The organism is Providencia sp. PROV119, assembly GCF_028482435.1.
GTDB classification, from domain to species: Bacteria; Pseudomonadota; Gammaproteobacteria; order Enterobacterales; family Enterobacteriaceae; genus Providencia; species Providencia stuartii.
Map to the genome: position 1 here is coordinate 1 of NZ_JAMPQL010000013.1, position 57,671 is coordinate 57,671.

A 57,671-nucleotide genomic window follows, 5' to 3' on the forward strand; every position below is an offset into this window, starting at 1 on the left:
TTTAGGGGCGTAGTTCAATTGGTAGAGCACCGGTCTCCAAAACCGGGTGTTGGGAGTTCGAGCCTCTCCGCCCCTGCCAGTTACCAATTAAGTAAAAACAAAAGAAGTATCTTATTGATAACCCGATTACTTTAATCGGGTTTTTCTTTATGCAAAAATCGATAATTCCTACCTAAATTTGCGACCTATTCCTGTTATTTCTAAGTTAACTTGAGATCGGTTTAAGCCATTATTTGAAGCCCTGTTTTCTCGACATTTGAAATATTCAGGATGACTTTTTCGGTTTCAAACAATAGGCAAAACCGCCCAGTGAATTCAACATGAATCCATGCAAACTACGATGGTGAGAATGTTCAATCTGCGTAATATTTTTTCAGCTGATCATTAGTTGTTTCAATAATGAATCGCTTAGCGAGCATCGCTCTATCTCAGGCCACTAATAATTTTGGCTTCATATTTTTGCGTTGTCCTGTAACCAATGTTATTCCTTCCATCTTTAAATCTTCAGTTAATGCTTTGCTGATGTAAGTTCTGCGGCAACAATCTCATCAAGATGGTTAACGATGATGTGCTGCTTGAAACCGTAGAACCATCCCATCGTCTCTTTTCCTCTGGCCGCCGAGTTTTTAAAAACCCGATGTTTTGGGATCCGTAGGTTGTGGCACACTTTAATACTGGTAATAAACTCGATACCTGTTGGTTGACCTTTTAGATGGGTAAAGAAGGAACGTAATGGCACTCAAACCTTCGATATGACGTCAAAAAAACGCGTGTAGCTCAATAAGGTTGGAAAGTCTTTTTTGTGGTATACCACAATGAACCCAATATAAAAATGCTTCAAATCACGATGATGAGACACAGGGAATGCAATGATGATGGTCATAATTCCACTGCTTGTCATTCTTGTTTGGTGTAGCCGCTGACCTTTACCACTTTCAATCAAGTATTTTTGCCATTGTGGGATGAAAAATTTGCAAAATCATCGATATGACAAAATAAGTCAACTAAATTATGCATAGTGGATTCCTTGGTGAACAGTGGTTTTTTGGTCGAAAGATCTGATCACCGAACCTACTTTTCGCTTCCTTCTTTTTTATTTTTCTTATCTCGAGTTCAGGTTAAGTTATTGGCTTGAATTGAAATAGCCCTGTCGTTCGTATGAGAGATTATTATGCGTAAGAGGCTAAATTAAAGAGGCTGATAAGAAAAAACGCCCGACAGTATTATCGAGCGTAGTTAAAACTGATAAGTAGTTAGTCAGTTATGACGTAGGGGCTAATTGTGCGTTTTTAATGGGGGTTTTTATTAATTGATTAATCAATGCTTGTTGATCGTTCTTTTGTAACCAGACGGCGTAGAGTGGTTTTGTAATTACGGTCTCTGAGAGCGTTTTGAGTCCAGGGTACTGAATACTCCAGTGAGACGGTAAAAACGCGGCAGAAAGTGATACAGGCAGTAATTGACGAGCAATGTGTGCAGATGTCGTGATCATAACTGGCGAATCATCGGGCGTAAGGCTTGCGTCATTTTGAGGTTGAAAATCGGCACTCCACTCTAATTTGATATAATTATAATTTGTTAAAGCGATATTTTTTTGTGAGGCCATTAATTGAAGCTCAATAGTGCCTATGATGGTGCTTTCGAACTCATCCATTTTTGGCGGTTCAGTAGCAATTAATAAATCTAGCTCTCTCGAATGCAGTTGTTTCACCAGTGACTGCCGAGTCGAAACTCTCGCCTCTAAACGTAATTCATCATGCTGTTCATACAGTGATTGCATCCAATCGGTAAGGTAGCCTTCCCATAATGATGCGGTAGCACCTATCGACAATTCAGTATGCTGTGAAGCATGGGAGATCTCTTTTTTGGCTTGTAGCCATGTATTCATTAAGGATTCAGCGTAAGGAACTAAGCGCTCCCCAGCAGCCGTTAGCCTAATATTATTGCGGTGTCGCGTGAATAGGTTTGTACCGAGCTGTGTTTCGAGTTGCCGGATGCGAAAACTGACAGCTGATTGCGTTAAATAGAGTGATTCCGCGGCTCGGCCGAAGTGTCTGGTTCTACTGACTTCCAAAAATGTTTTTAATAACTCAGTATCCACATACATCTCCAATAATTTTTGTCGTGATGATTTAAATGTTTTGTTTTACAGATTGTCAATGCTGTCTAATACTCCGCGCCATAAAGAGTTGACAGTAATAAGTTAGGAGTGTGTCAGATGGCAGAAAGCTTCATCACGACTAATCGTTTTTTTGACAATAAACATTACCCACGTGGCTTTTCTCGTCATGGTGATTTTACCATCAAGGAAGCTCAGTTACTCGAGCGCCATGGCCAAGCTTTTTCTGAGCTTGATTCCGGCAAACGTGCAGCACAAACCGACGAAGAAAAACTTTTCGTTGCGGTTTGCCGCGGCGAAAGGGAACCTGTAACTCCTGAAGAAAAAGTGTGGGCGAAATATTCTAGCCGCATAAATCGTCCGAAACGCTTCCATACTCTCTCTGGCGGTAAGCCTCAGATAGACCCTTCGGATGACTATACAGATACAGACGATTAATATCATCAATATATTTAGAGGGGCTTACAGGCCCCTTAACTTATATGCGTTATAGTCACGTAAAGTAACGAAGCTGACTTTCTAAATCTCTCTATGAGGCCAGTGTAATAAGCGCTGCTACATCACCGTAAATTCATTTAGAGTGTACGCTTATGCCACTCTCATTCACCACCTCTCCAGCTACTCAGCTTACTTGTTTTTGCAAATGAAGCAATAACTTATCCATCGCTCTATAACCGAGAGCTTCGAGAAGATGGGGTTTTTCGATATTATTGGTATTTTGTAAGTCGGCAATAGTTCGAGCGACTCTTAAAATGCGATGCCAAGCACGTATCGATAACCCAAGTTTGTTTAAGGCATGCTCCAAAAAAAGTGAATCTTTGGATGTGAGTTGGCATAGGTTTGTCGTTTCTCTGGCGGTTAATTGGCTATTGAGTTTCCCCATTCTTTTCATTTGTATCTCTCTTGCAAGTATGACTCTAGCGCGGATTTGCTCACTATTTTCGCTTTGATACTGTTGATGACTGAGTGTACCCAACGGAAGCAGCGGTATTTCAATAGACAGATCAAATCGATCAAGAAAAGGACCTGAAACGCGTGATAAGTAGCGTAAGATTTTCGTGGAGGAGCTTCGGCAGTAATCACCTTGATATTGGCCTGTAGGGCTTGGGTTCAGTGCGGCGATGAGTTGAAAGTTGGCTGGGAAACACACTTTTGCTTTAGCGCGGGAAATAATAACTTGCCTTGATTCAAGTGGCTCACGTAATGCGTCAAGTACAGAGCGGCTAAACTCAGGCAATTCATCCAGAAATAAAATGCCATTATGGGCTAATGATATTTCACCGGGTTTAGGAAGGCTCCCTCCACCAATGAGTGCTGCCATTGACGCGCTATGGTGAGGAGCTCTAAAGGGCCTAGGAGGCCAAGGAGAAGTTAAATCGCTTGAATGGCATAGGCTATGTATAGAGGCGACTTCTAGGGCTTCCTGTGGCGTTAGGGACGGTAGTAATGTTTTTAGGCGACTTGCTAGCATCGTTTTTCCTGTGCCAGGAGGGCCTAATAACAATAAGTTGTGCCCACCACTTGCACAGATCTCTAACGCTCTTTTTCCCTGCTCTTGTCCAATAATATCGCTAATATTCCCGTCGCAAATGGGGGGCTCAGGGATTTCGGTCGGATGGAAATTACCTGATAATGTCATTTTCTCGTATAAAAAATGACAAAGTTCTAATAATGTTCCTGCAAACTTAACACTATTATCAGGTAATAAATTCAGCTCATATTGATTTTCAGATGAAAGAACGAGTTGCCTTTTTTGTGTTAATGCCGCGAGTGCGGCAGGGATAGCACCATTTACATGGCGAATATGACCAGACAAAGCGAGTTCACCGAGAAATTCATACTGATGAAGTATTTTTGTAGGCACTTGGCCTGATGACGCTAAGATAGCGATTGCTATCGCAAGATCGTAACGTCCCCCTTCTTTCGGGAGATCGGCAGGGGCTAAGTTAATCGTCATTTTTTTTGCAGGGAATTCAAAACCGCTGTTTAATAATGCGCTCCGTACTCTATCTCTCGATTCTTTTACAGCCGTTTCAGGTAAACCTACAAGTGTCAATCCAGGTAGCCCATTACTAATATGTGCTTCAACAGTAACCAGTGGCGCATTCATTCCTATCGATGCTCTTGTATACACAATTGCTAATGCCATATCTCCTCCCTTGAATAAACAGAGTAATATTCTGTTGAATAAAGAGCCGTTTCAATGGCTCTTTTTAAGGATGAGAGTGGGAAGGGAAACTTAAATGTAAAATATTTGCCACGGATTAAATTTTTGCGAAGGTGGTCGTAAAACTATTATTAATTAATATGTTATATGATATTAATTTATAGATAATAGAAATTAATTGAGAAGGAATTTTTTTAAAGATGAGGTGTAAATTAAAATTAATATCATCAATACTACGCTTGCTTGTTGGAATATCAGGCTGCGTATAATGGCTTCGCTATATGTATTTGCTGTAAATTCTATAAAACACTAGTTATTTATTCTGTTTGTTTTTTATCTATCTGATTTATATTGAAATATATTTTTTGATAATAAAAATTTAAAATAAAAGTTGTCAAAGTAATTTTAAAATGATACCTCTTTAATATAGATAACGAATAATACAGCGAAAGACAGAACCGATGAACGCATTTTTCCGAGTGATTAGCCTAATTATTATCAGCGTGGTGGTGATTATTATCCCACCGTGCGGGGCTGCACTTGGACGACGAAGGCTAAATTAGTAGCCAGATCTCACGAGAACCCCGCACCGAAAGGCGCGGGGTTTTTTTTGACGTAAAGTTTAGCAACATCATCCAACCTAAAAAAACAAAATAAATACAAATAGATAAATTAATTGGAAGACAGGAGAAAAGCATGAATGGGGCACAGTGGTTAGTTCAAGCATTGCGGACGCAGGGAGTGGAGACTGTTTTTGGCTATCCGGGAGGCGCTATCATGCCAGTGTATGACGCGCTGTATGATGGCGGGGTTGAGCATCTGTTGTGTCGCCATGAGCAAGGGGCCGTTATTGCCGCGATTGGTTATGCTCGCTCGACGTCAAAAACAGGGGTTTGTATTGCGACATCAGGGCCGGGAGCGACGAATTTAATCACTGGGTTAGCGGATGCTTTGTTAGATTCTGTGCCTGTTGTGGCTATCACGGGGCAAGTGAGTTCGGAATTTATTGGCACTGACGCTTTCCAAGAAATCGATGTTTTGGGTTTATCTCTGGCCTGTACTAAGCACAGTTTTTTAGTGGAATCCCTTGAAGACCTGCCTCGCATTGTTGCTGAAGCTTTCGCAATCGCAAATAGTGGTCGCCCAGGACCTGTACTGATTGATATTCCGAAAGATATTCAACTGCAGCATGCAGATCTCGCGCCGTTTTTAATGCCTGTTGAACAGGATTTACCTATCCAGTCACATGAGGTTGCTGAGGCAAGAGAGTTACTCAAACAGTCGCAAAAACCAATGTTATATATCGGTGGTGGCGTTGGGATGTCAGGTGCGGTTGCCGAGCTAAGACGTTTTATTGATTACACGGGCATTCCTTCTGTGACAACTTTAAAAGGGCTAGGCGCAGTTGCACCTTCGGAGCCATATTATCTCGGAATGCTGGGGATGCATGGTACTAAGGCGGCAAACTTCGCGGTGCAGCGTTGTGATTTATTGATAGCCGTGGGCGCTCGTTTTGATGATCGTGTGACAGGTAAGTTAAATACATTCGCGCCAAATGCCAAAGTCATTCATATCGATATCGACCATGTTGAATTAGATAAATTGCGTCAAACTCACGTCGCTTTATTAGGTGATGCTAAAGCGTTATTACCTGAGTTGATGATGGAAAAAACGATTTCATCTTGGCAGGAAGAGGTACGCCAGCTAAAGCATGAGTTTAGCTGGCGTTACGATCATCCCGGTGATGCTATCTACGCCCCTTTGCTGTTAAAGCAACTGTCTGATCGTATGAAGGCAAATACGGTTATCACGACAGATGTTGGGCAGCATCAAATGTGGTCGGCCCAACATATCGCGGTTGATGCACCTGAAGATTTTATTACTTCTAGTGGTTTGGGAACCATGGGCTTTGGTATTCCAGCCGCGATTGGCGCACAAGTGGCTCGTCCGGAAGACACTGTGGTTTGTGTCTCTGGAGATGGTTCTTTCATGATGAATGTACAAGAGCTTGGCACCATTAAACGTAAACAACTACCCGTTAAAATTTTATTGTTAGATAACCAGCGGTTAGGCATGGTTCGTCAGTGGCAAGAGCTGTTTTTTGAACAGCGTTATAGCGAAACGATTTTAACCGATAACCCTGATTTTGTGGCTTTGGCTCGGGCTTTTGATATCCCAGGGCGACGCATTACCTCAAAATCTGAAGTTGACGCAGCGCTTGATGAGTTACTCAACAGTGAAGGCGCTTATCTGTTACAGGTCTCAATAAATGAATTAGAAAACGTCTGGCCGTTGGTTCCACCAGGGGCGAGCAATGAAAAAATGATGGAGAAACCGTTATGATGCAACATCAACTCGCAATACTGGCCCGTTTCCGTCCTGAGGTTTTAGAGCGTATATTACGGGTGACTCGCCATCGTGGATTCCAAATCAGTTCGATGACTATGGATCATATGCCGGATGGTGATAATGTAAATATCGAAATGACCGTGAACAGCCAGCGTCCATTAGCTCAGTTATATGCTCAGTTAACTAAGCTGTCTGATGTTTCGGAAGTTGAAATAAGAGAACAAGAATCACGACTATTACGCACACAAAGTGCAATGTAAGGAATAAATAAAATGACTAAGAAAGCTGACTATATTTGGTTTAACGGTGAAATGACGCCATGGGCCGATGCAAAAGTACACGTTATGTCTCATGCTTTGCATTATGGTACATCGGTATTTGAAGGCGTCCGTTGCTATGATTCTCACAAGGGGCCTGTTGTTTTCCGCCATCGTGAGCACATGCAGCGTTTGCGTGATTCTGCAAAAATCTACCGTATGCCTGTCAGCTATAGCGTTGATGAGCTGATGGAAGCATGCCGTGAAACGTTACGTAAAAATAACTTAGTCAGTGCCTATATTCGTCCATTAGTCTTTATTGGTGATGTTGGTATGGGGGTTAATCCTCCAGATGGTTATAAAACAGATGTCATCATGGCGGCTTTCCCATGGGGGGCCTATTTAGGCGAAGAAGCTTTAGATCAAGGAATTGATGCTATGGTTTCCTCATGGAACCGCGTTGCAGCAAATACCATTCCTACTGGAGCAAAAGCGGGTGGTAACTATTTATCGTCGCTACTTGTTGGCAGTGAAGCACGTCGTCATGGCTATCAAGAGGGAATTGCATTAGATGTTAATGGTTATTTATCTGAAGGGGCGGGTGAAAATATTTTTGAAGTGAAAGATGGCATTTTATTTACACCACCATTCACATCTTCTGCACTGCCGGGGATCACTCGTGATGCGATTTTAACGTTAGCGAAGGATATGGGCATTGAAGTTCGTGAACAAACCTTATCACGTGAGTCTTTATACCTTGCTGATGAAGTGTTTATGACCGGAACCGCAGCTGAAATCACGCCAGTACGTAGTGTGGATGGCATTCAAGTGGGTATTGGTCGCTGTGGCCCTATGACCAAAAAGATCCAGCAAGCCTTCTTTGGTTTGTTTGATGGTACAACAGAAGATAAATGGGGTTGGTTAGATCCAGTTAACCCTTAATAACAAATACAGACAGATTTACAGGCGGTCGTTCCCCGCCTGTTTTAAAACACGGGAGTAAAGATATGCCGAAGTACCGTTCAGCAACCACCACCCATGGCCGTAATATGGCAGGCGCACGTGCATTATGGCGTGCCACCGGTATGACCGATGCTGATTTTGGAAAACCGATTATCGCAGTTGTTAACTCATTTACACAATTTGTACCGGGCCATGTGCATTTGCGTGACCTTGGCAAACTTGTCGCTGAGCAGATCGAAGCGGCAGGGGGTGTCGCTAAAGAGTTTAATACAATCGCTGTCGATGATGGCATTGCAATGGGGCATGGCGGGATGCTTTATTCCTTACCTTCCCGTGAGTTAATTGCAGATTCAGTCGAATATATGGTGAATGCACACTGTGCAGATGCCATGGTATGTATCTCTAACTGTGACAAAATCACACCGGGTATGTTAATGGCATCATTACGCCTAAATATCCCTGTTATTTTTGTTTCAGGTGGTCCTATGGAAGCTGGGAAAACCAAGCTTTCAGATCAAATTATCAAGTTAGACTTAGTGGATGCGATGATCCAAGGCGCGAACCCTAATGTAAGCGATGCGGACAGCGAACAAATTGAACGCTCTGCTTGCCCAACATGCGGCTCTTGCTCAGGTATGTTTACCGCTAACTCAATGAACTGTTTAACCGAAGCATTAGGGTTATCGCAACCAGGAAATGGGTCATTACTTGCGACCCATGCTGACCGTAAAGCGTTATTCATCAATGCTGGTAAGCGTATTGTTGAATTAACTAAGCGCTATTATGAGCAAGATGATGAAAGTGCATTGCCGCGTAATATCGCTAATAAATCCGCTTTTGAAAATGCGATGACATTGGATATTGCGATGGGTGGCTCAACCAATACGGTTTTACACCTGTTAGCAGCGGCTCAAGAAGCCGATGTTGATTTCACAATGGCAGATATTGACCGTTTGTCACGCAAAGTCCCGCATTTATGTAAAGTTGCGCCGAGCACCCAAAAATATCATATGGAAGATGTTCATCGTGCTGGTGGTGTTATTGGTATTTTAGGTGAGTTAAGCCGAGCAGGCCTGCTACAGCATAATGTTAAAAATATTTTAGGCCTGACACTTAAGCAGACACTTGAGCAATATGATGTGATGTTGACGCAAGATGAAGCCGTTAAGTCGATGTTTTCGGCGGGGCCTGCGGGTATTCGAACAACACAAGCCTTTTCGCAAAACTGTCGCTGGCCTTCTCTCGACACTGACCGTGAAAATGGCTGTATCCGTAATATAGAGCACGCCTACAGTTTAGATGGGGGCTTAGCGGTACTTGCGGGGAACATCGCGGAAGATGGCTGTATTGTGAAAACCGCAGGTGTTGATGAAGGTAGTTTAACTTTCCGTGGGCCAGCGAAGGTTTATGAAAGCCAAGATGATGCTGTAGAAGCCATTTTAGGCGGTAAGGTTGTTGAAGGGGATGTGGTTGTTATTCGCTATGAAGGCCCGAAAGGTGGCCCAGGCATGCAAGAAATGTTGTACCCAACCTCATACCTTAAATCAATGGGATTAGGGAAAACCTGTGCGCTCATTACAGATGGCCGCTTCTCAGGAGGAAGCTCCGGGTTATCCATTGGTCATATTTCACCTGAAGCCGCTAGTGGTGGATTGTTGGCATTGGTACAAGATGGCGACATTATTGATATCGATATTCCAAAGAGAACGATAGCACTTGATGTTGATGATAATGAGCTGAATAAACGCCGAGAAGCGGAATTGGCGCGTGGTGATAAAGCGTATACGCCACGTAATCGTCAGCGTGAGGTCTCTTTTGCATTGCGTGCCTACGCATCTCTTGCAACGAGTGCAGATAAGGGCGCTGTACGCGATAAATCTAAGCTGGGAGGCTAATGACGGTGGCTGCTGCAAAACCATTACCCTCTGCACCTACGGGTGCTGATTATTTAAAAGCGGCGCTCAGTGCGCCGGTTTATGAAGTGGCTCAGGTCACCCCATTGCAAGAGATGAGAAAAGTGTCTGCTCGCATGGGAAATACGATTTTAGTTAAACGTGAAGATAGGCAGCCTGTTCATAGCTTTAAGTTGCGTGGTGCTTACGCCATGATTGCTGGATTGACCGATGAGCAAAAAGCGAAAGGTGTGGTTACCGCTTCTGCGGGGAACCATGCACAAGGCGTTGCATTATCGGCCAGTCGTGTTGGCGTGAAAGCAAAGATTGTCATGCCTGTGGCAACCGCAGATATTAAGGTCGACGCGGTACGTAATTTCGGTGGTGAAGCCATTTTGCATGGGGCAAATTTTGATGAAGCGAAAGCCAAAGCCATCGAAATGGCGACAAATGAGGGGTACACCTTTGTTCCCCCTTTTGATCACCCTTCTGTGATTGCAGGGCAAGCCACAATAGCATTGGAGTTGTTACAGCAAGATGCGCATCTTGATCGCATTTTTGTCCCCGTCGGTGGTGGTGGCCTGATTGCTGGCGTAGCGGTTCTGATCAAGCAATTGATGCCTGAGATTAAAATTATCGGCGTTGAAGCCGAAGACGCGGCATGTTTGAAAGCCGCATTGGCAGCGGGGCATCCGGTTGACTTGCCTCGAGTTGGCTTATTTGCTGAAGGCGTTGCGGTGAAGCGTATTGGCGATGAAACATTCCGTCTTTGCCAAAAATATGTGGATGATGTGATCACCGTAGACAGTGACGCGATTTGTGCGGCGTTGAAAGATATTTTTGAGGATGTGCGTGCGATTGCTGAGCCATCTGGAGCATTAGCACTAGCAGGCTTAAAAAAATATGTGCAACTGCACAACATTAAAGGCGAGCGTCTTGCACATGTTTTATCCGGTGCAAATATGAATTTCCATGGCCTGCGTTATGTTTCAGAGCGATGCGAAATTGGTGAGCAACGGGAGGCACTTCTTGCGGTCACGATCCCTGAACAAAAAGGCAGCTTTTTGCGTTTCTGCCAGTTATTAGGCCATCGTGCAGTCACGGAGTTTAATTATCGTTATACCGATGCAGATCCTGACCGTGCTTGTATCTTTGTGGGGGTGAGGTTAAGCGGTGGCGAAAACGAACGAAGTGAAATTATTCAAGAGTTGCAACAACATGGCTATGAAGTTGCCGACCTATCCGATGATGAAATGGCGAAATTACATGTACGTTATATGATTGGTGGTCGACCATCGAAGCCATTGGAGGAGCGCCTTTATAGTTTTGAGTTCCCAGAATCACCGGGGGCATTGTTAAAATTCTTAGAGACTCTGGGGACGTATTGGAATATTACACTGTTCCATTATCGTAGCCATGGCACTGATTATGGTCGTGTGTTAGCGGCGTTTGAGTTATCAGGTCCTGAGGTGCGTTTCGATAGGCACCTTGATGCGCTAGGTTATGAATATCATGATGAAACAGGGAACCCGTCATTTAGGTTCTTTTTAGCCCCCCAAAGCTCACCGCAAACATTAGATTGAGTGGTCGGGCAACAATTGCCAAAATGATTTGATGAGTGGTTCACTTAGGCGTTTGCTAAGCGAGCAAACGCCTAGCTCAAAGGGTTCAACCAGCGAAATATTGTCGAGTTGTAATATACGGCTGCGAACTGGCTCAGGGCTGTTATCAACAACGACGCTTGGTATCAAGGCAATACCACAGCCGAGTGCGACCATTGACACGATAGCTTCATGGCCTGAGACAGTTGCATAGATCACGGGATTATTGATGTGATGACGGCGAAACCAGAGTTCGATACGTTTTCGTGATGGTCCGTGTTCAGGCAGAATAAACGGGATCGCATTCCAGTCGGGCTGCTCTTCGGTAGCCATGGTTCGAACAGCACAAGGTAGTGCGGGGGCGATCAGTACCAATGGGATTTCACCAATTTTAGTAAACCTTACATTATCAGGAAGGCGTTCTGGTTTACCTGCGATCCCAAGGTCAGCTTCCTTGGTTTCTACTTTGTCGACAGCATCGGCCGCATCACCAGTGGTGAGTTTTATTTCTACCAGTGGATGCAGTGCGCGGAATTTATCCAGAATTTGTGGCAAGTGGCTATACGCGGCAGTGACAGAGCAAAAAAGGCGCAGTTCACCCGTAAGAGAAGGGCTTTGCTGGTTAAGGACATGCTGGAGTTGTTGATATTGTAATAAGGTTTGTTGAGCAAATTGTTTAAGGTGCTCACCCGCTTGGGTCAGTTTTACCGACCGATTATCACGAATAAAAAGTGGATGCCCTAGCTGCTCTTCTAAGCGTTGAATTTGCCGCGATAAAGTGGATGGACTGACATACATCGCCTTAGAGGTTCGACCAAAATGGCAACTTTCTGCTAAATGAAGAAATAGCTTTAAATCACGGATATCCATTTTTGTTTCAGCCTTAAGTTAAGTCAAAAGAGCGTTGCATAATATGCAACATTGTATTGTTAATATATCAATTTAAGCAATGCGAATCATCGCATATAGTAAAACCATAAACGCTAAATAGAAAAGCGACAGGCAGATGCCTGAAATAACGAACACAACAGAACAACGGAGTAAGACAATGGCGAATTATTTTAATACTTTGAATCTGCGTCAGCAGTTAGAGCAGTTAGGCAAATGTCGTTTCATGAAGCGCGAAGAGTTCGCGGATGAAGCAGGATACCTGAAAGGTAAAAAAATCGTCATCGTCGGTTGTGGTGCTCAAGGTTTAAACCAAGGCCTAAATATGCGTGATTCAGGTCTGGATATTGCTTACGCATTACGTGCTGAAGCGATCGCTGAAAAACGTGCATCATGGCGTAAAGCGACAGAAAACGGTTTTAAAGTCGGTACTTATGAAGAATTGATCCCTGAAGCGGATTTGGTCATTAACTTAACGCCAGACAAGCAGCACTCAGCGGTCGTTCGCGCTGTTCAGCCAATGATGAAGCAAGGCGCTGCATTAGGTTACTCGCACGGCTTTAACATTGTTGAAGTAGGTGAAGAGATCCGTAAAGATATTACTGTTGTGATGGTTGCTCCAAAGTGCCCAGGTACTGAGGTTCGCGAAGAGTATAAACGTGGTTTCGGTGTGCCAACGCTGATTGCTGTTCACCCTGAAAATGACCCTAAAGGTGAAGGTCTGGCTATTGCGAAAGCATGGGCTGCGGCAACTGGCGGACATCGTGCTGGTGTACTGGAGTCATCATTCGTTGCAGAAGTTAAATCTGACTTGATGGGTGAACAAACCATCCTGTGTGGTATGTTGCAAGCGGGCGCTCTGCTTTGTTATGACAAGATGGTTGCTGATGGTGTTGAGCCAGGCTATGCCGGTAAATTAATCCAATTCGGTTGGGAAACAATTACCGAAGCATTGAAGCAAGGTGGTATCACGCTGATGATGGATCGTCTATCAAACCCTGCGAAATTGCGCGCATTTGCACTGTCTGAGCAACTGAAAACAATCATGGCTCCTTTGTTCCAAAAACATATGGATGACATTATTTCTGGTAAATTCTCAGAAACCATGATGGCTGACTGGGCAAATGATGATAAGAATTTGCTGGCTTGGCGTGAAGAAACCGGTAAAACACCATTTGAAAACTACCCTGAATATGAAGGAAAAATCGCTGAGCAAGAGTATTTTGACCACGGTGTTTTGTTAGTTGCAATGGTTAAAGCTGGGGTTGAGTTGGCGTTTGATACTATGCTGGAAGCTGGGATCCTTGAGGAATCCGCTTATTACGAGTCACTGCACGAGCTGCCACTGATAGCCAATACTATCGCTCGTAAACGCCTGTATGAAATGAACGTGGTTATTTCAGATACGGCGGAATATGGTAACTACCTGTTCTCGTTCGCGGTTGTGCCAATGTTGAAAGACTTTATGAGCAAACTGCAAGCGGGAGATTTGGCGAAACCTGTTGCTGATAATGGCACCGATAATGCACAACTGCGTGATGTTAATGAAGCTATCCGTAACCACCCAATTGAGAAAATCGGTAAGACGCTGCGTGGATATATGACAGATATGAAACGCATTTCAGTGGGTGGCTAATTTTTCGTCACACTAGCACTATTCGCCGTTTTCCTTTAACGCGAATAGTTTAGAAAAATATATTAGATATAAAATAATATCGTATTGAAAACCGTGTTGTTCTGAATGACACGGTTTTTTTGTTTTTCAGACTCGACCGTCACAGATAGAAATATACAGTTAAATGGATACATGATGGTTTAGCCGTTTTTATGCGCCGAGTGCTTTCTGCTACAATCGACAACAATCTGTCTTTTTGAAAATAACCTGATCTAGAGAAACCATGCGATTAAATCCAAGCCAGCAGCAGGCTGTTGAATTTGTGGATGGCCCATGCCTTGTATTGGCTGGTGCCGGCTCGGGAAAAACCCGAGTGATAACGAATAAAATAGCACACCTGATCCGCCAATGTGGCTATCAACCACGTCAAATTGCAGCGGTCACCTTTACCAATAAAGCCGCTCGTGAAATGAAAGAGCGTGTCGCACAAACATTGGGGCGGAAAGAAGCTCGAGGGTTAATTATCTCTACATTTCATACCTTGGGCTTGGAGATCATTAAACGTGAATATAAGGCGTTAGGTATTAAGGCTAATTTTTCTCTGTTTGATGATCAGGACCAAATGGCATTGCTCAAAGAGCTCACTTTTGATCTGCTAGAGGAAGATAAAGATCTTTTGCAGCAACTGATCTCATCGATCTCGAATTGGAAAAATGATCTGTTAGCACCAGAGCAGGTGTTGGCGAAAGTGAGAAGTGAGAAAGAGCATCGTTTTGCAGAGTGTTATCGTCGTTACGAATTGCATTTAAAAAGCTGTAACGTATTGGATTTCGATGATTTGATCAGTAAGCCGACCTTACTTTTATCCCATAACGAAGAGGTGCGGGAGCGTTGGCAACAAAAAATTCGCTATTTGCTGGTGGATGAGTATCAGGATACCAATACAAGCCAATATCAATTGGTTAAATTGCTGGTGGGTCAGCGTGCGCGGTTTACGGTAGTTGGCGATGATGACCAATCTATCTACTCTTGGCGTGGTGCTCGCCCACAAAACTTAGTGCTATTGAGTCAGGATTTTCCAAAGTTAAATGTGATTAAGTTGGAGCAAAACTATCGTTCATCGGAGCGCATACTAAAAGCAGCCAATATTTTGATTGCAAATAACCCCCACGTATTTGAGAAGAAATTATTTTCGACACTAGGTTATGGGGCACCACTTAAGGTTATTACGGCCAATAATGAAGATCATGAAGCTGAAAGAGTTATCGGTGAATTGATTGCGCATCACTTTATTAATAAAACACAATATAAAGATTATGCCATTTTGTATCGCGGTAACCATCAATCGCGTATCTTTGAAAAAATGTTGATGCAAAACCGTATTCCTTACCGTATTTCGGGGGGAACATCATTCTTTTCTCGCCCAGAAATCAAAGATTTATTAGCGTATTTGCGAGTCATCACTAACCCTGAAGATGACAGTGCTTTTTTGCGCATTGTGAATACGCCACGCCGTGAAATTGGGCCAAAAACGATCCAAAAATTAGGTGAATGGGCTAATCAACGCGGTAAAAGTTTATATCAAGCTAGTTTTGATTTAGGACTGGAGCAAACATTAACAGGCAAAGGATTAACCGCGCTACAGCAGTTCACACGTTGGATGGAGAAAATTGTTCAACAGTCTGAGCGTGAGCCATTATTGGCCGTGCGTGATTTACTGCGTGAAATGGACTATGAAAGTTGGCTCTATGAAACTTCGGCAAGTACGAAAGCTGCTGAGATGCGAATGAAAAACGTCAATCAGTTGTTTACATGGATGAGTGAAATGATTGAAGGTGACGACTTGAATGATCCTATGTCATTAGATCAGGTTGTAATGCGTTTTACGCTGCGCGATATGATGGAGCGCGGTGAAGATGATGAAGAATCAGATCAAGTGCAATTAATGACATTACACGCATCTAAAGGGCTGGAGTTCCCTTATGTGTTTTTAGTAGGGATGGAAGAGGGGTTGTTACCGCATCAAAGTAGTATTGATGAGGATAACATCGATGAAGAGCGGCGGTTAGCTTATGTTGGAATAACACGGGCACAAAAAGAGCTATTTTTTAGCCATTGCCGTGAACGTCGACAATACGGTGAATTAATCCGCCCTGAGCTAAGTCGCTTTTTATTAGAATTGCCGCAAGATGATTTAGAGTGGGAACAGCAACGAAAAGTGGTGACCGCGGAAGAGCGGATGCAAAAAGGACAATCTGCACTCGCTGATATTAAGGCTCGTTTAGGATTAAATAAGAAAAGCTAGCAGAAATGACCCCTCACATTCACTGTAACGAATGTGAGGGGGAAAATTAATTGTTGGAGCTATTACGCTCTTCAAGTTTCAAAGGCCAGTTAACATAACCTTGCCACTGAACTTCTTGTTGCAAGTTTTCTGCTCGTAATGGATGCTCTGCGAGCCAGCGGTAAGGCAATACAATCGTCAGAGAATGGGTCTCTGCATGAAGTCGTAATGCTGGCAATGTATCATCTCGCCGACGGCTTGCAAAAAGAATAGCTAATCGCAACAGGCGGCATAAATGATAAGCTTGTTGCATGGGTAAAGCATTTTGTTGACTGAGTGTGGCTAGATCAACAGGCCCGTGTTGATTGCGGAGTAATGCAGCCAGTAAGCGCTTTTGTGCAGGAGTAAAGCCAGGAAGGTCAAGGTTAGTGATAAGGTAACTGGCATGCTCCGGCCCTTTGCGGAAGTCAACGCTTAAACCGATTTCATGCAAAGCACAGGCACTTGATAACAAATCACGGCAGCGTAGGTCTAGCTGCCAATTTTTAGAGACCTGTAAAAAGAAATGCTCTGCTAATTGGCTAACGCGGGCAGCTTGCTCGATATCGACTTGAAAGCGACGCTGAATATTACGCAAGGTACGAGCGCGAATATCTTGCTCAATGGGTAATTCAAGCATGCCGTAAACTAACCCTTCACGCAATGCACCACCCGCTAAAGTCATATTATCAATCGATAAAGCTTTAAAAATAGCGATGAGGATAGACAGACCGCTTGGGAATACCAGCGCTCGCTCAAAGGTGAGCCCTTCAATTTCTAACTCTTCAAGCTTGTGGCATTGAATGGCTTTATATTTAAGCTGTTGTAGCTTATCTAAGGTGATCAGCTCATCCATGCCTTGCGCGATCATGATTTCTTGGATGGCTTGAACGGTGCCTGATGCACCAACACAAATTTTCCAACCATGATTTTTTAAGGTATCCGCAATAGGGGCAATCACCGCGTGGGCGGCTAACTCCGCTTGAGTAAAATTCTCCTCGGTGAGTGTGCGATCACTAAAATATTTTTCTAGCCAAGTGACGCAACCCATTTCAAGGCTAAATAGCTGAGTGGCTTTGGCACCGATACCTGTAACCAGCTCGGTACTACCTCCCCCAATATCAACGACTAAACGCTGATCGGGGCCTCCGGTTGTGTGAGCAACGCCTTGGTAAATTAAGCGCGCCTCTTCTTCTCCTTGAATAACTTTGACGGTATTACCTAGAATTTCACTGGCTTTTTGCACAAAAACATCGGCATTTTTAGCCAGCCGCAATGTTGCAGTCGCGACGACACGGATTTGAGCGCTAGGGATATCTTGTAAGTGCTCTGAAAAGAGCCTCAAACATTGCCAACCGCGCTCCATAGCTTGTTCTGACAGCATATTATTGCCATCTAAACCAGCGGCTAGGCGCACTTTGCGTTTTACTCTCGAAATAATTTGAATACTGCCTGCAACTTCACGAACGATCAGCATATGAAAACTGTTCGAACCTAAATCAATTGCTGCATAGAGAGAAGAAGATTTCAGCATATCGTTATTACTCAGCCTGAACGTTTATGGTTGTTACGTGGGCCATTATGGCGACGTGGCGAATTTGAATTGCGACGAGGCCCTCCTGGACGCGGACGATGGCGGCGTTTCGGAGCAGGAAGGTCAGTTAATAACGCTTCGCTGTTGTACTTACTCACTGGAATCGAATGTTGAATGTACTCTTCGATGGCGGGTAGATTCAAAGCGTACTCTTCACAAGCAAGGCTGATTGAATGACCACTTTCACCTGCACGACCAGTACGACCAATGCGGTGTACATAGTCTTCACAATCATCAGGTAAGTCATAGTTAAAGACATGGGTAACAGAAGGAATATGTAACCCGCGAGCAGCGACATCGGTCGCAACTAAAATATCGAGATTACCTTGAGTAAACTCTTCTAAAATACGCAGTCGTTTCTTCTGAGCAACATCTCCGGTGAGTAGCCCTACACGATGACCGTCAGCCGCAAGGTGTGCCCAAATCTCATCGCAACGATGTTTGGTATTGGCAAAAATAATACAACGCTCTGGCCACTCTTCTTCAAGCAACGTTTGCAATAAGCGCATTTTCTCTTCATTTGAAGGATAAAACAGCTCTTCTTTAATACGGTGACCCGTTTTTTGTAACGGCTCGACTTCAATATATTCAGGGCTATTCATCTGTTCAAAAGCAAGTTCTCTGACACGGTAAGAGAGCGTAGCTGAAAAGAGTAGGTTTAACCTTTCGGTTACCGCAGGCATGCGACGGAATAACCAACGAATATCTTTAATAAAGCCCAGATCGTACATGCGATCAGCTTCATCTAGAACAACCACTTGTACGGCATTTAAGTCAATATGACCTTGTTTTGCATAGTCAATTAAACGTCCCGTTGTGCCGATAAGAATATCAACACCATTTTGTAGCACCTTTAATTGCTCATCATAGCCATCACCGCCATAGGCTAGCCCCATTTTTAGACCCGTATACTCAGCAAGCTCTTTTGCATCTGAGTAGATTTGCACTGCCAGTTCACGGGTGGGTGCCATAATCAGCGCTCGGGGCTGATTGACTTTTTTACCCTCAATCGAAGGGTGAGTTAGTAAATAATGAAATGTAGACGTTAAAAATGCTAACGTTTTACCCGTTCCTGTTTGCGCTTGCCCCGCAACATCTTTGCCTTCGACAGTGAAAGGCAGGGTAGACGCCTGTATAGGCGTGCAAAAATTGAAGCCTTTTTTATTTAGGGCCTCAATGACTTTGGGGTGTAAGGCGAAGTCGGAAAACTTCTTTTCTGTCAAGTGTGCTTTACTCATAGTGTGGTAGAATATCAGTTAACGGTTGGTTTACGAAAGTGTATCTTTTGAAATAAAGCATACTGCTGCCAATTAATGTTATACTAAGACTGCAAAAATGATCCATTGGAGTACAATATGAGCGACAAAATTATTCACATAACTGATGCAAGCTTTGAGAGCGAAGTCTTAAACGCCTCGTCACCTGTTCTCGTCGATTTCTGGGCTGCATGGTGTAGTCCTTGTCATATGATTGCGCCTATTCTTGATGAAATTGCTGAAGAATATACAGGCAAATTGACCATCGCAAAACTGAATATTGTTGATAACCCGGCCACAGCACCAAAATATGGTATTCGTAATATCCCTACGCTCCTATTATTCAAAAATGGCAATGTCGTAGCAACAAAAGTGGGCATATTCTCTAAAATTCAGTTAAAAGAATTTTTGGACGAAAATCTGTAAGTTATAGTTGTTGTTTAAGGTAAAACGTTTAGCGGTACATCTATTTTATAGGGCGCACCGCTAGACGTCCTCAATGAAGCATGGTAAGTTATCGGCAATCCCCATATTGCACCCGAAAGAATTACTTTATAATCCGTTGCTCTTATCATAAATATCTGGTTTGTCAGTTCAGTTGTGGTTCATATATTGTGATCTAGGGCTGATAATGTGTTGATTTCTGGAATTATCAATTTGAAAATTGAGTTGTCGCGCTAGCCGCATTCAATCATTTCATTCGTGGTAAATTGACAATATCAATTCAAGATAGATATGGATTAGCCGTATGAAGGCGTTCTAGTTAGGGATGGGTTTCAGGGCATGAGTTTTGCGTTTTAGTGCTTTGAAAGCTGTAAATTTGCGATATTGGGATAGATGTTGCCTTAAATGCACAAAAAACTATTGCTAATATTGTTTGTGTTTCTAATAATAAGCCGCACATCATTCCGATGAATCGCCGCGATATGTTAGCGCAGTCTTAGCAATAACAAGCGCAAGAATTTTTACGCGTTGTTGAGCCGTTGATGTTTGTAACTATCAACAGGGCGTTATAAAGTTAAACTGGCACTTATATAGCTTATATATAGTTGTCTTCAATTTACGTTCATAGTTCGAGAATTACCCCGAGTTAAAGAACCCACCATTATGAATCTTACCGAATTAAAAAATACGCCAGTATCAGAATTGATTACATTAGGCGAAAACATGGGGCTAGAAAACTTAGCCCGTATGAGAAAGCAGGATATTATCTTCTCGATTTTGAAGCAGCATGCTAAAAGCGGGGAGGATATCTTCGGCGATGGCGTTCTGGAAATATTGCAGGATGGATTTGGTTTCCTCCGTTCAGCAGACAGTTCCTACCTCGCAGGCCCCGATGATATCTACGTTTCTCCCAGCCAAATTCGCCGCTTCAACCTTCGCACAGGCGATACAATTTCAGGAAAAATCCGTCCTCCTAAAGAAGGTGAACGCTATTTTGCCCTATTGAAAGTTAATGAAGTTAACTTTGATAAACCTGAAAATGCCCGCAGCAAAATTCTCTTTGAAAACTTAACCCCATTACATGCTAACAATCGTCTTCGTATGGAACGTGGAAACGGTTCTACAGAAGATTTAACCGCGCGTGTTTTGGATTTAGCTGCGCCTATCGGCCGTGGGCAACGTGGTTTGATCGTTGCTCCACCAAAAGCAGGTAAAACCATGTTGCTGCAAAATATCGCGGCTAACATTGCACATAACTACCCTGATTGTGTTTTGATGGTTCTGCTTATTGATGAGCGTCCAGAAGAAGTTACCGAAATGCAACGCCTAGTTAAAGGTGAAGTAATCGCTTCAACGTTTGATGAGCCAGCAGCACGTCACGTTCAAGTCGCCGAAATGGTGATTGAAAAAGCTAAACGCTTAGTTGAACATAAAAAAGACGTTATCATTTTACTTGATTCTATTACTCGTCTTGCGCGAGCGTATAACACTGTTGTTCCTTCATCAGGTAAAGTCTTAACAGGTGGTGTGGATGCGAATGCGTTACACCGTCCGAAGCGTTTCTTTGGTGCAGCACGTAACGTTGAAGAAGGTGGTAGTTTAACCATTATTGCAACAGCGCTCGTCGACACAGGCTCCAAAATGGACGAAGTGATTTACGAAGAGTTTAAAGGTACAGGTAACATGGAACTACACCTGTCTCGTAAGATCGCTGAAAAACGTGTTTTCCCTGCGATTGACTATAACCGTTCAGGTACACGTAAAGAAGAGCTGTTAACTTCACAAGATGAATTACAAAAAATGTGGATTTTACGTAAGATCATTCATCCTATGGGTGAGATCGATGCAATGGAATTCCTCATTAGTAAATTAGCAATGACGAAAACGAACGAAGAATTTTTCGACTTTATGAAAAGAGCATAATTGCTAACTTCCTAATTGTTAAATTTAAAAAGCGCTGTCAATTTTTGACAGCGCTTTTTTATTTTTTTTACTGATTTTTCTGATGAATATCGAAATTATTTCTTATTATATAGCTCTGTTATTTATTTGTTATGTAAATTAAATTTAAGTTATGTTTTTATATAAATTCAACTTACTCACCATTGGATGATAACAATTTATAATATTGAGATGCCATTCACAGTAATAGAATAGTAATTATATAAAAAATAGTACTTTTTATATTGGATTTTTGTCGCCACAAAATGGAAAATCAATTTGTTGGATGAAATAGATTTATTGTTTTATTCAAAGTTTGACTGTTTTAAGTTAATACATGTATTTCATGTATTTATTTAATGACGATATCATTTACGTAATGGCATTTTCTGATTGGTTGGGAAAGGTTCATTTATTAAACGAAAAACAGCCTAAAATTATAATCATAGAGAAACATTGTTCTTTATGGCATGCATCTTGCTTTCATTAAGTATAAAATCCATTAATAAGACATGATTGAACAAAAGCTACACTAATAACAACTAGGTAAGCCTTTATAGGGTTATTGTGATAGTTATTGAAGACTCGTCTTATGGAACTTATCTCTTTTGAGATGATAATACCTTAGCTGCCTGTTATTGAGGCAATATAAGCTAAGGCATTGTGGTTTTAGGTTGGTTAGATAAAAAAATAAGAGAGTTGACTCGTGGACACCGCACAATTTATTGCTAGTCTTTTTTACGTTTTTTTGTTCACGTTAGTGTTTATTTTTATCGCTCGAGTTGTGGCAACGAAGATCGGGCTGGTTGATAAACCTAACTTCAGAAAAAAACACGTAGGTCTGGTCCCTTTAGTTGGGGGGATAACGGTCTTTTTTGGTATCTGCTTCGCGTTTGTTATTACAGAAGAATATATACCCCATAAATGGTTATATTTAATCTGTGCAGGCTTATTGGTATTGATTGGTGCGTTAGATGACCGGTTTGATATCAGCGTTAAGTTAAGAGCAGGTGTACAAGCCGTAGTCGCTGTCGTCATGATGACCGTGGCTGACTTAAAACTAGAGTCATTAGGTCATGCGTTTGGGCCATGGGAGTTAGTGCTTGGGCCATTTGGTTATATCGTGACACTGTTTGCTGTTTGGGCAGCTATTAATGCGTTCAACATGGTTGATGGTATTGATGGGTTACTCGGTGGGCTATCTTGTGTCTCTTTCGGTGCATTAGGCTTTTTGTTATATCAAAATGGCAATTATGGATTAGCATTTTGGTGTTTTGCCTTTATTGCAGCTATCCTTCCTTATATCTTCCTAAATTTAGGTGTACTAGGTCGTCGTTTTAAAGTCTTTATGGGTGATGCGGGAAGCACACTGATTGGTTTTACAATTATTTGGATCCTAGTCGAATCAACTCAGGAAGCAGGGCGTCCAATCAACCCTGTGACAGCATTATGGATTATTGCGATCCCATTGATGGATATGGTGGCGATTATGTACCGTCGTATCCGTAAAGGTATGAGTCCATTTTCACCTGACCGTCAGCACATTCATCACTTGATTATGCGTTCAGGTTTTAGCCCAAGAGGGGCTTTTGTTCTGATTACACTGGCAGCAGCCATTTTGGCATGTATAGGAATTATTGGTGAACGCTTAACATTTGTACCTGAATGGGTCATGTTGGCATTGTTTTTGCTTGTATTCTTTATGTATGGTTACTGCATCAAACGGGCATGGAAAGTAGCTCGTTTTATTAAGCGCGTCAGACGTCGTATGCGTAGAGGTGGTGCAGTACGGTAACGACAAACGGAAATAATAGAGGTTCTGTGCAGTGAAAAACTCAGAAACGCAACCTAATCAGTATCAGCCGCCGATAGAACCGGAATTGGATATCCGTGGTTTATGCCGCTCTTTGTGGCAAGGTAAAATTTGGATCGTGGCATTTGCGGTGATTTTCGCCGCTATTGCGTTGGGTGCATCCTATTTTATGCAGCAAAAATGGAGTTCAACCGCGATCACAGACCTGCCAACCGTGAACAATTTGGGTAGTTATTATTCGCAACAACAGTTTTTACGAAACCTGGATTCCCGTATTAACTCGACGGGTCAAGAAGGGCAATTGCCAACGATTGCGAATGAGGCTTACCAAGAGTTTATTAAGCAAGTGGGTTCTTATGATACCCGTCGTCAGTTTTGGTTAACGACGGATTATTATAAGCAGCGTTTAGAGAATGACCCTAAAGCAGATGCGGCGTTATTGGATGAATTGATTAACAATATTGAATTCACGCCCGCGGATAATCTAAAAAATCTCACTGATAGCATTAAGTTGATTGCGGAAACGTCCACGGACGCTAATCAGCTTTTACGTGAGTACATACAGTTTGCTAACCAACGTGCAACAGCCAACTTGAATGATGAAATTAAGGGAACGTGGGCAACGAAAATGCAATCAATGAAAGCGTTAGTGAAACGCGAAGATATGGTTGCTCAAGCTGCGTATGAAAGACGCTTAAATTTACTCGAACAAGCATTGAAAGTTGCGCAAAAGCAGGGAATTTCGCGTAATCAAAGCTCGGCACCAGTTGATGAAATTCCTGATTCTAAAATGTTCCTATTAGGGGTTCCATTACTTGAAGCTCAGATTGAAACATTAAAAGCGACAGGCCCTGATCACGACACTGATTATGACCAAAACATCGCAATGTTATCTACACTGAGTGTTGGTCCCACTCTCCAAGACAGTTTTCAGGCTTATCGCTATTTGAGAACACCTGAAGACCCCGTCAAACGTGACAGCCCACGTAGAGCCTTTATGATGGTTCTATGGGGAGCTATCGGTGCATTGGTTGGTGCTGGTGTGGTACTTGCACGCCGTCGCCCGTCCTGATTTTGAATAGGTGGCTGTCGATGATGTCAGCCACTGTGTAATGTCATTATAAATAAAAGCAGCTAACTGCATTAGATAAATATAAGAGAGTCACTGTGAAAGTATTGACTGTATTCGGCACTCGACCAGAAGCCATTAAGATGGCACCGTTGGTTCATGCACTTGCTAAGGATGCGGCTTTTGAAGCCAAAGTCTGTGTGACGGCCCAGCACCGAGAAATGCTCGATCAGGTACTGAAGCTATTTGAGATTACTCCCGATTACGATCTCAATATTATGAAGCCAGGGCAAGATTTAACCGATATTACGTGTCGTATTCTTGAAGGGTTGAAAAACGTATTTGCCGATTTCCAACCTGATGTGGTGTTAGTGCATGGGGATACTGCGACGACAATGGCAACGAGCTTAGCGGCTTTCTACCACCGTATTCCTGTTGGCCATGTGGAGGCAGGCTTACGTACAGGTAACCTCTACTCACCATGGCCAGAGGAAGCGAATCGTAAGATTGCGGGGCACCTTGCAATGTACCATTTCGCGCCAACTGAAAATTCGCGTCAAAACTTACTAAAAGAGTCTATTCCCGACAATCATATTTTTGTGACGGGAAATAGTGTGATTGATGCTTTGCTGTGGGTTCGCGATAAAGTGATGAGCGACCAGCACATGGCTGATAAATTGGCGGCGAATTACCCGTTTATTGATCCCAATAAGAAAATGATTTTAGTCACAGGCCATCGCCGTGAAAGCTTTGGTGGTGGATTTGAACGTATTTGTCATGCTTTGGCTGAAATTGCACAAAGCCATCCTGATGTTCAGGTGGTTTACCCTGTGCATTTAAACCCGAATGTCAGTGAACCCGTAAAACGTATTTTACATGGCATTGATAATATTATTCTGATTACTCCTCAGGAGTATTTACCCTTTGTCTATTTGATGAACCATGCCTACCTGATCTTGACCGATTCTGGCGGGATCCAAGAAGAGGCGCCATCACTAGGCAAACCTGTTTTAGTTATGAGAGATACCACAGAACGCCCTGAAGCTGTTGAAGCTGGAACAGTGCGTCTTGTGGGTACAGATACACAAAAAATTGTTGCAGAAGTTAACCGGTTACTGACAGATGAAGCGGAATATCATGCAATGAGCCGCGCGCATAACCCCTATGGGGATGGTCATGCTTGTCAGCGTATTCTTGAAGCACTAAAAAGCAATCAGGTGAAATTATGAGTTTTGAAACTATTTCTGTTATCGGCCTTGGTTATATTGGTTTGCCAACAGCAGCCGCTTTTGCGTCACGCAAAAAGCAAGTGATTGGCGTTGATGTCAACCAGCATGCGGTTGATACCATTAATCAGGGGAAAATCCATATTGTCGAGCCAGAGCTTGACCTCGTCGTAAAAAGCGCGGTTGAAGCAGGTCATCTGAAAGCTTTTACTAAACCACAGCCTGCCGATGCCTATTTGATAGCAGTGCCAACCCCATTTAAAGGTGAACATGAACCTGATCTTACTTATGTAAGAGCAGCCGCAGAGTCTATCGCTCCGGTATTGAAAAAAGGGGATTTAGTCATTTTAGAGTCTACTTCTCCTGTTGGCACGACTGAACAGATGTCTGAATGGATGGCTCAAGCGCGTCCTGATCTCACTTTCCCTCACCAAGCAGGGGAAGCGGCGGATATTGATGTGGCTTATTGCCCTGAGCGTGTCTTACCGGGTCAAGTCATGGTTGAATTGATTAAAAATGACCGTGTTGTTGGTGGTATGACGCCAAAATCATCATTACGTGCGAGCGAGCTGTATAACATTTTCCTTGAAGGCGAATGTGTTATCACGAATGCAAGAACCGCCGAGATGTGTAAGCTGACAGAAAACAGCTTCCGAGATGTGAACATCGCATTTGCAAACGAACTCTCACTGATTTGTGCCGAACAAGATATCAATGTGTGGGAACTGATCCGTTTGGCGAATCGTCACCCTCGCGTCAATATTCTACAGCCGGGCCCAGGTGTTGGTGGACACTGTATTGCCGTTGACCCATGGTTCATTGTGGCACAAAACCCACAACAGTCTCGTTTGATCCACACCGCGCGTTTAGTCAATGATGGCAAACCAATTTGGGTTGTTGATCAGGTCAAAGCTGCGGTGGCAGATTGTTTAGCTGAAACAGGTAAAAAGGCGAGCGAAGTGACTATTGCCTGCTTTGGTCTATCATTTAAACCCAATATTGACGATTTGCGTGAAAGCCCAGCGATGCATATCACGAAAATGGTGGCGAGCTGGAATAAAGGTAAAACGTATGCGGTTGAGCCACATATCCATGAATTGCCAACGGCACTAAAAGGCATTGTAGAGCTGGCATCGATTGAAGATGCAATCACCAATGCTGATGTGATTTTAATGCTGGTGGATCATAACCAATTTAAAGCCATTCAAGGTTCATTGATTCAGCAAAAATGGGTTGTGGATACCAAAGGAGTTTGGCGTTGAAACGCATACTAATCACAGGTGGAGCCGGTTTTATCGGCTCTGCGGTTGTTCGTCATATCATTGAAAATACTAACGACAGTGCGGTTGTCGTAGACTGTTTAACTTATGCGGGCAATTTAGAGTCACTCAGTGAGGTGTCAAATAGCGACCGCTATGCGTTTGAGCAAGTGAATATTTGCCATCGCGCTGAGTTAGACCGCGTTTTTGCGAAATATCAACCCGATGCCGTGATGCATTTAGCCGCAGAAAGCCATGTTGACCGCTCTATTGATGGCCCTGCCACCTTTATTGAAACCAATATTGTCGGTACATACACGCTATTAGAGGCGGCTCGTCATTACTGGATGGGCTTAGATGCCGCGAAAAAAGCGCAATTCCGTTTCCATCACATCTCAACTGACGAAGTGTATGGCGATTTGGAAGGGCCGGACGGTTTCTTTACTGAAACCACGCCTTATGCGCCAAGCAGCCCTTATTCGGCTTCTAAAGCATCGAGTGACCATTTAGTGCGGGCTTGGCAGCGTACTTATGGCCTGCCAACCATGATCACCAATTGCTCAAATAATTATGGGCCATACCATTTTCCAGAAAAACTGATCCCGCTGATTATCATCAATGCGTTAGCGGGTAAGCCATTACCTGTTTATGGCAAAGGTGAGCAGATCCGCGATTGGTTATTTGTTGAAGACCATGCTCGCGCCTTATATTTGGTGGCAACGACAGCACAGCCGGGTACCACTTATAACATTGGTGGTCACAATGAACGTCGTAATATTGATGTGGTCGAGACTATTTGTGAGCTACTTGAAGAACTTCATCCGCAGAAGCCAGAAGGGGTTGCACATTACCGTGACCTTATCACTTATGTGACGGATAGGCCGGGTCATGACATGCGCTATGCCATTGATGCCGATAAAATCGCACGTGAATTAGGTTGGACGCCTCAAGAAACATTCGAATCAGGGATCCGTAAGACAGTGCAGTGGTATCTGAATAACGAAACTTGGTGGCGTCGTGTGCAAGATGGTTCTTATGCAGGAGAACGCCTTGGTTTAGGCGCTTAAGGGGGGATCATGAAAGGGATTATATTGGCTGGTGGTTCGGGAACGCGTTTGCATCCGATTACACGGGGCATCTCGAAACAGTTATTACCTATCTATGATAAACCGATGATCTATTATCCATTGTCAGTACTGATGTTGGCAGGGATCCGGGAGATATTGATTATTTCTACTCCGGATGATCTGCCCATGTTTAAACGCTTACTTGGTGATGGACATGAGTTTGGCATTCAGCTGAGTTATGCCGAGCAGCCTTCACCGGATGGCCTTGCTCAAGCGTTTATTATTGGTGAAGAGTTTATCAATGGTGATGCATGCTGCTTGGTGCTAGGTGACAACATCTTCTTTGGTCATTCATTTAGTCCAAAACTGAAATCCGTTGCGGCAAGAACACAAGGTGCCACGGTATTTGGTTATCAAGTTATGGATCCAGAGCGTTTTGGTGTGGTGGAGTTTGATGATGACTTCAAAGTGTTATCCATCGAAGAAAAACCGAAAAAGCCGCTTTCTAACTGGGCGGTGACGGGGCTTTATTTCTACGATAATCAGGTCGTTGATTTCGCTAAGCAGGTGAAACCTTCAGAGCGAGGGGAGCTGGAAATTACCTCTATCAACCAAATGTATTTGGACAAAGGTGAGCTAAACGTCGAACTGTTGGGGCGTGGCTTTGCATGGCTAGATACGGGCACTCACGATAGCTTAATTGAAGCGGGTACTTTTGTACAAACGGTTGAAAAACGTCAAGGTTTCAAAGTCGCCTGTTTAGAAGAAATTGCATGGCGTAATGGTTGGTTGTCTGATGAGCAAGTTCAGGCATCGGCAAAACAACTGAGTAAAACGGGTTATGGCCAATATTTAGAGGATCTCCTCCGTGTCCGTCCGCGCCAGTATTGATTGTCTACAATGGGAGTCTGATTTTTTCGGACTCCCTACGGCGAAATTAGATTTCGCAGCGCCACACGCTGAGACGGTTCTTGCAAGCCAATTAGACGGTTATGCTATTACTCAAGCCAAGATACTTGCTAGTGATACTGAGCGTTTAGATGGGCTAATGCAGCTTGGTTTCTCTTTCGTCGAAGGTGAAATTGATTTTGCGCTGACTATTGGCACAGAAAATGCTTATTTAAAAAGTCGATTAGTGGCAACAGATCGGGTTGAACCCGCTGTTGCGGAAGATATTCCTGTATTACGCCATGCGGCGGCACAAGTGTTTAGCCAAAGCCGTTTTCGGTCTCCTTGGTATCGTGAAGGCGACAGTGGGCGTTTTTATGCACTATGGATAGAAAAAGCGGTTTTAGGCACATTTGACCATACTTGTTTATTAGTAAAAGACGCGTCGGGGGATATCTTAGGCTTTGTGAGTTTGAGACACCTTGATGATGACACAGCGCGTATCGGCCTACTCGCTGTTATGCCTAGCGCTACAGGGCGAGGAATTGGCCGTAAATTGATGTCCGCAGCCGTTGTCTGGTGTGAGCAACACGAAAAAAGACAGTTAAATGTGGCTACCCAAATCAGCAATATTGCGGCATTAAATCTTTATTCACGTAGTGGTGCTTCGGTTGCTAGCACTGCTTATTGGTTATATAGGGGACAACATGATTCCATTTAATAAACCACCCGTTGTAGGAACTGAATTAACGTATATGAAGCAAGCCATGGAAAGCGGCAAGCTATGTGGTGATGGTGGTTTTACAAAACGTTGTGAAGAGTGGATGGAAAAGCGCTTTGATTGCCCTAAAGTCCAGTTAACACCTTCTTGTACCGCTTCGTTAGAGATGGCGGCGATCCTAATTAACATCAAGCCTGGTGATGAAGTGATCATGCCAAGCTTTACCTTCGTTTCTACCTCAAATGCGTTTGTATTAAGAGGGGCTACCATTGTTTTCGTGGATGTACGTCCAGACACCATGAACATGGATGAAACAAAAATTGAAGCTGCAATCACCGAACGTACTCGTGCTATCGTTCCAGTCCATTATGCGGGCGTCGCTTGCGAAATGGATACCATCATGGCTATCGCGAAAAAACATAACCTATTTGTGATTGAAGATGCGGCACAAGGTGTTATGTCGACATACAAAGGCCGAGCATTAGGTACTATTGGTCATATCGGCTGCTATAGTTTCCATGAAACGAAAAACTACTCGTCAGGTGGTGAAGGCGGGGCAACACTGGTCAATGATAAGTCGTTGATTAACCGTGCCGAAGTGATCCGTGAAAAAGGAACTAACCGCAGTCAGTTTTTCCGTGGTCAGGTAGATAAGTACACTTGGCGTGATATTGGTTCCAGCTATCTCTTGTCAGATTTACAAGCGGCTTATTTGTGGGCTCAGCTTGAAGAAGCTGAAAAAATCAATGATCGCCGATTGCTACTATGGCAACGCTACTATGAGGCGTTATCACCATTAGCGCAGGAAGGTAAACTTGCATTACCTATCGTGCCCGAAGGGTTAGTGCATAACGCCCATATGTTCTACATCAAGCTAAAAGATGTTGAAGAGCGTACTGCTTTTAATGAATACATGAAATCAAATGGCGTTTTAACGGTGTTCCACTATGTTGCGTTGCATACTAGCCCTGCTGGGGAAGAATTTGGACGTTTCCACGGTGAAGACCGTTATACGACCAGTGAAAGTGACCGTTTAGTGCGTCTGCCTATGTTCTACAATATGACAGATGATGAACAACAAACGGTAATTGCAAAAATTAAGGCGTTTTTTGCCTAATGTCGTTAGCCAAAGCTTCAGTTTGGACTGCTGGGTCTACCCTGATAAAAATCGGGGCAGGCCTACTTATCGTCAAATTATTAGCAGTCACGTTTGGCCCGAGTGGGGTTGGTCTGGCGGGGAACTTCCGCCAGTTAATCACAGTGTTGGGTGTTTTATCGGGAGCGGGTATTTTTAATGGTGTGACTAAATATGTCGCAGAACACCATCAAGACCCTGAAAAGTTACGTGCGGTATTAGGGACATCATCAACACTTATTCTTGGTTTTTCGACACTATTAGCGCTGATATTCCTGCTTTTTAGTGGCCCAATAAGTGAAGGGCTATTCGACAGCAAGGACTATCAATCTGTTATTCAGGCGGTTGCCTTTATTCAGATGGGCATTGCTTACGCTAACTACTTCTTGGCGATCCTTAAAGGTTATCGAGACGCATCGGGTAATGCTCAATCGATTATCTTTGGGAGTATAATTGGTGTAGTTGCCTATTATTTATGCTACACATTAGGTGGTTATGATGGCGCTTTAGCTGGCTTGGCATTGGTTCCTGCATTAGTGGTTTTACCTGCTGCCTTGATGATGATTCGCCGTAAGCGGTTTGCATTATCGATGTTAAAGCCTGCTTGGGATAAAGCCGTGGCGACTAACCTAGGCAAATTTACCATTATGGCGTTAATTACGTCGGTGACTTTGCCCGTTGCCTATATCATGATGCGGAATTTGCTCGCAGCACAATATAGTTGGGATGATGTAGGCTTATGGACAGGGGTTAGTACAATTTCAGATGCTTACTTGCAGTTTATTACCGCGACATTTTCTGTGTATTTGCTGCCTACACTCTCTCGGCTACAACATAAAAATGAAATTTCTGCTGAGATCCTTAAGACGTTAAAATTTGTGTTACCTGCTGTCGCCGTAGCCAGTTTTATGGTGTGGCTATTACGTGACTTTGCGATTTGGTTGCTGTTTTCTGAAAAATTTAATGGAATGCGAGACTTATTCGCATGGCAATTAGTGGGCGATGTGCTGAAAGTCGGTGCATATGTCTTTGGTTATCTTGTGATTGCGAAGGCGGCATTGCGTTTTTATATTTTAACTGAGGTGAGCCAGTTTATTCTCTTAATGGGCTTTTCCCATTGGCTGATACCTATGCACGGGGCTGTAGGGGCAACACAAGCCTATATGGCGACATACATCGTGTATTTTCTCCTCTGTTGTTGCGTATTTTTGATTTACCGTAGGCGAGTATGACAACCTTAATACATGTACTGGGATCTGAACTCCCTCACCATAATCAAACGGTGTTGACGTTTTTTAATGACGTGATCTGTAAGGAAAATACAGCGTCACAAAAACCCCATTTTATGGTGGTTAGTCGCGATACTCAGCTTGCGGCTGCATATCCAAAGCTGAATATCGATGTTTTTGAAGGTAAAAAAGCGATAGCGAATGCGGTGATCCAACGTGCAATGGCAGATCGCCGAGAACGTTTTTTCTTTCATGGTCAGTTTAACGCGCCGATTTGGTTAGCCCTCCTATTTGGTAAAATTAAATCTCACCAGTTTTGGTGGCATATTTGGGGGGCAGACCTGTATGAAGAGTCAAAATCATTAAAGTTTAAGCTTTTTTATGTATTGCGTCGTTTGGCGCAAAAAAAAGTGGGGCACGTTTGTGCGACCCGCGGTGATTTATGTTATTTCCAGCAATCTAACCCAAAAGTACCGGCCTCAATTTTATACTTCCCAACACGAATGGATCCTGCTCTGACGTTAAATGAGCGTCCAGCGCGTCAGGGCGAGACATTGACAATCCTATTAGGTAACTCAGGTGATCAATCAAATCGTCATATAGAGGCTCTGAGCGCGATTAAACAGCAATTTGGTGAGCAAGTTAAGGTCATCGTACCGATGGGGTATCCGGATAATAACCAAGCTTATATCCAACAGGTCGAGAAGGCGGCTCAAACGCTATTTAAGGCAGACCAAGTCAGTATCTTAAAAGAGCGGATGGCGTTTGCGGATTACCTCGATTTATTGAGGACATGTGATTTAGGCTATTTTATCTTTAATCGCCAGCAAGGGGTGGGAACGCTGTGCCTGTTGATCCAGTTTGGTATCCCGTTTGTGATCAGCCGACAAAATACCTTTTGGCAGGATTTAACGGCACAGAATGTGCCCGTCTTTTTCTATGGCGATGAGCTATCGTTAGGCCTTGTTGATGAGGCTCAACGGCAAATGACGTTGCTGGATAAACAACATATCGATTTTTTTGCCCCTAACTTTACGGATGGTTGGAAAACGATTTTAGGTGTTGCGGAGGAGCAGGCATGACCTTAGCCGAGTTAGGGGGCTTATCGCTTGTCTATCTAATCTCCATTATCTTTATCGGAACACTGCTCTACACAGAGTTTCGACGTGTACGTTTTAATTTTAATATTTTCTTTTCGCTGTTGTATTTACTGACATTTTATTTTGGTTTTCCGCTGACTTGTGCTCTGGTTTTCCAATTTGATGTGGCAGTCGTTCCGGCTGAGTATTTGCTCTACGCTCAACTGGCGGCAACCAGTTTTTATGCTATTTATTATGTTGCTTATAAAACACGCCTAACCAAAAGTGCGACCACTGCTAAGCGACCGCTCTTCACCATGAATAAAGTGGAAACGAACCTAACCTGCTTATTGTTGATTGCGGTTGCGGTGGTGACAGTAGGGATCTTTTTCTTACAGAATGGTTTTTTACTGTTCAAACTTAAATCGTATAGCCAAATATTCTCCAGTCAGGTTTCAGGGGTCGCGCTAAAGCGCTTTTTCTACTTCTTTATCCCTGCAATGTTGATTGTGTACTTCTTGCGACCATCACAAAAACGCTGGCTTTTCTTTCTCGTCAGTACCGTTGCATTCGGTTTTCTGACGTATGTGATTGTTGGCGGAACGCGAGCCAATATCATTATTGCATTCGCCCTATTTTTGTTTATTGGTATCGTCAGAAGGTGGATCACACTTTGGATGCTAGTGGCGGCAGGTGTCGCGAGTATTATCGGTATGTTCTGGCTAGCGTTAAAACGCTATGGCCTAGATGTGAGTGGTGCAGAGGCGTTTTATACCTTCTTATATCTGACCCGAGATACCTTCTCACCATGGGAAAACCTTGCTCTATTGTTGAGTCACTATGACAAGATAGAATTCCAAGGTTTGGCGCCTATTGTGCGTGATTTTTATGTCTTCATTCCATCGTGGTTATGGCCTGAACGACCTGACACGGTACTGAACTCAGCAAACTACTTTACTTGGGAAGTGCTCAATAACCACTCTGGATTGGCAATTTCGCCTACATTGATTGGTTCATTAGTGGTGATGGGGGGCGTGCCATTTATCCTACTCGGCGCGATTGTGGTTGGGTTAATCATTAAATGGTTTGACTGGATCTACGGCATGAGCCTAAAAGAGTCAAATCGCTATAAAGCCGCCATTATGCAAGCTTTTTGCTTTGGGGCTATTTTTAACATCATTGTGTTAGCACGTGAAGGGGTCGACTCCTTCGTGTCACGCGTAGTCTTTTTCTGCCTCATTTTCGGACTTTGTTTGATTCTGGCGAAATTACTGTACTGGTTATTTGAAAGTGCGGGGCTTATTCGGGCAAAAACAGCTTCTTACTTAGGAAGCCAACGTCGCGGAGACCGCTAAAGGAGCATTATGGAACAGCAATCTATTCCACAATATAGTATCAGAGGCCACCAAATATGGGGCTTCAAAGATATGACGCATTTTCTGGATCACCTATTTGCAGACGGTGAAACAAAATCAGGTACGCTGGTGGCTATCAATGCTGAAAAAGTGATGACAGCAGAAAAGGATGCGGCATTAAATACGTTGCTTGGGCAAGCGGAATATCTCTATGCAGATGGTATCAGTATTGTGCGCGCTATTCGCCGTAAATACCCTCAAGCGCAAGTCTCTCGTGTAGCGGGAGCTGATCTTTGGGAAGCGTTAATGGAACGCGCAGGGAAAGAAGGCACGCCTGTTTTTTTAGTCGGTGGTAAGCCGGAGATCCTTGAGCAAACAGAGAATAAGCTACGAGCACAGTGGAATGTGAATATTGTTGGCTCACAAAATGGCTATTTTACGGCAGAGGATAGAGATACTCTGTTTGAGCGAATTCGAGCCAGCGGCGCAAAAATTGTAACAGTCGCGATGGGGTCACCCAAGCAAGAGATCTTAATGCGCGATTGTCGAAAAGTTTACCCAGATGCACTCTATATGGGCGTTGGTGGCACTTACGATGTCTTTACTGGGCACGTAAAACGCGCCCCTAAAGTCTGGCAAAATTTAGGGTTAGAGTGGTTATATCGCTTATTATCTCAGCCGACCCGCATTAAAAGACAGTTTAAATTGTTGAAATTTTTAGCTTACTACTATGGCGGCAAGCTGTAGTTTTGCATAGCATGTCACGGCGTAAGTTACCTTTATTGCGCTGTGACATGTCACCATCTTGTCAATTTTCACCTCCCTTTAATAACATAAACGTTACTTCTGGTCTCTTTCTTCAATTATTTCTATAATTCATCAAAAATACATGTAAGTTACGAGCTTTCGGTTCAAACACTTGAATATGTCATTTTTTTCGACTGATAAAACAGTCTTTTTATGAATATTGATTGTGCTTATTACTATAAATACTCATAAGCCATGATTTATCTTTTTTGTTACGACAGGGGAATTTATGGAGAATTCACAGCAAGGGCTACAGCGAGGCTTAGAGGCACGTCATATTGAGCTGATTGCACTAGGTGGAACAATCGGTGTTGGCCTTTTTATGGGGTCAGCGAGCACCTTAAAGTGGGCAGGTCCTTCAGTATTGTTAGCCTATATTATTGCAGGCATTTTTGTCTTTTTTATTATGCGCTCAATGGGGGAAATGTTGTTTGTAGAGCCTGTGACAGGCTCTTTTGCTGCCTTTGGTTATAAATATTTAAGCCCATTTTGGGGATGTTTAACGGCGTGGGGCTACTGGTTTATGTGGGTGGCTGTGGGTATCTCAGAGATCACCGCCATCGGCTCTTATGCTTCCTATTGGTTCCCCGATGCACCTCAGTGGGTATTTGCCTTAACCGCCGTTATCTTGGTGGCCTTAGCGAACCTTGCGGCGGTTAGGTTGTATGGTGAGCTAGAATTTTGGTTTGCGATGATAAAGGTGACAACTATTGTTGTCATGATTTTAATCGGCTTAGGGCTAATATTCCTTGGGATCGGTAACCATTTTGAGCCAATAGGCCTTGGTAATTTAACAGAGCATGGCGGTTTTTTTGCGGGGGGTTGGAAAGGGTTCCTGTTTGCATTATGTATTGTTGTCGCTTCTTACCAAGGGGTAGAGCTAGTGGGGATCACCGCCGGTGAAGCTAAAAATCCACAGGTTACGTTGAAAAAGGCGATCAATAATATTCTATGGCGTATTTTAATTTTTTATGTCGGCGCCATTTTTATTGTCGTGACTTTGTTTCCTTGGACTGAAGTTGGTCAACAAGGTAGCCCATTTGTACTGACCTTTGCGAAAGTTGGTATTGTTTCGGCGGCGGCTGTCATTAACTTTGTCGTACTAACTGCCGCGTTGTCCGGTTGTAATAGTGGCATGTACAGTGGAGGGCGAATGCTGTATGCGTTAGCTCAAAACAAGCAACTACCACCTTCATTATTGAAACTCACACGTAATGGCGTGCCAGCGCGCTGTGTTGGCTTCACGATACTGTGTCTATTAGTCGGCTCAAGTTTAAATTATATTATTCCTGACTCAGAGAAAGTCTTTGTTTATGTCTATAGTGCGAGCGTTCTACCCGGTATGGTGCCTTGGTTGGTTATTTTGACTAGTCAGCTCCGCTTTCGTCAGCAAAACAAAGATAAGCTAGCTCAACACCCATTTAAATCCATTTTATTTCCTTGGGTGAACTATGCCACCTTACTGTTTTTAGTTTGTGTGTTGGTAGGGATGGCGATTAACCCTGAGACGCGGTTATCGTTAATTGTTGGCGCTATCTTTTTAGCGGTAGTGTCTATCCTGTACTTTTTGCTCCGGATCATCAATCGTGGTCAAGGCGATAGTACAATCCACTCTTGATGATATTTTTATTTAACATTTTCGTGATAAAGAGAGGAAAAATGCTCTCTTTATCGACAAAACGAGCAAAAGGCAAGCAATCGATATTTTTATTGAAAAAAGGACTAGACAGGGAGTGATTAAATCCGTACTATCCACACCCGCAACGGCGTTAAGCGCCCGTAGCTCAGCTGGATAGAGCGCTGCCCTCCGGAGGCAGAGGTCTCAGGTTCGAATCCTGTCGGGCGCGCCATTAAATTAGCGTGCGGCTACGGTTGGCAAGACAATGTTGTATGTAGTATAATAGCAACGCTTTGAATAAAGTGAAGTTATGGTGGCTATAGCTCAGTTGGTAGAGCCCTGGATTGTGATTCCAGTTGTCGTGGGTTCGAGTCCCATTAGCCACCCCATTCTTTTGTGACATTGCGAGGGTGGCGGAATTGGTAGACGCGCTAGCTTCAGGTGTTAGTGTCCTCAGGACGTGGGGGTTCAAGTCCCCCCTTTCGCACCACGAAAAGAGTGAAGAAAATTCAAATAGTATCGGCGAGTAGCGCAGCTTGGTAGCGCAACTGGTTTGGGACCAGTGGGTCGGAGGTTCGAATCCTCTCTCGCCGACCAAATTTAGAAAACCCCGCTTTGAATAAGCGGGGTTTTTGCTTTTTAGCGCATACCCATTATCGGCGGAATCAATCCTTTTCCTCTCCTAGCTTATCTAATCTTTCGCACTTGATTGTTGTGTGGTCATTATCCCTCGACCTGAAATGTTGTTTACTTCCCTATGTTTTTCACTGTTTTTAAATGCAGACTGGACGTGCTATTTTTGGGGAATAAACTATCTCTAATTAATTGCTTTTATTGGTTATTTTTCATTGATAATAGTTGATGTCGTAAAATAGATACAAAGCTATATTTTGCTGTCTCCAAATGGAGACATATAACATCATGATTTATATGAATAAATAACTAATAGTTATTTGGTGTCTCTGAATTGAGACAGCGAAGTCGGGCTGTCGTCATGATGGATAGCGAGTATCGCTGGCTAAAATAGTGGATATTTGAAAAAAACGATGTCATCTCGCAGGCTTGCTAAAAAAACGGGATAAAAAATAGCCATATTTCTGTTTTGGAAAAGTTGGCACGCATCCTGCATTACTTATTATGTAGATGCTCATTCCACTCATTATGATAGCAATGCTTCATAAACCTAGGAATGATGCAAAGCCGATTATCGGTGCCTATTGTCCAATATAGATGAACAAGAGCTCATCCTCTTCTCATCAACCCATGGACGAAACGTTGAGTGAGGCACCATCCGTCTGTAGACCTGATTGTATATTTACACCTGTCATTGTTGGCAGGTGTTTTTTTTGCATGCGAACTCATCAGCCAAAACTGATCCCCTCTTGAACCGTATTTTGTTGCTTGAGGAAATCAGTTCACATCATACATTAGATTAATTTTTTCGGTTACAGAACCATTTGCTAAACCAACGAGTAATGTAGGTATAGCAAAGAATAATGAATGTAATGATGAAGATGTCTTTGTTTAAATCAACGGTATTGAAACCGATAATCGTGATAAAAACAAAGGGTGACAAAATGAGAAGTAAAAGATCAAAAAATATTTGCAGTCGATTTGGGGTTGCAATAATCCAGCACCAAATAGTTTTAATTACATTCATGTAGATATCCTGAGTCCGGTTAAATCAAAGGCAATGTATTATTTATACACTATGTAAATGATATATTACAGAACAACAGTTGCTTTGTTTGATGTTATGCGAAAATCAATTATTTTTCAGCTTTATTTGTGCGCTTTTAATTTCATAATGCACAGTTAAGTTCTTTTTTAGATGGGTTTAATAAGTAGGTTGACTATTAATCATAAGATGGTTAATAAAAAATATTCAATTAACTATGATTCTTTTTAGAAGGAATAATAACAAATAAAAAGCTCCGCATATGAACGGAGCTTTTTTATTATAAACATTTATTGCTACAGTTATTAACTTCGATCTTTCTTCAGTGAATGTAGCAACGCTTCTTGGCGAATTTTTGCAGCTTCTTCGGCTTTATGTAGCTTATCTAGCGCATCGGCTAGCCAAGCGGCGTCGTGTGCATCGAAACGCTGTGCTAATGCTGCTTTGAAATAAGACTCCGCGTGTTCCCATTGCGCATGCTGCAAGGCGATTTGCCCCATTGTGCTATTGAGTAATGGCGTTGCTCCAGATTGTTTAACCAACTGTTTTAACACTTTTTCCAGTTGCTCTGGTTTATCACTACGTAGCCTTGGGGCTAACAGTAATAAGCGCTCATCATATTGTTGCTTTAAGCCATCAATAATAATTTTCTCAGCGCTTTCCATGTCATTACATTCAATTAAATGTTCAGCTAAGAAAGATTGTAATGCGATTTCATGGCGAATTTTACGCGGCTGTGCTTTCCACCAATCTTTAAGACCTTCGCTACCGTTTTCTGCCATACACTGGTTCATTAACCCCTTATAAGCTTTGAGCTTTAAGGCTTCTAACTCATCTTCACTGTGCAGCTGGACTTTTGCCATGACAGGCAGTAGCTCAATCAGTGCTTGATAAGCGCCAGAACGTAGATAGGCTTGCTCGGCAAGGCGTAAAATCTCAGGGTGTCTTGGGGCTTGATCAAGAAGTTTGTCGATGCCAGTTCGAGCCGCATAGACCTCATCTTCCGCTAATTGAATACGAACACGGCTGATATCTACAGGCAGTTGATCACTGCCAGCCACTTCTGCGGCTCTATTGAGATATTGGTGAGTTCGGTATTCATCACCACGCTGTTGCGCGGCTTCAGCAGCCAGTAAGTAGTTGATAACAGGCTGTTGAGAGAAGTCAGCATGCTTACTCATCAACTTTTCGACTTGATCGAAATCCCCTTCAGCTAGCTTTAAGAGGGCTTTTTGGGTTTGCGAGTGCGCTTTATGGTACTTACGACCACTCACCCAGCCTTTAGTCCGAGAGGTTGTGCTGATAAAACGACGATAGCACCAACCTAAAAAGAGCAATACGAATTGTAGTAATATAAAAGACAGAACTAAACTGGTGACACTGGTCGTAATGTCATAATTATCTGTACGGATGAAGACATAGCCTTGGTGACCGGCTAATAGCGGCCCTAAGATAATGCCTGCGATCAGAACAATAAAGAGGATGAATACTTTAATCATAATTACCCCTTCTGCTCATTAGTTGGTGCTGTAACGACCGAACTTTCTGATTTTTCGGGTTTAGCCTCAGTTTCAGAAGGTTGTTTTTCCTCCTTTACTGCGGGGGTTGCTGACGCTTTTGCACTTTCCTCTGATTGGGCAAGTAGGTTACGAACACGTGCCTGCATAACTTTTTCAAGTTTTGGCTGACTTTCTAATGTATCAGGCATTTCAGTGTCGATTGATTGATTAAGTAACTCATCAACTTCAGCAAGGAAAGCTTTGGTTGCCGGTGCATTCACATCAAAATAGGCACGTACCCAAGTAGAGACTTGCTCTAAAGATTGCTTATAGGTCTCTTCTTGATAGCGAGGAACCGCTTGTGCAGCAATGAGTAATTGAGAACGAATGTTTTCACGTAAATAGATGTCCTGATTTGGCGCAAGCAGTGGCGCTTCAGAGCCATCACGAGCACGTACAGTAATAAAATCACTGGTAAAGCTTTTCCAACTGCGTGATAAGTTCTGTTTCCAGTCGGCAATATCACCGGAGACCTGTTCGTCATCATCAACTTTGGCATCACCGCTATTGATATCGTTTAGGCGCAAGTTGTCAACTTCATTACTTAACTGGTTCAAACGTAGAATAATACCGTCGTAATCGACTTGGTTGATAGCCGCTAAGCTAGCAATATCATTTTTAATCGCTTTACGAATATCCAAAAGGCTAGGATCATTCATCTCTGCAAGGCTGGAATCGGCGCTTTTCAAAAGTACGGCGGCAGTAACTGGGTCGTGATCATTCCACAATTTTCTGCCTGCCATTTTGACCATAAAGTCAGCTTGCGCCAGTAACCAGCTTTTTACGTCTGAACTGGATAATGCATTGACGTGCGCTTGTAGCTCTTGCATACGGCGGTTTAGTTGATCTTCATACTCGCGAGCTTGTGAGCTTAGTGCTGACTGTGAAGCGACCAGAGAATCTAAACGTTGCCTATCCGCTTTTTGTTGTTCAATTAATTCACTCAACTGTTTTTTTAACTCACTATTTTCATTAGCGAGTTGTGTATTACTTTGTTGAGTAAAATAATAAATACCACCGCCGATAGCGATGATAATAGCGATAGCGATGGCACTACCGATGAGACCAGAACGTTTTTGCTCCGAAGACGGCTTAGTTTGGCGGTTGTTTGGGGTATCCGCGACAGTATCGTTGTTGACCGTTTCGGTAGATTTATCGTGTTCCGTCATAAATTAGCATCCCATGTCGGTTGAGAGTAATGCTTCTAATAAAGCATTATTATCTGCGCTATTTGCCACACAGACCTGTTGCCAGCCAATTTGGCGAGCTTGGTCTGCAATCCGTTCGCTGACAACCAATAAACGGCGATTAAACCACCATGCTTTTGTATTTTCAGCGATCAATTCATTTAATAAGGCTAACATTTGACCACTACTGATAACAATATCTGTAATGCCCTTATTAACCCATTGTTGATTAAACTCTGCTTTATCATACAAAACAGGGTGTCTTGTATAACATTCGCAATATTCCACCTGCGCTCCCCTAGACCGTAACGTAGAGGCGAGGAGTTCCCTACCACCATTGCCCCGTAAGAGCAGCGCACGTTTCCCTTCAAGAAACTGTAATTCAGGAAGGCTTAGCAATGCTTCGCTGGTTTCGCCATGCTCAGGCCAGCGGATCATTTTACTTGTTAGCGCCTCAAAATACTGACCAGTTGAACGACCGATCCCATAATAGGATAACTTATCTGACCAGTTGCGTCCTGCTTGTTTAAGGGTTAAATCTGCATACCAGACCGCATTTTTAGATAAAAGAAAAACTAAATCATTTTGAGTGAGCTGTTGAAGGCGTGATCCGAGTAAGTCTAATTCAGCCCCCGGCCCCACCTGAATAAGTGGCAAAGCGAATGCTTCTGCCCCTTTTGCTTTGATGGCAGCAACAAGCTCAGAGCCAGCAGGCTCCGGCCGAGTGACTAATACCTTCATGCTGGCGGATTTCCTTGGTAAACTTCCGCCAGTATTTCACGTGCACCTTTATCAAGCAGCTCCTCAGCGAGGGAGATGCCTGCTTGAGTGGCTTGCTCTGGTGTGGTTAAACGTTCCCCACGGATAACTTGACTGCCATCTGGCGCGCCAACTAGTGCACGTAGCCAAATTTGTCCATCTTGCCAAATTGCATAGCTACCGATAGGCACTTGGCAGCCGCCTTCAAGGCGCATGTTCATTGCACGTTCAGCAAGCACACAGACAGAAGTATTATCATCATTAAGCTTTTCAAGTAGTTGGCGAGTGCGTTCATCATCTAGGCGGCATTCGATGCCCACCGCACCTTGCCCAACTGCGGGCAGAGATTGCTCTGGTGCTAATGCTGTACGAATTCGCGCTTCTAGACCTAACCGTTTCAGCCCAGCGACAGCCAAAATGATGGCATCATATTCCCCGTTATCCAGCTTTGAGAGACGCGTACCAACATTACCTCGTAGGTCACGGATAACAAGGTCAGGGCGTAGTTCCCTTAATTGGCATTGGCGGCGTAGGCTGGATGTACCAACGACACTGCCCGCAGGTAGCGCATCAAGACTATCATATTGATTAGACACGAAAGCATCGCGGGGATCTTCACGTTCACAAATTGTCACCAGCCCTAGGCCCTCAGGGAATTCAACGGGAACATCTTTCATTGAGTGAACGGCAATATCGGCCCGTTTTTCCAGCAGGGCAAGCTCCAGCTCTTTAACAAATAGGCCTTTACCGCCGACTTTGGCGAGTGGCGTATCTAGAATGATATCGCCTTTAGTGACCATGGGAACTAGCTCAACTTGTAAGCCTGGATGAAATTGCTCTAGCTTCTCTTTAACAAAGTAAGCTTGCCACAGAGCTAAAGGGCTTTTACGTGTTGCAATACGGACAATATTCGTTGATGTCATTTCGCTGCTTTCTCAGGCATAAACTGCCATAGATTAACCATACAATTATCCCTAGTTTTAACATTTTAGCGATGGGTTTTCCAGTTAGGGCCTCCTAAACCCTCCGTTTATAGAGCGCATTATTCATAAAAATCTTCTCTTTATGATTGAGATAAATAAGAGGGAGCCATCGTAAACAGAGAGTGCCATCCCTATTTTTTTAGCTATTTGTGCTGTGCAGGGAGTAAAAAAGTTTCAATTTACGTCAATCTAGTGGTGAAGCGTTCAAGCATAGGCGCAATGCGAATTAGATTTGAAATAGGCGCTGGATGTATGTTTTTTGAACGAACGAACAATTTGTTATTATTCCATTGATAAACAAGGGATATTCGGGGGTTATAAAAAATAAAAAGCCTTTTTATACAATATGTTGAAAATTAATTTGTATCAAAAATACACAGATAAAATTATGTGATCTACTTTACCCTTTTGCTGCAAGGTGTTAAATTGATCACGTTTCCGACAATTCATTTGAAAAAAATTTTAAATATATTTCTATCTGTTGGGTGCTGGGTTTTACCCAGATTTGTTGTTAAGTTCATTCAGCCAGGCGTATCCCTTGTATCTCTATATTGAAACTTTAAAGCAGAGACTTGATGCGATAAACCAACTTCGGTTAGATCGCGCGACAGCGTCAATGGATGAAACCTTTTGTAAGGTTTACAGCCTGCTGCCTGTCTTGTTTCATTATCATCACCCTATGATACCGGGTTATATCGAAGGGAATGTCCCTTATGGCGTTTGCTTCTTCACCCCCGACAATGACCAAAAACTTTGGTTATCCCAATTTGGCAAGTATCTTCCCAACGCAGAAAAAGCGAATGGTGAATTACCGATAACGGGAATCTACTCGATGGGTAGCACCTCCTCAGTTGGCCAAAGCCAATGCTCCGATATTGATATCTGGGTCTGCCATCCCTCATGGTTAGATAACGAAGAGAAACGCCTGCTACAAAAAAAATGTACCTTAATCGAGCAGTGGGCAGCTTCTTTAGGCATTGATGTGACAGTCTTCTTAATTGATGAAAACCGTTTTCGCCATCATGCTAGCGGGCATATCGGTGGGGAAGATTGTGGTTCAACACAACATATTTTATTGCTGGATGAATTTTACCGCACCGCAGTACGTATGGCAGGTAAAAGATTGTTATGGACTATGGTGCCAGTTGAAGAAGAGCATCATTACGATGAATATGTTATGGCGCTTTATGCACAAGGTGTATTGACGCCAAATGAATGGCTCGATCTCGGTGGGTTAGGGGAGTTGTCAGCGGCCGAATATTTCGGGGCTAGCTTATGGCAATTATATAAGAGTGTCGATTCCCCTTATAAAGCCGTCTTAAAAAGTTTACTTCTCGAGTCTTATTCGTGGGATTACCCAAAAGGTAAGTTATTGGCATTAGAATTTAAACGTCATCTTCATGCGGGTGAGATAGTTTGTTACGGTCTAGACTCGTATTGTTTGATGTTAGAACGTGTCACCCGTTATTTAATTGAAATAAATGATACCCCCCGTCTTGATTTAATCCGCCGCTGTTTCTACCTCAAAGTCTGTGAAAAATTATCTAAAGATACAGAAAATGAATGCTCTGGCTGGCGACGCGATGTGCTATCTCAGTTAGTTGAATCATGGGGATGGGGTGCTGAACGCTTAGCGATGTTAGATTCGCGTAGTCAATGGAAAATTGAACGAGTTCGTGAAGCACACAATGAATTGCTCGATACGATGATGCAAAGCTATCGTAATTTAATCCGTTTTGCGCGTCGTAATAATTTAAGCGTCAGTGCTAGCCCACAAGATATTGGCGTATTGACGCGTAAGTTATACGCAGCGTTTGAAGCGCTACCGGGTAAAGTGACGTTAGTGAACCCACAAATATCACCGGATCTTAGTGAGCAACACCTCACATTTATTTATGTTCCGCCGGGTCGTGCGAATCGTAGTGGTTGGTACTTATATAACCAAGCTCCGTATATTGAAACCATTATTGGTCATCAGCCGCTCGAATATAACCGTTATTTAAATAAACTCGTCGCATGGGCTTATTTTAATGGGTTATTGACCGAAAATACTCAGGTGTATATGCATCATGGGCAATCTCAGTGTGATGAGAAGAAATTATTGGAATTGATGCATGACGTATCAGGGCACTTCCCGATACGCCTACCAGCACCGACGCCCAAAGCATTATATAGCCCCTGTGAAATTCGCCATTTGGCTATCATTGTCAATTTAGAGCAAGACCCCACCCAAGTTTATTCGAATCAAGTTGTGCATTTTGATTTTAGAAAATTAGATGTCTTTAGCTTTGGTCAAGAGCAGCGTTGTCTTATCGGCAGTATTGATTTGCTGTATCGCAACTCATGGAATGAGGTGAGAACGCTTCACTTTAGTGGCGAGCAGTGCATGTTAGAAGCACTTAAAACCATTTTAGGTAAGATGCACCAAGATGCCGCGCCACCAGACGCTGTAGAGGTGTTCTGCTACAGTGAGCATTTGCGTGGGCTAGTCAGAACGCGTGTGCAGCAATTAGTGTCAGAGTGTATTGATTTGCGTTTATCAAGTAACCGTAATGATCCGGGGCGTTTCAAAGCCCTGCGCATTGCCGGACAGACATGGGGCTTGTTCTTTGAACGCTTAAACGTCTCTGTTCATAAGCTCGAAAATGCGGTGGAGTTTTATGGTGCTATTTCGCATAACAAACTCCATGGTTGGCCAGTAAAACTCAATGCGAAAGAGAACAACCATTTACCAGCGGTTGTCGATGGTTATGCAAGTGAAGGGATCGTACAGTTTTTCTTTGAGAATACAGCGGATAACACAGGGTTTAATATTTATGTGTTGGATGAAGCCAACCGTGTTGAGATCTACTCACATTGTGAAGGCTCTAAAGAAGAGTTGGTGCGTGATGTGAGCCGCTTCTACTCCTCATCTCATGATCGCTTCACATACGGTGCAAGCTTTATTAATTTTAACCTGCCACAGTTTTATCAAATCGTAAACCATCAAGGCAAAAGCCAAGTTATCCCCTTTTCGGGAGGCTCTTGGCCCTTCGATATCGAAAAAGATGAGATGACACACTCAGAGCATTTTGAGTCATCACCTCATCATCGCGCACACTACTATTAATGAGCCTTTAAAATGCGAAAGGTTCACCACTTTGTGTAGCAATCGCCTGTGCAAGCATATCTGTAAAACGTTGGCCTGAACGGTCGCATACCCAGTCGTTATCTTTATAATCGTAGTGATAGCCCCCCTGTTTCGTGGCGAGCCAAATTTGGTGGAAAGGTTCTTGTCGGTTGATGATGATTTTGCTGCCATCTTCAAAACTGAGCGTCATTACGCCACCATTCGTTTCACAATCGATATCCGCATCGCCGTCATAATTATCCAAATGCTCTTCGATTGAAGCCATCATTTGGTCGGCAAGTTGGTGAAATTCACTATCATTCACGGTTAGTTCCCTATTTGTTTAAATCATTCGCTAGTGGAAATTATAGGTGTGAACATCAATGGGGGTCAATTGACGGTAGAAATGTACCGGTACCCTCTGATTTTCCATGATGGCAGTTAAAACATTTGTTGGTGGCTCCCCTTTTAAGCATTATGCTATTGTGGATGGGGAACAAAATCACGACTCAATTGATGAACAATAGTGATTTGCAAAGGCAGCCCTGTTAATCTGTTACCTTATTCAGACGTCACAAGTTAGTTTTACAGGCGAAATATAATGAAAAAAAGTTTAGTTGGACTCTCTGCGCTTATTATTTTGTTCACTCTTTCTGGTTGTGGCTTAAAAGGCCCTCTTTATTTCCCACCAGAAGATAAGGCGACATCATCACAATCATCTGATAAAACACAAAATAGCACAGCGGCAGATTCGCGAGTGTCGACCTCAAACCAACAATAAGCTGCTGCGATGGAGCGGAATATGCAATTTTCTAAAATGCATGGCTTAGGTAATGACTTCATGGTTGTTGATGGTGTCACTCAGAATGTTTACTTTTCTCCTGAGTTGATTAGCCGTCTTGCTGATAGACATACTGGGGTTGGTTTTGACCAATTACTGTTAGTTGAGGCGCCTTATGATCCTGATTTAGACTTCCATTACCGCATTTTTAATGCAGATGGCAGTGAAGTCGCACAATGTGGGAATGGCGCCCGCTGTTTTGCTCGTTTTGTGCGTTTGAAAGGGCTAACAAATAAACAAAAGATTAAGGTCAGTACCCAATCTGGACGTATGGTATTGACAATCAATGAAAATGACGATGTTTGCGTGAACATGGGAGAGCCGGAGTTTGAGCCTCAGAAAGTACCGTTTCGCGCCATCAAAGCGGAAAAGACCTATATTATTCGCGCTTTAGAACGTACAGTGTTATGTGGTGTTGTTTCAATGGGCAATCCCCATTGTGTGATCCAAGTTGAAAGCGTCAAAACGGCGGAAGTGGAAATTTTAGGCCCTGTATTGGAGAGCCATGAACGTTTCCCTGAGCGAACCAATGTTGGTTTTATGGAAATCGTCAGTGCTCACCATATCCGTTTGCGGGTGTTTGAACGTGGTGCCGGCGAAACACAAGCCTGTGGCAGTGGTGCATGTGCGGCGGTCGCGATTGGCATTCAGCAAGGGTTACTGGCTAATCAGGTAAAAGTTGATTTACCGGGTGGCTCACTCGACATAAGTTGGAATGGTCCAGGCACTCCGTTATATATGACAGGCCCTGCCAGTCATGTTTATGATGGTGTGATCCAGCTCTAAGCTTTATTCAATTATCAAGAGGTTATAATGGATAAACCGGAAGTAGCACTAGACAGCCCTTATCAAATTGATGATAGCCAAGTGGTGCGTTACTTACAGGAACAGCCAGATTTCTTTATCCGTAATGCCTCGCTTATTGAACAGCTTACAATCCCACATGCTATTCAGGGAGCCATTTCGCTCCCTGAAGCCGTCATGAACCGTCAACGTTTGAAAATCAAACAACTCGAACAAGATATCTGTTTCATGGTTGAACAGGCTCATGAAAACGGTCAACTATTTGATGAATTGCTGTATTTAGTGATTGAGATGTCAATGGCGCAGAGCCTGAGTGACATGTTAAACAGCTTGAATCGCTGGGCGAAAAAATTAGGTCTATCCGGGGCGTCTGTGCGTCTATTTAGTGATTGCTGGCGGCTATCTGCTCCGCTTGATGCCCAAGCACTTGTCGTGTCTCGACGTGCATTTGAGTCGATTCGTATTCAGCGTTTTGGTGATAAGACCCACTATTTAGGCCATTTAAACGGCCCTGAAATACAACTTTTACTGCCTGATGCCATGAATGTGGCGTCAGTGGCTATCTCACTATTTGGTCATCATGGGGAGTCTGGCATGGTGATATTTACGAGTCGCGACCGAGATCACTATCAACAGGGTATGGGAACGGTTATGTTAGAGAAAGTGGCTCAAATTCTACCGAGGTTACTTTGCCGATGGATAGAGCGCCTATAAGCCCCCAGCCACAAGGGCTGATGATCCAAGTCGAAGCATTTTTACGTTATTTACAAATTGAGCGTAGGCTCAGCCCTGTCACTATCACCAATTATCGCCGTCAACTCACGGTGGTGGTAGAGATGCTGAATGAAATGAACGTCAGCGAATGGCGGCAATTAGATGCCACGAAAGCGCGTAACGTGGCAGCAAAAAGTCGTCGTAAAGGCTTACAAGCTGCCAGTATGGCATTACGTTTATCGGCATTGCGGAGTTTCTGTGATTGGATGGTGCAACAAGATAAGCTTTCTGCAAATCCAGTGACTGCCGTCCATGCACCAAAGGCCAAAAAACGTTTACCCAAAAATATGGATGTGGATGAAGTTTCAAAGTTGCTGAGCATGGAAAGCGGCGACCCGCTGGTGGTCCGTGATAGGACGATGTTAGAAGTGATGTATGGTGCGGGGTTACGTTTATCTGAATTGGTTGGGTTAGATGTTCGTCATTTAGACCTCGCGATGGGTGAGGTCAGAGTGATGGGGAAAGGAAGTAAAGAGCGTAAGATCCCATTAGGCAAAACCGCAGTGAGCTGGTTAAAGCGTTGGTTAGAAATGCGAGAGCTGTATGAGCCGGAAGATGGTGCCGTTTTTATCTCCACAAAGAGTGGTAAACGCATATCTAACCGTAATGTTCAAAAACGCTTTGAGCAATGGGGGATCAAACAAGGGGTTAATAGCCACATTAACCCTCATAAATTGCGTCACTCATTTGCAACACATATCCTTGAATCAAGTGGTAATTTACGCGGTGTGCAAGAGTTGCTCGGTCATGCAAATTTATCGACGACACAAATCTACACACACCTAGATTTCCAGCATCTGGCTAATGTTTATGATGTGGCTCATCCCAGAGCAAAAAGGGAGAAACCTTAATGCATTTTTACCGTCCGTTATCACCTATTCAGGCCATTACGTTTGACTTAGATGATACATTGTATGACAACCATCCGGTCATTGATAAAACGGAAGAAGAAGTGTTACGTTTTGTCCGTGAATATGATGCGCAGTTTAATCATTTTACCCATGATGACTTATACACTTTTCGCAATATTGTGGCGAAGCAAGAGCCTGATATTTGCCATGACATCACGCGTTGGCGTTGGTTATCATCGAAAATGATGTTTTGCCACTATGGGTACAGCCGTGAAGACGCGCAAAAAGGGGCGGATGACCTCATGGCTCATTTTACTTATTGGCGTAATCAAATCGATGTTCCTGAATCCACTCACCAAACACTCACTCAGTTAGCCAAAAAATTGCCATTGGTAGCAATTACTAACGGTAATGCAGAGCCTGATGCGTGTGGATTAGGGCAATATTTTCAGTTTGTATTAAAAGCTGGCCCGGATGGGCGCTCGAAACCCTATTGTGATATGTATCGGTTAGCCGCTCAAAAGTTAGCACTGGAGCCTCATGCCATTTTGCATGTTGGCGATAATTTGCTGACTGATGTCGAAGGTGCGATCCGCAGTGGTATGCAAGCTTGTTGGATCAATGTCGACAATAAGACGCTGATGGAAGAAAAAGATGTCCGCTTATTGCCGCATGTTGAAATTTCTCAGTTGGCTTCTCTATTGTCACTGGTATAATCATTTTTCTGTATAAAAATACAGTGGTCATCGCCACTGTTCTGCTTTGATGGTAATTATGGACGTTTCTTATCTGCTCGAAGGCCTTAACGACAAACAGCGTGAAGCGGTTGCTGCACCACGCACTAACTTATTAGTACTTGCGGGAGCGGGTAGTGGTAAAACGCGTGTGTTAGTACATCGGATTGCTTGGTTAATGGCGGTTGAGCATGCATCGCCATTTTCGATTATGGCGGTGACCTTTACCAACAAAGCGGCGGCAGAAATGCGCCACCGTATTAATCAATTGATTGGCTCAAGTGAAGGTGGCATGTGGATAGGAACGTTCCATGGTTTAGCACATCGCCTTCTACGCCAACATTATCTGGATGCTGGCCTACCACAAGATTTTCAAATTTTAGATAGTGATGACCAGTATCGGTTAATTCGCCGTTTGCTAAAAGCGATGAACCTTGATGAAAAGCAGTGGCCACCCCGTCAGGGCATGTGGTATATCAACGGCAAAAAAGATGAGGGGCTACGGCCTCAACATATTGAGTGCTATGGTAATCCGGTTGAAAGCACTTGGCTGAAAGTATATCAAGCCTATCAAGAAGCTTGTGATCGTGCGGGGCTAGTGGATTTTGCTGAGCTCCTGTTACGCGCCCATGAACTGTGGCTGAACAAACCTCATGTGCTACAACATTATCGCGAACGCTTCACCAATATTTTAGTCGACGAATTCCAAGATACTAACAGTATCCAATATGCGTGGATCCGAGTGTTAGCGGGTGACACGGGTAAAGTGATGATCGTCGGCGATGATGATCAGTCCATTTATGGCTGGCGTGGTGCACAAGTGGAGAATATTCAGCGTTTTTTGAATGATTTTCCCGGTGCCGAAACTATCCGTCTTGAGCAAAATTATCGTTCGACGAATAATATTCTGAAAGCCGCTAACGCATTGATCGCACATAATAGTGATCGATTAGGGAAAAATTTATGGACGGAAGGCGGTGATGGCGAGCCAATCTCTCTCTATTGTGCTTTCAATGAATTAGATGAAGCACGTTATATTGTCAGTCGTATTAAACAGTGGCAAGAAAATGGGGGAGCTTTGCAAGATTGTGCCATGCTATACCGTAGTAATGCTCAGTCGCGTGTACTGGAAGAAGCCCTTATTCAAAGCGCGATGCCATATCGTATATATGGTGGTCAGCGTTTCTTCGAACGCCAAGAAATCAAAGATGCCCTCTCTTATTTAAGGCTTATTGCTAACCGCAATGATGATGCGTCGTTTGAACGAGTCGTGAATACACCGACGCGGGGCATTGGTGAGCGGACGCTGGATACGGTACGGCAAACCGCGCGTGATCAACAACTGACACTCTGGGAAAGTTGTGAATATTTATTGCGTGAGCAAGTCCTCGGTGGGCGAGCGGCGGCAGCGATTGAACGTTTCTTAGAATTAGTGGATGCACTTGCGAAAGAAACGCAAGAGATGCCACTGCATGTACAAACGGATAGAGTGATCAATGACTCTGGCTTACGTGCAATGTATGAGCAAGAAAAAGGGGAAAAAGCACAAGCGCGTATCGAAAACTTGGAAGAGTTAGTCAACGCAACGCGCGACTTTAGCTATCAAGATGAAGATCAGGATCTGATGCCATTGCAGGCTTTCTTATCTCACGCAGCGCTCGAATCGGGAGATGGGCAAGCGGATATTCATCAAGATGCAGTCCAACTGATGACGCTTCACTCGGCTAAAGGTTTGGAATTCCCGAATGTATTTATCGTGGGCATGGAAGAAGGAATGTTCCCAAGCCAAATGTCGATGGATGAAAGTGGGCGTTTGGAAGAAGAGCGGCGTTTGGCTTATGTGGGGATCACTCGAGCTATGCAAAAGTTGACGATAACTTATGCAGAAAGCCGCCGTTTATATGGGAAAGAGGTCTATCACCGTCCGTCACGTTTTATTGCGGAATTACCGACGGAATGTGTTGAAGAAGTGCGTTTACGTGCAACCGTATCACGCCCTGTTAATCACCAACGCCTTGGCACACCCGTTACTCGAAATGATTCAGGGTATGCGTTGGGGCAACGTGTTCGCCATCCGAAATTTGGTGAAGGCACAATTATTAACTTGGAAGGCAGTGGTGAGCATTGTCGACTGCAAATTGCTTTTCAAGGGCAAGGGATCAAATGGCTGGTTGCATCGTATGCACGGTTAGAAAATTTATAGTTTATTGATAAATGCCAATGCTAATTTCGCTATTAGAATTGGCATTTTTATAGTTTTCACTTTTATTATAAACGAATTAATTAATAGCTTTATGTGATTTTAATTAACGTATATAAAATTAAAATTTGTTTTGTTCTCCTCTCAGTTATATATTTTTAACGCTCCGCATTGCTATCAGTTAGCACGTTTATTTAAAACTAAGGGAAAATAAAATGGATTTTGTAAATAGAGATGATATAACTAATTATAAAAATAAGTTTAATGCAATAAAAAAGGATTATGATCAATTTATCGGTGATAATCAATCTGTGTTAAGAGTATTAAAAACAGAAATAAATCACCTAACTACGAGCCCATATGTAGCGCAATATAAAAGAAACCAACAACTAATACAATGGATTAATAGCGCTATTTATCATATTGAAAAAGCCAATAAAATAATATTAAAACAGTTATCCAATCACCGCTCATCACTACGTGCTTTTGAACGGGGTAAACAGCCTTTCCCTGGGGCCTTTAGTCATGGCGTGATCAAATTTGATCTCGAGTTTCCTGAGTCGGTAATGAGTGAATTGCGCTTTACGGCACGTCATGCAATCGGGAAAACAATGGATAGATTCACTGAATTGGATAAACGCGTTTCCTCGTTAAGCAGCAACAGTCCATCACCATTAGAGAAGACGCCAGTAAATAGCCCGTTCTTAGAGAGCGTACAGGTTGCACTAAAGGTGACGACATTGGATTACCTTGATGCTTATAGAAGGCAAACCAAATTGTGTGATAAGGCGCTTTTAGATATTAAACATGTTTTTAAGGGGGTGAATTCAAAAATTAACAAAATAGAAGCGCTATCGCGTAAATTAACAGCATGGTCTGCGAGAGGCGCATCAAAACAGACGGGTTTAAATAAAGAGTTACTTCTCTCTGTAGGTAATGCAACGAAAATTGCGATTCAGACACAGAAAAATAATATCGAAATACTCAATAATCACTACAGTAACGTTATAAATGCGCTTAATATAAGCCGTGATGACAATGCGTATTTAACAATGGGTTCTGCCGAGCTACAAAACTATATTGATAGTTTAAATGAGTTAAAAAATAATAATTATATTTCGAATAAATTAAATGAACTCAAAGAGACTAACGTTGCCATCCATGATTTTATGGATAATGCAACTAAGGCTTATATTAAGAAGTTTCATCGAGAAGTGAATTCGGTGTACTCGTTATTAAAAGCTCAGCAAGATCAGTTAGCAAATATTAGCGAACAATATTTATCTTCCCGTATTGCACTGCTTACCGCCTATCGCGATGACCAGAAAATGGTGGAGTCAAAACTTATTTCATCGTCCTCTCAACTATTGAGTGAGCAAATCTCAAGTTTTGAAAAAGCCCCAGAAGCTGTGAGTTGTTTTACGTATGCAACGAAGGACAATAGAGAGGGTGCATCAGCCGCACTAAAATTTTGTATGGGGAAAACCGCATTTTGTGGGCATGGAACGTGTTGATGGTTGAGGCCTTAGCGTTCGACTAGGGCGTAAAATAGATTAATTGTCATTGGTTTCATTAGGGCGTGCTCATCCTAGTGGTGAGCACTCTTGGGGTTTGTTTGTAATATCGTTGTTTTTCAAATGGTTCACTAATTGAAAATCGTTATCTTGTGGTAGGTTACTTTGATTCGAGAGTTTAATCTTTAAGATTTAAGTTTTTAATTTTAAATTTTCCACACAGTGAAGTATAAAATCATACCGAATAACCTTTCTAATATTTATCATGTCATTGAATAATCTAATTGATTCTCTTTCTACACAGGGTTGGTATGTGTGGGATGATTTTTTGAACCTGTCAGAAATAGAGGCTATTAAGGGCTGTATTCCTGATAATCTGCATGATGCGCGCATAGGTAACGGTGAGTCACTGCATGGCAATAAAGCCATTCGCGGTGATCAGACAATTTGGCTAGAGTCTGAAATGGGCGAGCCTATCGCCAGTTATATGGCGAAGATGGATGAAATCCGCCAAGCGCTAAATCGCTCGTGCTATATGGGATTGCGTGATTTTGAAACCCATTTTTGCCGTTATCCTAATGGGGCATTTTATAAAAAGCATGTGGATAATTTCCAAGGGCAAGGGCGGCGTAAGGTGACGACTGTGCTTTATATGAACGAAGCATGGAAATCTGGGGATGGGGGTGAATTGGTCGTGTATGATCAGCAGGATAATAAGCTATTTCAGCTTGACCCTTTAGCCGGTCGGATGATTGTATTTATGTCTGAAGAGTTCCCTCATGAAGTGTTACCTACCCAACAAAAGCGTGAAAGTATTGCCGGATGGTTTTTGACGGAAAAAATACTTTAAGCTTTATCTATCCAATGAATGCCACCTCCTTACGGAGGTGGGCTGTAAATGAATTAATTAATTCGTTTGAATGCTTGTCCAGAAAAGATAATGTTCGCATTTCCTCTTTCTATTTGATAATGCGCATTATGTCGTTGTTTATTTAATGCCGATGCTTGCTGATCTTGGTATTCATTTAAGCGCCAATAAATAAGCTGCTTAGCTAATTTTTTATTGGCATGCTGACTACGTTCAGATTGCACTTTGACACTAATCCCTGTTGCAAGATGTTTTGCTCTTACCGCGGAGCAGGTTTTATTAACATGCTGCCCGCCAGGACCTTGAGCTTTTATAAATTCAAACTCGATATCACTCTCTTCAATGGTTTGAATCGGCGAAAAGCGGATCACATTAATAAACCAATTTTTCCGTTTATGTTTTGGCCTTAAGGGGCTTTGACACTGCCACTGTATTGTCCCAGACCATAACTGAGCTAGCTCCTCAGCACCATGCCCTTCTAAAGCGACCAAAGCAGATTTTAAGCCATGTTTTGATGCAACCGTTTCGAGCGTATTGACCATGACTTCACGTTTTTTAGCCTCAATAAAAAAGCAAGCCAGTGCTTTTTCAACAGCGATACAGCACTCCTCGGGGCCTTGTGCAGAAGAAAATTGTAATAACATTATGCACACTCCCCACTGGTTTTGTAGGTGAGTAAGGGGCGTAAACGTGCGATAACCTCAATTAACCCTGCTCCCACCATACTTTCAATCACGGTTTCAATCGACTTATAGGATTGTGGAGCTTCCTCATAGATCAATTGTTTATTAGCACAGATGACTCGGCTACCTAATGCAGTACGCGATAGCTGCAATGGAGTATAGCGGTGAGACAACCGCCCCTTACACTCAGTACGCATCCATTTGCGGCCAGCACCGTGAGCGAGTGAATTTAAGCTCACCTCACTTGCATGAGGCAGAACTAAATAACTGAAATCGCCACGTGACCCAGGAATAATGACCATGCCTTTGTCAGAAGGGGTTGCCCCCTTGCGATGGAGCCAACCTTGTATGCCGTTAATCGTGCAAGGTTCAACCAAGTTATGATTAACATCAAGGGCCATTTCCCCCTTTGCCTTGACCTGCTGCAACATGCGTAAGCCAATTAATTGGCGGTTTAGTTCGGCAAAAGATAATGCATGTTGGTGAGCTTCTAAATAGGCTTTCGCGTCATTTGAATGCTCTTCAAGGCCATTATGGCTATGATTTTCAACATGTTGACGTAATATGGATTGCCCTAATCCTCGGGATCCACTGTGCACAAGCAGTAATGCACACTTTTTATTTAAACCGCTTTGTGCAATCGACTCATCGTTAAATATTTTGTCGATGATTTGAAATTCAGCAAAGTGATTACCGCCGCCAATCGAGCCGAGTGAGGACATAAAATGATGGGATTTCATTTCATGAGGAACATGCTCATCGAGCCATTCTAAGGGGGCGCTATCCGGCATTGTGGATAACTGTTTTTCAAACTTATCCAAGTTTAACTTCGTGGTCTTGATATCGGTCTGAAATAAACTCATTCCACAGCCAATATCATTACCGACCAATGCAGGATAGAAACGTTGTGTTGAGAAAAATGCCGCACCAATTGGGTAACCACGACCAGGATGTAGATCTGGCATGCCTACCACGGAAACCATATTAGGGAGCGCTGCGGTTGTTTGTAACTGTTGGATTGCTTTACTTTCAATCCAAGTATTTTCTGTCGCGATATAACTGACGTGTTCGCTGACAGAATGAATAATATTGCCCATAAGTCATTAACTCATTTTTAAGGAAAAAATAAGGTGATTTAGCAGGCAAGAACTGGAGAGATAGAGAGACTATTTCTGAGTACGCCCGCAAAGAGTGTGATGAATTGTCGTCATGATGTTCCTCCTTGCAGTGTGTGAGATGGTAAAAAACGAGCGGATAATAACGACAGGGATGGGGGATTGCAAGCGGTTTTCACAAGAGTGTTGCTGATTAAGAATTGTTTACGCTTTGTAGAACGGCTTACAGAAAGACGGTAAGCCGTTTAATTATTGGGCTGAAATATCAAGTTACTGCGCGATATGGACGGTCTTACCGCCAATAATCGTACGTAATACCTTCACATTTTCAATATCATCAGCTGGGATCTGAAATACGTTACGATCGAGCACGATCATGTCTGCAAATTTACCCACTTCAAGTGATCCAATCACATCTTCTCTGTGTTGAGCATAGGCAGAGTCAATCGTGGCTGAACGAAGGACTTCAATGACCGTCATATCACGGTCATTATCCAAGCGAGGAGCTGGTTTACCATTGATATCACGTCCACGGCGAGTGGCTGCGACTTTTAAATCATACCATTCGTCAAAATCATCAATCGGCCAGTCACTACCAAAGGCGACCACAGCACCCGCATCGATAAACTTCGCGATAGGCTCTAATTGTTCAAAACGCTCTTCACCGAGCATGTTACGCTCAAAAGCGGCTAATTCAGGGGTTGGCGCAGCCCACTGGAATGAAAGACAAGCGATCGTTTTGAGGCGTGCAAATCGCTCATAATCTTTTGGATGAACCAATTCATTGTGAGCAAGGCCTGGGCGAATATCTTTTTCTGGATGGGCTGCACGCATTTTTTCGATGGCATCAAGCACAATAGAAACGGCACCTTCACCGACTGTATGTAGATGTGGGTCATAACCTGCCGCCGCAATCTTTTCCATCAATTCATCAAGAATTTCAGCAGTAAAATACAAATCGCCATAGTTATCTGTTTCAACCCAGTTTGGAGCTTCATCGGTGCCGATATTGATGCGATAAGGTTGTAACAGTGAAGCCGTCATTGTTGGGAACTGCATCACACCATCGACAAACATTTTGATATTTCGCAGGCCGATCCCCGGCGCTGGCGTCCAATCAGCTTGGTGCCATTTTTTAGCGAAAGCGACAGCTTTATCGACAGCGGCTGCAACTGAGGCGACATCCGGAGTTTCATCTGGCGTGATCTCGCGGGCAGCTTGAAAGCGAACGGTCAGCTCTTCGCGACGTTGTAGTTCAGCAAAGGCTTCTAATTGCTGCTCAGAAACACGGGCATCCATTACGGTGGTTACACCTTGCTGGTTTAACACTTTTTGTA

46 protein-coding genes, 5 tRNA genes and 1 pseudogene (1 of these 52 running past the window's edge) are annotated in these 57,671 nt (G+C 43.2%); 38 read left to right on the plus strand and 14 right to left on the minus strand.

Going from position 1 to position 57,671, the window contains the following annotated elements:
• The first annotated feature begins 3 nt into the window (after positions 1-3).
• Positions 4-79: transfer RNA gene (locus PSF11_RS11970), tRNA-Trp, on the plus strand.
• A gap of 142 nt (positions 80-221) precedes the next feature.
• Here the strand turns inward: PSF11_RS11970 and PSF11_RS11975 are convergent.
• A pseudogene (locus PSF11_RS11975) lies at positions 222-1,017 on the minus strand (transposase).
• 244 nt (positions 1,018-1,261) lie between these two features.
• Positions 1,262-2,107, minus strand: coding sequence for an HTH-type transcriptional regulator HdfR (hdfR, locus tag PSF11_RS11980; protein WP_004915423.1), 846 nt, complete (start codon positions 2,105-2,107; stop codon positions 1,262-1,264).
• A 111-nt stretch (positions 2,108-2,218) separates the two neighbouring features.
• Here hdfR and PSF11_RS11985 point away from each other — a divergent pair, with 111 nt between their 5' ends.
• Positions 2,219-2,557, plus strand: a complete 339-nt coding sequence (locus PSF11_RS11985) for a DUF413 domain-containing protein (protein ID WP_004915426.1) — start codon at positions 2,219-2,221, stop codon at positions 2,555-2,557.
• Between the two features lie 184 nt (positions 2,558-2,741).
• Here the strand turns inward: PSF11_RS11985 and PSF11_RS11990 are convergent, their stop codons facing one another.
• Positions 2,742-4,268, minus strand: coding sequence for a YifB family Mg chelatase-like AAA ATPase (locus tag PSF11_RS11990; RefSeq protein WP_004915428.1), 1,527 nt, complete (start codon positions 4,266-4,268; stop codon positions 2,742-2,744).
• 479 nt (positions 4,269-4,747) lie between these two features.
• Here PSF11_RS11990 and ilvL point away from each other — a divergent pair, with 479 nt between their 5' ends.
• The 6 genes from ilvL (at position 4,748) to ilvA (ending at position 11,330) form a co-directional block, all read left to right on the plus strand.
• Positions 4,748-4,849, plus strand: coding sequence for an ilv operon leader peptide (gene ilvL, locus PSF11_RS11995; protein ID WP_071599630.1), 102 nt, complete (start codon positions 4,748-4,750; stop codon positions 4,847-4,849).
• Between the two features lie 133 nt (positions 4,850-4,982).
• Positions 4,983-6,629 carry an acetolactate synthase 2 catalytic subunit gene (gene ilvG, locus PSF11_RS12000; protein ID WP_072502686.1) on the plus strand — a complete coding sequence of 549 codons (1,647 nt, stop codon included), beginning with the start codon at positions 4,983-4,985 and terminating at the stop codon, positions 6,627-6,629.
• Complete coding sequence (gene ilvM / locus PSF11_RS12005; RefSeq protein ID WP_004915433.1) at positions 6,626-6,895, plus strand: acetolactate synthase 2 small subunit; 270 nt, start codon at positions 6,626-6,628, stop codon at positions 6,893-6,895. The genes ilvG and ilvM overlap by 4 nt, the downstream gene beginning before the upstream one ends.
• Positions 6,896-6,907: 12 nt before the next feature.
• Positions 6,908-7,834 carry a branched-chain amino acid transaminase gene (locus PSF11_RS12010; protein WP_004915437.1) on the plus strand — a complete coding sequence of 309 codons (927 nt, stop codon included), beginning with the start codon at positions 6,908-6,910 and terminating at the stop codon, positions 7,832-7,834.
• A 65-nt stretch (positions 7,835-7,899) separates the two neighbouring features.
• Complete coding sequence (gene ilvD, locus PSF11_RS12015) at positions 7,900-9,750, plus strand: dihydroxy-acid dehydratase (protein WP_014657278.1); 1,851 nt, start codon at positions 7,900-7,902, stop codon at positions 9,748-9,750.
• A gap of 5 nt (positions 9,751-9,755) precedes the next feature.
• Positions 9,756-11,330 (plus strand): threonine ammonia-lyase, biosynthetic, encoded by a 1,575-nt coding sequence (ilvA, locus tag PSF11_RS12020; protein ID WP_171831062.1) that lies wholly within the window; start codon positions 9,756-9,758, stop codon positions 11,328-11,330.
• Here ilvA and ilvY read toward each other — a convergent pair.
• A complete protein-coding gene (ilvY, locus tag PSF11_RS12025) occupies positions 11,322-12,218 on the minus strand; it encodes an HTH-type transcriptional activator IlvY (protein WP_004915447.1) in 897 nt (298 codons plus the stop codon). The genes ilvA and ilvY overlap by 9 nt on opposite strands.
• Positions 12,219-12,396: 178 nt before the next feature.
• Here ilvY and ilvC point away from each other — a divergent pair, with 178 nt between their 5' ends.
• Both ilvC and rep read left to right on the plus strand, forming a co-directional pair.
• Positions 12,397-13,872, plus strand: coding sequence for a ketol-acid reductoisomerase (gene ilvC / locus PSF11_RS12030; RefSeq protein ID WP_072502687.1), 1,476 nt, complete (start codon positions 12,397-12,399; stop codon positions 13,870-13,872).
• A 262-nt stretch (positions 13,873-14,134) separates the two neighbouring features.
• A complete protein-coding gene (gene rep / locus PSF11_RS12035; RefSeq protein WP_072502688.1) occupies positions 14,135-16,156 on the plus strand; it encodes a DNA helicase Rep in 2,022 nt (673 codons plus the stop codon).
• 46 nt (positions 16,157-16,202) lie between these two features.
• On the opposite strand, the gene gppA is transcribed toward rep, so the two are convergent.
• The gene (gene gppA / locus PSF11_RS12040; protein ID WP_004915455.1) at positions 16,203-17,708 is read right to left on the minus strand and encodes a guanosine-5'-triphosphate,3'-diphosphate diphosphatase; all 1,506 of its coding nucleotides are present in this window, start codon (positions 17,706-17,708) and stop codon (positions 16,203-16,205) included.
• Positions 17,709-17,719: 11 nt separating this feature from the next.
• Positions 17,720-19,006 (minus strand): ATP-dependent RNA helicase RhlB, encoded by a 1,287-nt coding sequence (rhlB, locus tag PSF11_RS12045; protein ID WP_004915459.1) that lies wholly within the window; start codon positions 19,004-19,006, stop codon positions 17,720-17,722.
• 117 nt (positions 19,007-19,123) lie between these two features.
• On the opposite strand from rhlB, the gene trxA reads away from it, so the two are divergent.
• From trxA to PSF11_RS12140, 19 genes are all read left to right on the plus strand, one after another.
• Positions 19,124-19,450, plus strand: coding sequence for a thioredoxin TrxA (gene trxA, locus PSF11_RS12050; protein ID WP_072502689.1), 327 nt, complete (start codon positions 19,124-19,126; stop codon positions 19,448-19,450).
• A 681-nt stretch (positions 19,451-20,131) separates the two neighbouring features.
• Positions 20,132-21,391: a transcription termination factor Rho gene (gene rho, locus PSF11_RS12055; protein WP_004915469.1), complete on the plus strand. Its 1,260-nt coding sequence runs from the start codon at positions 20,132-20,134 to the stop codon at positions 21,389-21,391.
• A 724-nt stretch (positions 21,392-22,115) separates the two neighbouring features.
• Complete coding sequence (wecA, locus tag PSF11_RS12060; protein WP_004915476.1) at positions 22,116-23,204, plus strand: UDP-N-acetylglucosamine--undecaprenyl-phosphate N-acetylglucosaminephosphotransferase; 1,089 nt, start codon at positions 22,116-22,118, stop codon at positions 23,202-23,204.
• A gap of 31 nt (positions 23,205-23,235) precedes the next feature.
• Positions 23,236-24,294, plus strand: coding sequence for an ECA polysaccharide chain length modulation protein (wzzE, locus tag PSF11_RS12065; RefSeq protein WP_014657281.1), 1,059 nt, complete (start codon positions 23,236-23,238; stop codon positions 24,292-24,294).
• 95 nt (positions 24,295-24,389) lie between these two features.
• The gene (gene wecB / locus PSF11_RS12070; RefSeq protein WP_004915481.1) at positions 24,390-25,520 is read left to right on the plus strand and encodes a non-hydrolyzing UDP-N-acetylglucosamine 2-epimerase; all 1,131 of its coding nucleotides are present in this window, start codon (positions 24,390-24,392) and stop codon (positions 25,518-25,520) included.
• Positions 25,517-26,779, plus strand: a complete 1,263-nt coding sequence (gene wecC / locus PSF11_RS12075; RefSeq protein WP_004915484.1) for a UDP-N-acetyl-D-mannosamine dehydrogenase — start codon at positions 25,517-25,519, stop codon at positions 26,777-26,779. Before wecB ends, wecC begins: the two co-directional genes overlap by 4 nt.
• Complete coding sequence (gene rffG / locus PSF11_RS12080; RefSeq protein ID WP_072502690.1) at positions 26,776-27,843, plus strand: dTDP-glucose 4,6-dehydratase; 1,068 nt, start codon at positions 26,776-26,778, stop codon at positions 27,841-27,843. The genes wecC and rffG overlap by 4 nt, the downstream gene beginning before the upstream one ends.
• 9 nt (positions 27,844-27,852) lie before the next feature.
• Positions 27,853-28,734 carry a glucose-1-phosphate thymidylyltransferase RfbA gene (gene rfbA, locus PSF11_RS12085; protein ID WP_004915489.1) on the plus strand — a complete coding sequence of 294 codons (882 nt, stop codon included), beginning with the start codon at positions 27,853-27,855 and terminating at the stop codon, positions 28,732-28,734.
• Positions 28,712-29,452, plus strand: coding sequence for a dTDP-4-amino-4,6-dideoxy-D-galactose acyltransferase (rffC, locus tag PSF11_RS12090; protein ID WP_072502691.1), 741 nt, complete (start codon positions 28,712-28,714; stop codon positions 29,450-29,452). Before rfbA ends, rffC begins: the two co-directional genes overlap by 23 nt.
• Positions 29,439-30,569, plus strand: coding sequence for a dTDP-4-amino-4,6-dideoxygalactose transaminase (gene rffA, locus PSF11_RS12095; RefSeq protein ID WP_004915497.1), 1,131 nt, complete (start codon positions 29,439-29,441; stop codon positions 30,567-30,569). Before rffC ends, rffA begins: the two co-directional genes overlap by 14 nt.
• Entirely contained in the window at positions 30,569-31,819 is a 1,251-nt protein-coding gene (wzxE, locus tag PSF11_RS12100) for a lipid III flippase WzxE (protein WP_061064478.1), read from the plus strand. Before rffA ends, wzxE begins: the two co-directional genes overlap by 1 nt.
• Positions 31,816-32,898 carry a TDP-N-acetylfucosamine:lipid II N-acetylfucosaminyltransferase gene (locus tag PSF11_RS12105; RefSeq protein WP_072502692.1) on the plus strand — a complete coding sequence of 361 codons (1,083 nt, stop codon included), beginning with the start codon at positions 31,816-31,818 and terminating at the stop codon, positions 32,896-32,898. The genes wzxE and PSF11_RS12105 overlap by 4 nt, the downstream gene beginning before the upstream one ends.
• Complete coding sequence (gene wzyE / locus PSF11_RS12110; protein ID WP_004915508.1) at positions 32,895-34,250, plus strand: ECA oligosaccharide polymerase; 1,356 nt, start codon at positions 32,895-32,897, stop codon at positions 34,248-34,250. The genes PSF11_RS12105 and wzyE overlap by 4 nt, the downstream gene beginning before the upstream one ends.
• Before the next feature lie 9 nt (positions 34,251-34,259).
• Positions 34,260-34,997 (plus strand): lipopolysaccharide N-acetylmannosaminouronosyltransferase, encoded by a 738-nt coding sequence (gene wecG, locus PSF11_RS12115; protein ID WP_072502693.1) that lies wholly within the window; start codon positions 34,260-34,262, stop codon positions 34,995-34,997.
• 289 nt (positions 34,998-35,286) lie between these two features.
• Positions 35,287-36,675: a bifunctional threonine/serine APC transporter ThrP gene (gene thrP, locus PSF11_RS12120; RefSeq protein ID WP_072502694.1), complete on the plus strand. Its 1,389-nt coding sequence runs from the start codon at positions 35,287-35,289 to the stop codon at positions 36,673-36,675.
• Positions 36,676-36,830: 155 nt separating this feature from the next.
• Positions 36,831-36,907 (plus strand) — tRNA-Arg (locus PSF11_RS12125).
• An 81-nt stretch (positions 36,908-36,988) separates the two neighbouring features.
• Positions 36,989-37,064: transfer RNA gene (locus PSF11_RS12130), tRNA-His, on the plus strand.
• A gap of 15 nt (positions 37,065-37,079) precedes the next feature.
• Positions 37,080-37,165, plus strand: a tRNA-Leu gene (locus PSF11_RS12135).
• A 30-nt stretch (positions 37,166-37,195) separates the two neighbouring features.
• Positions 37,196-37,272, plus strand: a tRNA-Pro gene (locus PSF11_RS12140).
• A gap of 1,386 nt (positions 37,273-38,658) precedes the next feature.
• On the opposite strand, the gene hemY is transcribed toward PSF11_RS12140, so the two are convergent.
• The 4 genes from hemY to hemC are packed head-to-tail and all read right to left on the minus strand — an operon-like array spanning position 38,659 to position 42,781.
• A complete protein-coding gene (hemY, locus tag PSF11_RS12145; RefSeq protein WP_053110824.1) occupies positions 38,659-39,852 on the minus strand; it encodes a protoheme IX biogenesis protein HemY in 1,194 nt (397 codons plus the stop codon).
• A gap of 2 nt (positions 39,853-39,854) precedes the next feature.
• A complete protein-coding gene (gene hemX, locus PSF11_RS12150; RefSeq protein WP_072502695.1) occupies positions 39,855-41,081 on the minus strand; it encodes a uroporphyrinogen-III C-methyltransferase in 1,227 nt (408 codons plus the stop codon).
• A 3-nt stretch (positions 41,082-41,084) separates the two neighbouring features.
• Positions 41,085-41,840, minus strand: coding sequence for a uroporphyrinogen-III synthase (locus PSF11_RS12155; RefSeq protein WP_004915530.1), 756 nt, complete (start codon positions 41,838-41,840; stop codon positions 41,085-41,087).
• Positions 41,837-42,781 carry a hydroxymethylbilane synthase gene (gene hemC, locus PSF11_RS12160; protein ID WP_004915533.1) on the minus strand — a complete coding sequence of 315 codons (945 nt, stop codon included), beginning with the start codon at positions 42,779-42,781 and terminating at the stop codon, positions 41,837-41,839. The genes PSF11_RS12155 and hemC overlap by 4 nt, the downstream gene beginning before the upstream one ends.
• Before the next feature lie 598 nt (positions 42,782-43,379).
• On the opposite strand from hemC, the gene PSF11_RS12165 reads away from it, so the two are divergent.
• Positions 43,380-45,950, plus strand: a complete 2,571-nt coding sequence (locus tag PSF11_RS12165) for a class I adenylate cyclase (RefSeq protein ID WP_072502697.1) — start codon at positions 43,380-43,382, stop codon at positions 45,948-45,950.
• 7 nt (positions 45,951-45,957) lie between these two features.
• Here PSF11_RS12165 and cyaY read toward each other — a convergent pair whose 3' ends face one another.
• Complete coding sequence (gene cyaY, locus PSF11_RS12170; protein WP_004915539.1) at positions 45,958-46,275, minus strand: iron donor protein CyaY; 318 nt, start codon at positions 46,273-46,275, stop codon at positions 45,958-45,960.
• A gap of 276 nt (positions 46,276-46,551) precedes the next feature.
• Between cyaY and lptM the strand changes: the two genes are divergently transcribed.
• The 8 genes from lptM to PSF11_RS12210 all read left to right on the plus strand — a co-directional run bounded on the left by lptM (position 46,552) and on the right by PSF11_RS12210 (position 54,518).
• A complete protein-coding gene (gene lptM / locus PSF11_RS12175; RefSeq protein WP_040132552.1) occupies positions 46,552-46,731 on the plus strand; it encodes an LPS translocon maturation chaperone LptM in 180 nt (59 codons plus the stop codon).
• A gap of 21 nt (positions 46,732-46,752) precedes the next feature.
• Positions 46,753-47,577, plus strand: a complete 825-nt coding sequence (gene dapF / locus PSF11_RS12180; protein ID WP_014657285.1) for a diaminopimelate epimerase — start codon at positions 46,753-46,755, stop codon at positions 47,575-47,577.
• Between the two features lie 27 nt (positions 47,578-47,604).
• Positions 47,605-48,309: a DUF484 domain-containing protein gene (locus PSF11_RS12185; protein WP_004915546.1), complete on the plus strand. Its 705-nt coding sequence runs from the start codon at positions 47,605-47,607 to the stop codon at positions 48,307-48,309.
• The gene (gene xerC, locus PSF11_RS12190; RefSeq protein WP_072502698.1) at positions 48,291-49,220 is read left to right on the plus strand and encodes a tyrosine recombinase XerC; all 930 of its coding nucleotides are present in this window, start codon (positions 48,291-48,293) and stop codon (positions 49,218-49,220) included. Before PSF11_RS12185 ends, xerC begins: the two co-directional genes overlap by 19 nt.
• Positions 49,220-49,936, plus strand: a complete 717-nt coding sequence (gene yigB, locus PSF11_RS12195) for a 5-amino-6-(5-phospho-D-ribitylamino)uracil phosphatase YigB (RefSeq protein ID WP_004915551.1) — start codon at positions 49,220-49,222, stop codon at positions 49,934-49,936. Before xerC ends, yigB begins: the two co-directional genes overlap by 1 nt.
• Positions 49,937-49,985: 49 nt before the next feature.
• Entirely contained in the window at positions 49,986-52,157 is a 2,172-nt protein-coding gene (gene uvrD, locus PSF11_RS12200; protein ID WP_004915554.1) for a DNA helicase II, read from the plus strand.
• Between the two features lie 212 nt (positions 52,158-52,369).
• Positions 52,370-53,668, plus strand: coding sequence for a hypothetical protein (locus PSF11_RS12205; protein ID WP_072502699.1), 1,299 nt, complete (start codon positions 52,370-52,372; stop codon positions 53,666-53,668).
• 265 nt (positions 53,669-53,933) lie between these two features.
• Positions 53,934-54,518, plus strand: coding sequence for a 2OG-Fe(II) oxygenase (locus PSF11_RS12210; protein ID WP_004915561.1), 585 nt, complete (start codon positions 53,934-53,936; stop codon positions 54,516-54,518).
• 53 nt (positions 54,519-54,571) lie between these two features.
• Here the strand turns inward: PSF11_RS12210 and prfH are convergent, their stop codons facing one another.
• The 3 genes from prfH to PSF11_RS12225 form a co-directional block, all read right to left on the minus strand.
• Entirely contained in the window at positions 54,572-55,183 is a 612-nt protein-coding gene (gene prfH / locus PSF11_RS12215) for a peptide chain release factor H (RefSeq protein ID WP_225829670.1), read from the minus strand.
• Positions 55,180-56,316, minus strand: coding sequence for an RNA ligase RtcB family protein (locus tag PSF11_RS12220; protein WP_072502700.1), 1,137 nt, complete (start codon positions 56,314-56,316; stop codon positions 55,180-55,182). The genes prfH and PSF11_RS12220 overlap by 4 nt, the downstream gene beginning before the upstream one ends.
• A 288-nt stretch (positions 56,317-56,604) precedes the next feature.
• On the minus strand, positions 56,605-57,671 hold the 3' portion of the coding sequence (locus PSF11_RS12225) for an amidohydrolase (RefSeq protein ID WP_060561490.1). It continues 655 nt past the right edge of the window; 1,067 of the gene's 1,722 nt are visible here — the last part of the coding sequence; the start codon falls outside the window, past its right edge — the gene reads right to left on this strand; its stop codon occupies positions 56,605-56,607.

What these genes read in the sequence shown, in the direction of transcription:
- PSF11_RS11990 (WP_004915428.1), bottom strand. Translation starts at nt 4,268, where the DNA reads ATGGCATTAGCAATTGTGTATACAAGAGCATCGATAGGAATGAATGCG.
- hdfR (WP_004915423.1), bottom strand. Translation starts at nt 2,107, where the DNA reads ATGTATGTGGATACTGAGTTATTAAAAACATTTTTGGAAGTCAGTAGA.
- PSF11_RS12155 (WP_004915530.1), bottom strand. Translation starts at nt 41,840, where the DNA reads ATGAAGGTATTAGTCACTCGGCCGGAGCCTGCTGGCTCTGAGCTTGTT.
- trxA (WP_072502689.1), top strand. Translation starts at nt 19,124, where the DNA reads ATGAGCGACAAAATTATTCACATAACTGATGCAAGCTTTGAGAGCGAA.
- ilvM (WP_004915433.1), top strand. Translation starts at nt 6,626, where the DNA reads ATGATGCAACATCAACTCGCAATACTGGCCCGTTTCCGTCCTGAGGTT.
- PSF11_RS12220 (WP_072502700.1), bottom strand. Translation starts at nt 56,316, where the DNA reads ATGGGCAATATTATTCATTCTGTCAGCGAACACGTCAGTTATATCGCG.
- PSF11_RS12105 (WP_072502692.1), top strand. Translation starts at nt 31,816, where the DNA reads ATGACAACCTTAATACATGTACTGGGATCTGAACTCCCTCACCATAAT.
- PSF11_RS12205 (WP_072502699.1), top strand. Translation starts at nt 52,370, where the DNA reads ATGGATTTTGTAAATAGAGATGATATAACTAATTATAAAAATAAGTTT.
- rhlB (WP_004915459.1), bottom strand. Translation starts at nt 19,006, where the DNA reads ATGAGTAAAGCACACTTGACAGAAAAGAAGTTTTCCGACTTCGCCTTA.
- thrP (WP_072502694.1), top strand. Translation starts at nt 35,287, where the DNA reads ATGGAGAATTCACAGCAAGGGCTACAGCGAGGCTTAGAGGCACGTCAT.
- hemC (WP_004915533.1), bottom strand. Translation starts at nt 42,781, where the DNA reads ATGACATCAACGAATATTGTCCGTATTGCAACACGTAAAAGCCCTTTA.
- PSF11_RS12185 (WP_004915546.1), top strand. Translation starts at nt 47,605, where the DNA reads ATGGATAAACCGGAAGTAGCACTAGACAGCCCTTATCAAATTGATGAT.
- dapF (WP_014657285.1), top strand. Translation starts at nt 46,753, where the DNA reads ATGCAATTTTCTAAAATGCATGGCTTAGGTAATGACTTCATGGTTGTT.
- rffA (WP_004915497.1), top strand. Translation starts at nt 29,439, where the DNA reads ATGATTCCATTTAATAAACCACCCGTTGTAGGAACTGAATTAACGTAT.
- ilvY (WP_004915447.1), bottom strand. Translation starts at nt 12,218, where the DNA reads ATGGATATCCGTGATTTAAAGCTATTTCTTCATTTAGCAGAAAGTTGC.
- yigB (WP_004915551.1), top strand. Translation starts at nt 49,220, where the DNA reads ATGCATTTTTACCGTCCGTTATCACCTATTCAGGCCATTACGTTTGAC.
- ilvC (WP_072502687.1), top strand. Translation starts at nt 12,397, where the DNA reads ATGGCGAATTATTTTAATACTTTGAATCTGCGTCAGCAGTTAGAGCAG.
- ilvD (WP_014657278.1), top strand. Translation starts at nt 7,900, where the DNA reads ATGCCGAAGTACCGTTCAGCAACCACCACCCATGGCCGTAATATGGCA.
- PSF11_RS12210 (WP_004915561.1), top strand. Translation starts at nt 53,934, where the DNA reads ATGTCATTGAATAATCTAATTGATTCTCTTTCTACACAGGGTTGGTAT.
- rep (WP_072502688.1), top strand. Translation starts at nt 14,135, where the DNA reads ATGCGATTAAATCCAAGCCAGCAGCAGGCTGTTGAATTTGTGGATGGC.
- lptM (WP_040132552.1), top strand. Translation starts at nt 46,552, where the DNA reads ATGAAAAAAAGTTTAGTTGGACTCTCTGCGCTTATTATTTTGTTCACT.
- wzyE (WP_004915508.1), top strand. Translation starts at nt 32,895, where the DNA reads ATGACCTTAGCCGAGTTAGGGGGCTTATCGCTTGTCTATCTAATCTCC.
- hemY (WP_053110824.1), bottom strand. Translation starts at nt 39,852, where the DNA reads ATGATTAAAGTATTCATCCTCTTTATTGTTCTGATCGCAGGCATTATC.
- ilvG (WP_072502686.1), top strand. Translation starts at nt 4,983, where the DNA reads ATGAATGGGGCACAGTGGTTAGTTCAAGCATTGCGGACGCAGGGAGTG.
- wecG (WP_072502693.1), top strand. Translation starts at nt 34,260, where the DNA reads ATGGAACAGCAATCTATTCCACAATATAGTATCAGAGGCCACCAAATA.
- xerC (WP_072502698.1), top strand. Translation starts at nt 48,291, where the DNA reads ATGGATAGAGCGCCTATAAGCCCCCAGCCACAAGGGCTGATGATCCAA.
- PSF11_RS11985 (WP_004915426.1), top strand. Translation starts at nt 2,219, where the DNA reads ATGGCAGAAAGCTTCATCACGACTAATCGTTTTTTTGACAATAAACAT.
- rfbA (WP_004915489.1), top strand. Translation starts at nt 27,853, where the DNA reads ATGAAAGGGATTATATTGGCTGGTGGTTCGGGAACGCGTTTGCATCCG.
- hemX (WP_072502695.1), bottom strand. Translation starts at nt 41,081, where the DNA reads ATGACGGAACACGATAAATCTACCGAAACGGTCAACAACGATACTGTC.
- wzxE (WP_061064478.1), top strand. Translation starts at nt 30,569, where the DNA reads ATGTCGTTAGCCAAAGCTTCAGTTTGGACTGCTGGGTCTACCCTGATA.
- rho (WP_004915469.1), top strand. Translation starts at nt 20,132, where the DNA reads ATGAATCTTACCGAATTAAAAAATACGCCAGTATCAGAATTGATTACA.
- PSF11_RS12010 (WP_004915437.1), top strand. Translation starts at nt 6,908, where the DNA reads ATGACTAAGAAAGCTGACTATATTTGGTTTAACGGTGAAATGACGCCA.
- ilvL (WP_071599630.1), top strand. Translation starts at nt 4,748, where the DNA reads ATGAACGCATTTTTCCGAGTGATTAGCCTAATTATTATCAGCGTGGTG.
- uvrD (WP_004915554.1), top strand. Translation starts at nt 49,986, where the DNA reads ATGGTAATTATGGACGTTTCTTATCTGCTCGAAGGCCTTAACGACAAA.
- wecC (WP_004915484.1), top strand. Translation starts at nt 25,517, where the DNA reads ATGAGTTTTGAAACTATTTCTGTTATCGGCCTTGGTTATATTGGTTTG.
- gppA (WP_004915455.1), bottom strand. Translation starts at nt 17,708, where the DNA reads ATGCTGAAATCTTCTTCTCTCTATGCAGCAATTGATTTAGGTTCGAAC.